The sequence below is a fragment of the Thalassotalea agariperforans genome (assembly GCF_053470345.1).
The window spans coordinates 1-57,671 of sequence record NZ_JBQMWH010000008.1; the positions used below are offsets into that span (position 1 = coordinate 1).

Consider the following 57,671-nt stretch of genomic DNA (forward strand, 5'->3'; position numbering starts at 1 on the left):
CTGATCCCATGCCGAACTCAGAAGTGAAACGCAATTGCGCCGATGGTAGTGTGGGAGTTCCCATGTGAGAGTAGGACATCGCTAGACTTCTATTAAAAGAAGCCCGCAACAATGTTGCGGGCTTTTTGCTTTCTGTCTCCATAATATTTACCAAAATCAGCTATATGTCATTATGAAGCTAGACTTCTAATTTAGTTTAGATAATGAAAGCAATTGCGCCTGTCGTTACTAGGCATCCATGCCTTCACGACATTAGTGCTTCCTGCACGTCATGGTAGTGTGGCTTATGTTGTAATAAAGCCCATGTGAGAACGCTCTCGTGCATCCATGCACTTCACGTCATTAGTAACTCCATTTACGTTAGTAGGACATCGCTAGACTTCTATTAAAAGAAGCCCGCAACAATGTTGCGGGCTTTTTGCTTTCTTCTGTTCATTATTTTCTATAACTATTTTACACTTTAATAAGTACCTGGTTTAAAAATTGCTTAGTAAATTTATTGATTTTTGTCGACATTAATCTGACGATATATAAGGTAAATATTGCTATGAATTTTCTTTCAAATAAAACCCTGTGGCAAAAGTTTGCCATAGTTAACGTAATTATATTTTCACTGTTCGGTTTCTTTCGAGCAAATGCCGCAGAAGTTGCAATCCAGCTGCATAGTGGTACCGAAGAAAATGCGATTGGTCATAGTTTAATATATTCTGATACTTTCACTACCAATAGAACTTATCGTTGGGGTGTTGCTTATAGTTATATTAATCAATTAAAAGCAACATGGAATGGTCAGCAAACGTTTTTCGATAATAATAATATTGATATTTATGCGGGTTATCGCTTTTTTCCAAAAAGTTACAACTCATTCTGGCGACCCTTTTCTTTTGAAGCACAAGTTGGGGCTTCAGTCTCATTAACTGAAAATAAATTTACCTTCGAAGAATATCCTGATCAAGAAATTGTTTTTAGCGAAAAGCATGATATTAATTTTATGGTTAATTTATTAACGCAATATCAGTTAACAAAGCAAACTAAAATTCAATTAGGTTTTAAGCATTACCCAAGTTTTTCTAATTTCGATAGTCAAAGTTCGATCTATTTAGGACTAAGTTATCAATTCGGTAAAAAGTACGGTTATTAATTTAACGAATGCTTTGATTAGAGTATCGGTAAAATGGTTCAATTAGTATTGTTTATCAGAACACTTAAAGTTAATAAAATTTCACTTACTGAGGTTGTGTATGCGGAATAATTATAAAGTTGTCGTGCTAATATTTTCACTGTTTATTAGTAATTTAGCATACGCCGCTGACACAGATGGTGATGGTTATGATGATTCAGTAGATGCATTTCCAAATGATGCTACTGAATGGTTAGATACCGATGGTGATGGTGTTGGCAATAACCTTGATGGTGATGATGACGGCGATAATGTTCTTGATAATAATGATCCTTTCCCGCTAGATAGCTCTGAGTGGTTAGATACTGACGGCGATGGTATTGGTAATAATACTGATGCTGATGATGATGGTGACAATGTTGCTGATATCGATGATCCATTTCCTTTAAATGGAGCAGAGTGGTTAGATACAGATAATGATGGTATCGGTAACAATGCAGATACCGACGATGACGGTGACGGTGTTATCGACACACAAGATGCGTTTCCCCTTGATAGTACAGAAAGTAAAGATACTGATTTAGATACACTTGGTAATAACATTGATGATGATGATGATGGTGATGGTATTCTTGATGAAAATGATGCCTTTCCCCTTGATTTTAATGAAGCTTTTGATACTGACGGCGATGGTATAGGTAACAATGCTGATACCGATGATGATAATGATGGTGTTATAGACGGTAATGATTTTTTACCACTTGATCCTACTGAATGGTTAGATACTGACGGTGATGGTATCGGCAATAATGCTGATGACGACGATGATGGTGATGGCGTTATTGATACCCTTGATGATTTACCATTAGATGCTAATGAATTAATAGATACAGACCAAGATGGCATTGGTAATAATGCCGATGCCGATGATGACGGCGATGGCTTAGAAGATGGCTTAGATGCTTGCCCATTAGATCCGCTTGGCAAATATGACACAGATGGTGACGGAATTTGTGATTATGCTGATCTTGATATTGATGGTGATGGCATTACCAATGGAGTAGATGCTTTTCCATACGACAATTTAGAAACCAACGATTTAGATAACGATGGTTTTGGCGACAATAGTGACGATGATATTGACGGTGATGGGGTATTAAATGGCGATGATACTTTCCCTTTTGATGCAACAGAATATATTGATACCGACGGTGACGGCATAGGCAATAACCTAGATGACGACGATGATGGCGATGGCATTATCGACAGCGGCGATACTTTTCCGCTTGATAGAACTGAAAGTAGTGATTTTGACGGTGACGGTATTGGTGATAACGCCGATACTGATATTGATGGTGATGGCATTTTAAATGGTGTTGATCCAGATCCCTACGATATTGATGAAACTACCGATACCGATAATGATGGTATAGGTAACAATGCGGATCCTGACGACGATGGTGATGGCGTTGGTGATTTATTAGATAAGTTCCCTTTAAATGCAGCTGAGCAGTACGACTTTGATAACGATGGTATCGGTGATAATGCCGACTCAGATGATGATAATGATGGTATTTTAGATGTTAATGATACATTCCCATTTGATGCTAGTGAATATATAGACTCAGATAATGACGGTATTGGTGATAATGCTGATACTGATGACGATAACGATGGTGTAACCGATAGTGAAGATGCATTCCGTTTAAATATAAATGAATGGTTAGATACCGATGGTGATGGCATTGGAAATAATGCCGATTCAGATGATGATAATGATGGTGTTATAGATAGTGATGATGTTTTTCCGTTAAATCAAGCTGAGCAATATGATACTGATAATGATGGTATTGGTAATAATGCTGATTTAGATGATGATAATGATGACGTCTTAGATATGAATGATGCATTTCCATTTAACCCATTAGAAAGTCATGATTTTGATGGTGATGGTATTGGCGACAATGCTGATAATGATGATGACAATGACGGTATTGCGGATATTAATGATGAATTTCCATTTAACGTTCTCGAATATATTGATACAGACTTAGATGGAATTGGTAATAATTCAGACACTGACGATGATGGTGACGGTGTTCCTGATAATTTGGATTTATTTCCGTTAAACCCTAACGAATCTTATGACTTTGATAATGATGGTGTTGGTGACAATGCCGATAGTGATGATGATAATGATGGCGTTTTAGATGTTGATGATGCGTTTCCATTTAATCCAACGGAATACCTTGATACCGATATGGATGGCATTGGTAACACATTAGATACTGATGATGATGGTGATGGTGTGCTAGATCACTTAGACCAATTGCCACTTGATCCTAACGAAAGCAAAGACAACGATTTAGACCTAATTGGTGATGAAGCTGATCCCGATGACGATAATGACGGTATGAGTGATGTTTTTGAACTTAAATATGGCTTTGACCCATTTAATGCAGCTGATGGTGCTTACGATACAGATGGCGATGGCGTAAATAATGCCGCAGAAGAATTAGCGAATACTAATCCGTTAATTGATGATTATCCACCTGTTATTACACCACCACAGGCGGTACATTATTTAGCAAAACATACCTTTACTGAATTTAATTTAGCAGAGTTAATTGCTCTTACTCAAGTGTCGGTGTCTGATGGTTTAGATGGTGCTAATTGTTGTAATTTAACAGCTTTAGGGTTCGAACGTGGTGCTAAAAATGTTCGTTCTGGCTTATTGAATGTTACTTGGCGTGCAGTAGATACCGCAGGTAATATTGCACAATCACAGCAAGTTGTTCATGTTCATCCATTAGTGAATTTTTCGGCACAAAAAACGGTTGCCGAAGGTGATACGATTAGAGTTACTGCCGTTCTTTCGGGCGAATCACCTGTATATCCTTTGATTTTACCAATAGAAATCACTGGCGATGTTGATTCATCTGATTATTCAATTGCGGCCGATCAAATAGTGATCAATTCAGGCACCGAAGGATACATTGATATTCAATTATTATCAGACTTTCAACTAGAAGGTAATGAAGAATTAATTGTATCGCTAGCGCAAAGTGTTAATGGTGGTATTTACAAAAAACAAAGTATTATTATTAGTGAAGATAACTTAGCACCAGTAGCTGATGTTAGCTTCATTCAACAAGCGCAAGCGGTAACAACAGCAGCTAAAGATGCCGGTGAAATTACCGTGCAGTTGAATATACTTGATACCAATATTAGCGATACCCACGTTATTGATTGGCAAATTCCAAGTGCTATTATTGCCCAAGTTAGCTCTGATCAGCTCTCTGTATTTATCGACCCTTTGTTGGTTGATTTTAACGGCCTTGATAATACTTTATTAAACTTTACTGTTACTATTACTGACAGTGGTAATGGGCAATTAAGCCAAACAGAACACATTAGCTTACCTATCACTAAAAGTAACGTACGGTTAACCAGTAACGATACTGATAGAGATGGCACGAGTGATCTTAGCGAAGGTTATAGTGATTTAGATAATGACGGTTTACCGGCTTATTTAGACAGCTCTGACATTCCATATTTACAACCATTACACGTTAATGCCGCTGAAGTTAAATTAATGGAAACAGAACCTGGCTTAACACTTAAATTAGGTAAATATGCGCGCTTACAAGCGTCTGACGGTACGTTATTATCAGCGCAAGAAATTGCCGCCACAGGTTTGATCACCAGCGATACACTTGTTCATCAAAACGACTATTTTGATTTTGAAATTAAAAATATCACCCCATTTGGTCGCTCAGTTGATATTGTTATACCGTTATCAACAGCCATACCTAAAAATGCCGTTTATCGAAAATATACAGCAGATAATACTTGGCAAAACTTTGTTGAAGACAGTGTTAACGTAATTTCATCAAGCCAAACTGTTAATGGCGTATGCCCAGCGCCGCATAGCGCGTTATTTCAAGCAGGACTTATTGAAGGTAATTTGTGTTTACGACTAACCATACAAGATGGTGGCGTCAATGATGCCGACGGTATTGCCAACGGCACAATAGACGACCCTGGTGGACTAGCTATTTTGCCTAATGAAGTGTTAGTACAACAAGAAAAAGCTGAAAAATCGAGTAGTGGTAGTGTGCATTATGTCATGCTAATGCTCTTAGGTTTATTAGGATTTTATCGTAAACGTTCGTTACTACTTAAGTTAGTGTTTAAGGTTAAATAGTTGTGAATACTGTTAATTTACAAGGCCAACAGATTAAACCTAGTAAAATACTGTGTATTGGTCGTAACTATGTTGAACATATTCATGAATTAGGGAACGAAATTCCTGAAGAAATGGTGGTGTTTATAAAACCGAATTCAGCAATTACTGAACAGCTTCAAGCGGGTCATCAAAATACCGATTTACATTATGAAAGCGAACTTTGTTTTATGTATCAAGCAGGGCAGTTTATCGCCGTTGCTTTAGGGTTAGACCTAACTAAACGCAGTTTACAAACACAATTAAAAGCAAATGGATTACCTTGGGAGCGAGCAAAAGCGTTTGACGGTTCTGCTGTTTTTAGTGATTTTGTTCCGTTATCTGATGATATGGTTGAAAACCTTGCATCTTTAGCACTTAGCTTAAAAATTAACGATACGTTAATACAGCAAGGTGGCGTGGAACTTATGATGTATAAACCTGCCGAAATACTGAATGAGCTTAGTCGTTTCATCACACTAGAAGATGGCGATATTGTGATGACAGGCACACCCAAAGGTGTTGGAAAAATTAATCAAGGCGACCTTTTTCAAGGGCAGGTAACACATAATAATCAGGTAATTATTAACCACTCTTGGCAAGTAACTGGTTAAAAACAACCAAATTGATGAAAACTTGCGCGAACCCACAAAAATATTAAATTAATGCTTTACAAATAGTTGAAGTGTTATTAATATTCGCCCCGCTTTAAAGATTAAAGCGCTTGGTGAGATGGCTGAGTGGTCGAAAGCACCGGTCTTGAAAACCGGCATGGGTTTGTAGCCCATCTAGGGTTCAAATCCCTATCTCACCGCCATATATAGAAAACCCGTTAATCGAAAGGTTAACGGGTTTTTTGCTTTTTGTTGTCTGATAAAGTTCTTTGGGTTTGTAGGTAACACCTAACGTAGGGTTCAAATTTCTATCTCACCGCCATATATAGAAAACCCGTTAATCGAAAGGTTAACGGGTTTTTTGCTATTTATTGTTTAAGAAAATTCTAGGGTTTGTAGGTAACACCTTAACGTAGAGTTCAAATTTCTGTCTCACCGCCATATATAGAAAGCAGCAACTTTAACGAGTCGCGTTTTTTTTTCGTCTGCGATATATGCTCGCGCTTTGGGTTTGTAGGTAACACCTAACGTAGGGTTTAAATCCCTACCTTATCGCTATATTGTTAATAACTAATTGATTTTACTTTAAAAATGTAAAAAGTTTTTTCGTTTATGGCACCTTGTCACATAACTCTGTCACAAACAGGATAAGTTATGACCACAATTTCCAATTATTTATACCAATATCCACAGAGCAAACAATTCTACTTTCGGATACGAATACCACGTGAAATTTCTCGTAAATTATGCATTAATGCTTTTACCCTTAGTGGCGAGCTTAAAAAATACCAATAAGGACAAAGCCCGTTGGTATGCGTTATATATCATCTCAAGAATAAAAAAGATTGGATTAAAACTAGATTTTGAACTTCTTTCATTATGGTATTGCAGCTTTAGTCGTTTTAGCTAAGTCCTCTTAGCTGTGTTTTTATTATATTTTCTAAAGGGTATTTAAATTTAAGTTTTCTGACTTTAGCTTTAATTACGAAGTGTTTTAATGAATCAGTTTAATGTAAAAGTCGAAATATAACTAAAAGAGTAATAGATATGGATAATCAACTACCAAAAGCCTTAATTATTATAATTTCATTAATTCAAGGTATTGTTTTAACACTACTGTACCAAAGTGTTAAATATAAAGTTTGGCCTGCAATAGAACCTGTGTGGTTAACTTCTTTGGTAACGTTGGCAATTAGTTTACCGCTATTGTCCTTATTGTCGATAACAAAAAATAACGTTAAAGAAATTATCAAATACCTTTTGCCTTTTTGTTTGTTGTTATCTGTATTAGGTGGCTACGTTGGATTTCAACAAGAGCCTATCGAATTTATCAATAATGGTACTGTCGTTGCTATTTTCTGTTTTACAGCCTTAATCGCATCGTTTAAAGCTCTTATGTATATTCAACAATACATGAGCCATAAAGCGATTAGTTATAGCTCTCTTTTCCAACTGTCGTGGCGAAACTTTATTATTTTTGGTGAATGCTGGCTATTTGTTGGCATATTTTTCGGTATATTACATTTAGGCGCAGGCTTATTTTCTGTTTTAGAAATTGATTTTTTTAAAGAATTATTAAAAAAGAATTGGTTTGTTATCCCTGTACTTAATGTTGCTTTTGGTTTTGCTATTATCATTTTTAGAAATATTATTCATACCGTTGATAACATTTCTACCATTTTACACACACTGATTAAATTTTTACTGCCAGCATTAACGATTGTTTCATTGGGCTTTTTAGCAACATTACCATTTACAGGTTTAGAAACATTATGGAAAACAGGTACTGGTAGTTTATTAATTATGTGGTTACAAGCATTAACATTATTCTTTGTTAATGCCGTTTATCAAGATGAATCACATGAACGCCCATACAACGCTATATTACATCGATTAATCTTCATTGGTGTAGGTTTGTTACCTGTTTATAGTGTTATTTCTGCATATGGCCTTTGGCTTAGAGTTGAACAGTATGGTCTAACTGTAGATCGCTGTTGGGCAATTTTAATTTGGTTAATATTGGCTTGTTTCTCTTTTGGCTATTTATATGGCATTGTTAAGAAACGTGATAATTGGCTCGAAGTGCTAAGTAAGGTCAACATTTCTATGGGGATTGTAGTGCTTGTTGCTATGTTGCTAGTTAACACTCCTATTCTAAACTTTCAAAGTATTTCTGCATCAAGTCAAATAGGTCGTTTACTTGACGATAAAGTTACTTATGAAGATTTTGATTATCGTTATTTTGATCGGTCATTGGGGCGTCAAGGGTATCTTGAATTACAAGAGCTTAAAAAAGGTCTACCTGAAGAGTACGTTAAAACAATTGATAGAATGTATATCAATTATAAACATACTGAAAAAGACGGTTTAAGTCTTACGGATTTTGATAATTATGCGACCTATTGGCCGAATAAAGATGCAGTTCCAAAATCTCTTGTTGACGCTGTTTATCAGGATGAAATAGGAAATAACAGGTACACTTATCGTGATAAGGGGTATTATTTTATTGCTCAAGATCTTAATAATGATACTGAACCTGAATTTATTGTTATCACCCAAAGAGATTTTTCTTCGCATGCTGAACTTTGGTTATATAAAGATAATAAATGGCAAGGCAGATATATGAGAGCGAAAAACTTGCGAAAAAATAAGGCTTTAAATGAACATATTTCTAATAACAGAGTAGAGGTCATGTCTCCTAAATGGAACGATTTAAAAATAGGGGATATCACGCTAAGTGTTACATCTGATTAGTATTCAAGCCGTCATTTGACGGCTTTCTTTGGGTTACTTTTCCTTTTAGGAAAATCTCATTTTCTTTCTTATGAAAACACAAACTTACGCTCGGTAAGTTTTCCAGTGTTAAAACCTTTCATAAAAAAGTGATTATTAGCAAAAATATTTTGTTAATAATCTCATTATATTTTTTCAAAATATTTGTGTTAAAAATTTAGATATAACTCAGGAAATGTGCTGATGGTCAGACGTTTACTTTTTTTCGTCTACGATATGTGCATTTAATTTTATTAAAATTAAATAATTGTACAAAAGCGCCTTACTGTTTACCGAGAACTTTAAAAATATGAAGGCTCCCCATAAACAACAGCTAGTAAAAATAACAAAAAGAGTTCGTGAAAACGATTCGAAGTTAAAACTTTGATAGGGGTATTTAATAAGGTCTTAATCTGTCTGTTCTGAACAAGGAACGGGAAAGGATTAAGACCTTGGCTTTTGTTGTTAAACAAATTGTAAAATAAGATAAGAAACTAATATTGCTACCAGCGTATAAAAAATAACTGCTTCAGCTGATTTATCAAGTTTAGGTTTACTACTTTTATGTGATGGATGCCAATGTAACATAACCACCTCCGGAATATTATTAAACAAAAATACGTTATGTAACCATAACAACTGTTTAAAATCCTTTTAGTACTTATCACCAACGAAGATTTTGTCATCAATGACTAAATGTATTCAACGCCGATGTCCTTAGCTTACTAGAACTCCTCTGACCAATGCAAATAAAAAAATTAAACTAGGTAACGGTAATAGTATAGTAAACAGAATAGCTTCGCTCCACTCAACTAGGTTATATAATTGATACCAAAAGGTTTCTTTCGCTTTTTTTGAAGGTAAATTTTGAAAGAAAAAAATAAAAGCGCTTAACACTAAAGCTTGTAAAGCGGCAAAAACAATAAACATGGTTAGCCAAATTAATGCGTTTGGCGTGTTAAAGTTAATTTGTGTTGTTAATAAAAAATATAAAGTTAACCCCAAAGCGCTCCATATTAATAGCCGCCAGCGGTAGCCTGACATCAGTTGTGCCACTGAATGGAATACCGTTGGGGTGAACAAATACTTCATATTATTCCATGCTTTAATGATGTTCGTTAATTTTATCTTAGCAGTCTTTATGCTGTTGTAAACCAAGTAAAAAATAAAAGCATGAAAATAGTAGAGCGGTGACTTCACTAAAAAATTTCATCATTTTTACGACAATGTCTTGTGATAAATTTGTGATAACTCTGTGAAAGTATTGCAACTTTTTCTTTTCATAATAAATCCGAATCCATTATTTATTAGAAAGGAAAACTCATGAAACTTAAGTCTATATTTGCTGTATCTACCTTAGCGGCTAGTTTATTTTCAACCAGTGCTTTAGCACAAGATTTAGAAATTACCGTTCAAAATTTAACTCACGGTATATATTACACGCCATTAATTATTGCGGCACACGATAGTTCAACGTCTATGTATACTTTAGGTGAAATGGCGTCACCAGAATTACAAGCTATGGCTGAAGGCGGTGATATTTCGGGGTTATCTAGCATACTTAATAATGCTAATGCAGATGTTGTTGAAAACCCAGCCAGTGGTTTATTAGCCCCAACTATGTCAACAACGGCTATGTTATCAACCAGCACAAATAACATGTATTTGTCGTTAGCAGGAATGATGTTACCAACCAATGATGGTTTTGTGGGTTTAAATAGTTGGAAAATTCCTCAAGAAGCCGGCACTTATATGTTCTATTTAAATGCCTATGATGCCGGTACTGAAGCGAACGATGAATTACTTTCAGCAACAGGTGGTGCGCCAAACAATGCAGGTATGCCTAATCCACCACCATTAATGAATAATAATACTGGCGGTACAGGTGTAACAACAACAGAAGCAAATGCTTATGTTCATGTTCACCGTGGTAATTTAGGTGACGATAACCCAACGGGTGGTAAAAGTGATTTAGATAATACCGTTCATCGTTGGTTAAACCCTGTTGCTAAAGTGACTGTTGTTGTTAAATAGGAGTAACGTATGAAAACCAAAAATATTTTATATTCGGTTACCGCTATTTCAGCATTATGTTTTTTATCGGCTTGTGATAGCGACAATGACGACAACACTGAGATGATGCCAACAACTTATAGCTATCAAGTGGCTGTTAAAAACCTTACTTATGCACAGCCAATATCTCCGGTAGCGGTGGTTTTACATAACGAAGGTTATTTATGGCAAATAGGCGAGTCTGCATCTGTTGCTTTAGAAACTATGGCCGAAAGTGGTGATAATTCAGGCTTATTAGATGGCACTAATGTAATGGCGAGTGCTTCAGGTGCTGGCGTGGTTATGCCAAGCATGAGTGAAACCATTATGGTAAGTATTGAAGATACTATGCCGATGTATTTATCAGTAGCCACTATGTTAGTAAATACCAATGATGCCTTTACTGGTTTAAATGCTATTGATATTTCAAGCTTAGCTGTTGATGAATCAGTAACCTTTGCTGCTGGCGTTTATGACGCTGGTACTGAGAAAAACAGTGAAATGATGGGTACTATTCCAGGCCCTGCAGACAGTGGTGAAGGTTTTAATGCCGCCCGTGATGATGTTGATGTGGTAAGCATGCATCCAGGGGTAGTAAGCGCTGATGATGGCTTATCAACTTCGGTGTTAACTCAGGCACATAAGTTTGATAACCCAAGTGTTTCTTTCACTATTACTCGAATAGAATAAGCAGTTTATTAAAAAATATTGAATAAACTAGGCAATATTCACGGTCACCTCATTTAGCTTAATATAATAATTAAAGGTAAGTGAGATGACCGATCGGGTATTAGTTGTTGAAGATCAACCAGATATAGCAGAACTAATTAAAATTAGTTTAACCGAATTACATTTAACGGTAGAGGTTGCCAACACAGGGGAAGAAGCCATGAGCTTATTGGCAAGTCAGCAATATAGTTTGGTGATGTTAGATGTAATGTTGCCGGGTATGTCGGGTTTAGATGTTTGTCGTAAATTACGGGATTTGAAACCTGAACAAGCTATTTTAATGTTAACTTCGCGCGATTCAGAAACCGATCGTGTTGTTGGCTTAGAGCTTGGTGCTGATGATTACATGACCAAACCTTTTAGTGTTCGTGAGTTACAAGCTAGGGTGCGTGGTTTAATTCGTCGCGTACATTTGTTAACTAAATTATGCCAAGAGCAACAACACAAACAGCAACCAGATAACCATATTATTGTGGGTAAGTTATTTATCGACAATGTTAGTCATAAAGTTAGTGTTGAAGGCAAGGCACTTGATTTAACAGCAACAGAATATGATTTATTACGTTATCTTGCCTCTCATCCTGATCAAGTATTTTCTCGTTCACAATTATTAAGCTCTGTTTGGGGCTATCATCACAGCGGTTATGAGCATACGGTAAATTCTCATATTAATCGGCTACGCAATAAAATTGAACAAGACGCCACTCAACCTGAAATTGTACAAACCGTTTGGGGAGTTGGTTATAAATTTAATCCGAGTGGTGTTTGTGCGTAGGTTGTCGCTTTATCAACGTTTATCGTTTACGCTTTTTATTGTGTTTATCGCGATAACCTTAGTGTTTATTTTATGGTGGCAACAGGTTGAACAACAAACAAGGCAAGAGTCTGAGCAGCGTTTACATTTGTCATTAGCGGCTAATTTAGCGCGTGATAATCCGTTATTGCAGCAAGGGATTTATGATCATGAAGCGCTTGAAAACCTTTTTCATACCTTGATGGTATTAGGGCCGGCTTTTGAATTTTATTTTGTTGACCCTGATGGAAAAATTCTAACCTATTCGGCTGAATCATCATTAGTTAAACGGCAAAAAATCAGCTTAGAGCCAATTCATTTATTAATTCAAAATAAGGCGCTGTTACCTATTTATGGTGATGATCCTAAGCATTTAAGCCGACAAAAGGTGTTTTCAGCCGCGCCTGTGTTTAATGGCACAAGCTTGCAAGGATATTTGTATGTGATTGTTGCTGGCGAACGTTATCAACATGCCTTTGAAAATGTTCAGCAAGCTCAGCAAATGAAGGTGTCAATTTTACTGATTATTGTCAGTTTAGTGTTTTTGTTTTTTGTGATGTTATGGCTGTTTCGTGGCATTACTATGCCTATTCGCCAGTTAACGAAACAAATGGCTTTATTTCAATCGTCTGGTTTTAGTTTAGCTTCAATACAACAACCCGCATTGTTAGTAAAAAATGAGTTAGCAAAAAATGACAATGAGGTAGCACAACTTAGCCAAGTATTTAACGACATGGCGAAAAAAATTGACCAGCAACTTGCCCAATTAAGCCAAGCAGATAAAAAAAGACAAGCCTTGTTAACCGAAATATCACACGATTTAAGAACACCGCTAGCTTCTCTGACCGGTTATATTGAAGTAATTGCCATACAAGGTGAAAAACTCAGTAGTGACAAAAGACAAGAATATATTGAAACTGCGTTAAAAAATGCCTGTCAGTTGAATCATTTAATCGACCAAATATTTGAATTAGCGCATATTGAAAGTGGCCAAACGGCAGTGCATTTTGAGCCGTTTAATTTGATTGAATGGCTTTATGATGTTGTTGCTAAATTTAAGATAAAAGCAGAGCACTCAGGCGTAACATTACGAATAAATACGACTACTGATAATATTTTTGTTTGTAGTGATATTGGTAAATTAGAACGCGTGATCAGTAATTTAATCGACAATGCTATTCGCCATACTCAAGCTGGCGGTGAAGTTTGTTGTTTTGTTGAAAAGCTTAATTCGCAACAAATAAGTTTAAAAGTAAGTGATAACGGTAGTGGTATTAAAAAAGAAGAACTCGCTTATATTTTTGATGCTAGATATCGAGCAAGTAACGCTACCACGGGTAAACATAGCGGCTTAGGTTTAGCTATTAGTAAAAAACTTTGCCAATTATTAAAAGCCGATTTAAGTGTAACAAGTGTCATAGGTAAGGGCAGTGAGTTCAGCTTAATATTGCCCGAAGGGGGAAGTAAGGGAAAATAAATTGATAATAAATCAGTGCATTCGTTGATTAGCTTGTTAAAATATTGTCAGTATTTTTATTTAGTGAAAGGAATTGCCGTGAAATTAAAATTGTTATCGCTGGCGTTATTATCATCTCTAACCTTATTAACTGCATGTTCTACTTCGTCAACGGGGCGCAGTAAAATTGCTTTTATTTCACCAGATAAACTAAATCAAATGGGAGCCAGCTCATTTGAAGAAATGAAAACCAAACAAAAAATTAGTACCGATGCCAAGTTAAATGCTTATGTACAATGTGTTGCCGACGCTATTATTAAATATGTGCCTAAAAGCGCACATCAAGGTGACTGGGAATTAGTTGTTTTTGACTCTGAACAAGTAAATGCCTTTGCTTTACCGGGCGGTAAAATTGGTGTGTACACCGAAATTTTAAAGGTGGCTAAAGATCAAAATCAGTTAGCGGCGATTATTGGCCATGAAATAGGACATGTTATTGAAGGACACTCGAATGAGCGTTTATCGTCAGGGCAATTATCACAAGCAAGTTTAGCCATAGCTGGCGCGGTATTGCAAAGCCAACAAGTTGAATACAGTAATGAGATCATGGCAGGGCTTGGTTTAGGTGTTCAGTATGGCATTATTATGCCTTATGGTCGCGCTCATGAAAAAGAAGCTGATATTATTGGCCAAGATTTAATGGCAATAGCAGGGTTTGACCCAAAAGCCAGTGTTGCTTTATGGCAAAATATGGCAAAACTCGGCGGCCAGCAGCCACCTGAATTTATGTCTACACATCCAGCACACGACACTCGTATTCGTCAGTTAACGGAACATTTAAAAGTGTCTACACCACTTTATCAATCACAAAAAATACGCCCTAATTGTGTTAACCCACAAAGTAATAAATAAAACGGATTTAAACAATGAATAAAACAGTAGTGATCACAGGTGCAAATCGCGGTATTGGTTTAGCGTTATGCCAAGCGTTTGTTGAAAAAAATTATCAAGTTTATGCTTTATGTCGTCAAACTTCAGCCCAACTTACTAGCTTAAATGTCAATGTAGTTGAAGGTGTTGATTTATCAACAGAGCAAGGCTTTACCGTGATGGCAGCAGCGTTAAGCGATATAAATATTGATTTATTAATTTGTAACGCTGGCATTTTACGTGATGAAAGTTTACATGCGTTAAATGTTGATACTATTCGTCAACAATTTGAAGTAAATGCGTTAGCACCTTTGCGTGTTGTTGAGTTACTTCAAAACAATTTATCATCAGGCAGTAAGGTTGCTATGATCACCTCGCGAATGGGATCAATTGCCGATAATGGCTCAGGTGGCCGCTATGGTTACCGCATGAGTAAAGCCGCACTTAATGCAGCCTCAATGTCATTGTCAAAAGATTTAGCGCCGCGCAATATTGCTGTAGGTATTTATCACCCAGGTTATGTACAAACCGATATGGTTAATCATGGCGGCGATATTTCAGCCAATGTTGCCGCTGGCCGTTTAGTAAATTTAATGGAAAATTTAACTATGGCTGAAACGGGTGTATTTAAACATTCTAATGGCGAAGTTTTACCTTGGTAGACATTTTAAACTAGAATAAAATTGGCTAGCTTGTTTTTTGTTCGTTTAGACTGTTATATGCTTGATGCTTGATGCTTGATGCTTGATGCTTGATGCTTGATGCTTGATGCTTGATGCTTGGAGAGGTGGGTTATGTCTTTATCTATTGGTAGTAATAATACCAGCGTGCAAAACAATGTTGAAATCGCACATGGTTTAAAAACGGCAAAAATCGCGCAAACTCAACAAGAGCTAGAAGCAAAAATGGCATTACAATTAATTGAGTCGGCAAATTTAACAACGAGTACTGTTTCAGCGCCAACTGATACTCGCGGACAAACGATTAATATTAAAGTTTAACATTAATCGTTTTTTTTGGTTTTAAATTGTTTAAATACAACGAGCAGGCTTAGGCAAACCAGCATATTTTGTGGCTTGTTTGGCTGGGCCTTCAGGAAATAAGCGGTATAAATAACGACTACTGGCTTTTTCTTCGCCAAATTCAGCTTTCATCGCTTTTGTTAATGCTCTGATGGCTGGCGAGGTGTTGTAGGTTAAATAAAAATTTCTAACAAAATGTATTACTTCCCAATGCGCCTCAGTTAATGTGACATCATCTTGCTCTGCCAATACTGGCGCTAAAGCTTCATTCCAATCTTGATAGTTAATTAAATAACCTTGTTGATCAGTTTCAATAGCTTGTTGCTGAAAATTGATTATTGCCATGTCAGTACCTTGTTGTGTTCAATAGTGAGTTCAACCAGTTGCGACATTGAAATCATTTTTATCTGTTTGTTGTTGGTAATTGCGCGCGCTTGGCAATGTTCATCAATGGCATAAAAATTAAGAGGTATCACAGACTTAGAACCATCAGTTAAATGATGATTTAGGTTATAACAACCGTCATCTATAAGCACAATGGCATCATTAGCTAAGGCTGTTTGTAGGGCGCTACTAAGTTCATTTGAGTGATAAGCGCAAGTGCGAATTAAATGTAATGTGCTCATATCAGCCTTGTTTAAAAACGATAAATAACATCGTGCTGAGCTAATGCTTGATTAAACTCAACTTGTGATAAAACATCAACGTTATCAATGTGAAAGTTATTGCTTAAGCCCCGCTCAGTTAACGACGCCTGACAAACATAAACCTTTTCGATATCGTATAACTCAAATGCAGCAAAGGTTTTTAAATAATCTTTTTGTTTAAGCAATGCTAGCTGGGTATTTTCGATTAATTGGAAAACACCATCTTGATGAAAAAACAAACTTACTGCTTGTTCATAAGAGCCTAAAATTAAAGCTAAATCTAATGCGTCTTTCCCTTGGTTTTCAGCAAAAGGAGCGCGGCTGTTGATAATAGCGATTTTTTTCATAATTGCACCATACGATCCGCTTTCGCGGTAAGCTCAACTAACTCACCTAAACCAGAGACAATAAAATGTGATGAAATATTACTGTGTGTCCCTTGAGCTAAGGTTATTTCATCACTCAAGCCACGTTTTTCACCAGCGGTAATACATAAATGAAGCGGAACTTGGTATGTTTCATGTAGTTTTTGCCAGCCCTTAAGCGCTTGAAATTCATCATTTGGCATAGCTAAAACATTGCTCGCGTTTAAAACACCGTTTTGATAAAAAAATACCCCTAGTACTTCAACGGAAGGATTGAGCAGGGCGGCTTCAATAAAACAAAGTGCTGTAGCTGTATTATTACTATGTGGTGGCGATGTCACCATAAATGCCATGGTGTGTTTTGTCATTTATTTCTTATTTCAGTTGGTGCGATTAATAAAGTAGTAAACATAAAAAAGCCTCGACTTAGCGAGGCTTTCTATTATACCTAATATCAAGTATTAGTCATCAGAGTTAAATGCGCCTAATAAATGTAATAAGCTAGTAAAAATATTATAAATATTTAAGTATAACGATACGGTTGCGCGAATGTAGTTACGCTCACCACCGTTGATAATACGGCTAGTATCAAACAAAATTAAACCAGACATAATTAAAATAATCGCTGAACTTAATGCTAATGATACGGCTGGTACTTGGAAAAACATATTCGCAATACCTGCAATGATCACCACAATTAAGCCAACCATTAAAAAGCCACCCATAAATGAGAAGTCTTTTTTACTGGTTAAAGCATAAGCCGATAACGAGAAAAATATTAACGCTGTTCCGCCTAATGCTTGCATGATAAGTGAACCACCATTTGGCATGGCCGCATACATGTTTAACATTGGCCCTAAAGAAGCACCCATTAAACCCGTAAATGCGAATATCCAAATAAGCCCGCTTGCTTTGTCTGCTTGCTTATGAACAACAAATAATAAACCAAAAGCAACAAGTGTCATCACTAATGCGGCAATATGAGATAGATTCATTGCCATTGAAATACCAGCGGTAACGGCACTGAACGCTAACGTCATACCAAGTAGCATATAAGTGTTACGAAGTACTTTATTTATTTCAATTGCTGAACTTTGCGTTGCAGTTTGAAAACCCATATTTGATTGCATAAAATTTCCTCTATGAACTTTTAAATAAACCATTAGTTAAGATAAGGACTTTATATAAAAGTTCAAGTCTTAAAACTAAATTCTGACATATTATGACATGGCGATTTTTAAAATACTACGGATTAAATGTTTAATATAAATGAATTATTATCATTAATTGTAAATAAAGATGACTGATGTGTTGGTTAACCTGATGTTATTTTTATTCGCTTGATTTGTTTTTGCTGGAATATCCGACAAATTGTTTAAATAAATAGCAGTTAGAAAAAATTGCGCATTTTAGGCTTTACAAGTGAAGTATGACCCTTTAATATTCGCCTCGTTCTTGGCAATGCCGAGAATCATCATGGTGAGATGGCTGAGTGGTCGAAAGCACCGGTCTTGAAAACCGGCATGGGTTTGTAGCCCATCTAGAGTTCAAATCTCTATCTCACCGCCATATTCTAAGAAAACCGCAACTTTAACGAGTCGCGGTTTTTTTTCGTCTGCGATATGTGAATATTCTTTGGGTTTGTAGGTAACACCTTAACGTAGAGTTCAAATCTCTATCTCACCGCCATATTTAGAAAAACCCGTTAATCGAAAGGTTAACGGGTTTTTTGCTTTTTGTTATTTGATAAAGTTCTTTTGGGTTTGTAGGTAACACCTTATTTAGAGTTCAAATTTTTATCTCACCGCCATATTCTAAGAAAACCGCAACTTTAACGAGTCGCGGTTTTTTTTCGTCTGCGATATATGAATATGCTTTGGGTTTGTAGGTAACACCTTAACGTAGAGTTTAAATTTCTATCTCACCGCCATATTTAGAAAAACCCGTTAATCGAAAGGTTAACGGGTTTTTGCTATTTGTTGTTTAATAAAGTTCTTTTGGGTTTGTAGGTAACACCTTAACGTAGAGTTCAAATTTCTGTCTCACCGCCATATTATAAGAAAACCGCAACTTTAACGAGTCGCGGTTTTTTTTCGTCCGCGATATATGAATATGCTTTGGGTTTGTAGGTAACACCTTATTTAGAGTTCAAATTTCTGTCTCACTGCCATATTCTAAGAAACCGCAACAATTCAAAATTGTGTCATTTTATTCTTATTTATATGCGACAAATTCGGCGTGGATGTGATATTTTTATCAATATGTTTGCATAATACTAAATAAAGGGTGCTCTATTTATATGACTAAATTGAATGCGGCTTACGCTAGTGAGTTGATTGAGCAATTTGGCGCGCAACAAATTATTGCTATGTTTGATTTAATGCCAGATGTGTTATTTTGGCTTAAAAATGAACAAGGCCAGTTTGTTTATGCAAACTCAAATTTTATTGAGCATCTAGGCGTTTCTTCAATCAACCAAGTTATTGGTTTAACCGATTATGATTTTTCTCCTGAGCACCTTGCTAAACAATTTGTTGTTGATGATCAAAAGGTATTAAAAGGTGAAGCGGTGTCAAACCGGCTTGAGCTTAACCATACTACGAGTGGTGAAAATGCATGGTTTATTACCTCAAAACGTGCTTTATATAATGAACAAGGAGAAGCAATAGGCTCTTATGGTGTTTCAAGGCATATTGAAAAAACCTCGATTGCTTTATCGGGGATGGAAGCAATTAAAGTTCCGGTAAATTATATTCGTGAAAATTACATGAATGATATTACTTTACATCAGCTAGCTGAGATCACGCATTTGTCTATTTCCGCATTAGAGCGACGTTTTAAAAAACATTTATTTAAAACGCCTAAGCAGTTCATTAATGAATTTCGTTTAGAAATGGCAAGAAAGCTATTATTAGAAACTAATTTATCGGTTGCCGTTGTGGCAAGTGAAGTGGGTTTTCCTGATCATAGTTATTTTAGTAAGCAATTTAAGCGTTTATTTGGTCAATTACCCACTGAATTTAGGCAAGCTTATTTAACGGCATCATAGCAGCTGAGTATCACTAGTCGCTTTGAAATTAAATGGCTATGTGAGGTGTGAATATTATTGGTGCGATGTTTGTTTCTAACATGCGCGCAAGTCACTTCTTTATACAACCTACATAGTAATGAACGGTTACAAGATATAAGTTGTATATATCTGTTTACACTTTTTAATTTGCGTTATTTAACATTCACTTTATCTTAAAGCGCTAAAATAATATTTATTCTATGTCTTGCGCTATGCTTTTAAAACACGTTTAAAGTAAATTATTAAGACAAACCTAACCACAGTGATCCCCAATTATGACGAAAAAACTCATTATTAATAATGTTAGCTATGAAATTGACGTAGATGACAACATGCCATTATTGTGGTTTTTGCGAGACCAACTTGAAATAACCGGTACTAAATTTGGTTGTGGTAGTGGTTTATGTGGTGCTTGTACCGTATTGATTGATGGTGTTGCGATGCGCTCATGTATTATGCCGATGTCGACGTTAGTTGATAAGGAAGTGGTAACAATAGAAGGGTTATCTGCAAACGGTGATCATCCGCTGCAAAGAGCTTGGATTGAAAATAAAGTGCCACAATGTGGTTATTGCCAAGCAGGGCAGATCATGAATGCGGCTGGTTTGTTAGCAAGCAATAAAAACCCCAGTGATGAAGAAATTGTTACAGCCATGTCGGGCAACATTTGTCGCTGTGGTACTTATCAACGAATAAAAGCGGCGATTAAGTCAGCTTCTTATGAATTAGCCAAGGAGATAAAATAAGATGAACAACGATGTTTACGATGCTTTATCTCTGTCTCCTGACAACGAAAAACCAGTGATTGAAACTCAAGGCCTTAGTCGTCGTGGTTTTCTTAAGGTTTTAGCTGTTACTTCTGGCGGCTTTGCGCTGGGGATTTCATTACCGGGCTTTACGGCGAATACAAAAACAGTTGAATTTAATCCAAATGCTTTTATTCATTTATTTGAGAATGGTGACTTAGTACTTTATTGTGGCCGTTGTGAAATGGGGCAAGGCATAAGTACCGCGTTACCGTCAGCCGTGGCTGATGAAATGGAAGCAGACTGGTCAAAAGTTACCGTTAAGCAAGCAGATGGCGACGCTGAAAAATATGGCCCACAAGATACTGGCGGCTCACAAAGTGCCCGTAAAATGTTAACGCCAATGCGTGAAGCAGGTGCTGCAGCGAAAGCTATGTTAGTAGCGGCGGCAGCCTCGATTTGGCAAGTGTCTGAGTCAAGTTGTTATGCTGAAAATCATGCGGTTTATCATAAGCCGTCAGGTAAAAAATTAAGTTATGGTGAATTGGCTAAAACAGCAGCCAATATGCCTATTCCTGAAAAACCTCCGTTAAAAACTAAAGATCAGTATCGTTATATTGGCACTGAATTACCACGCCATGATTTAGCTATGGTGGTAAAAGGTGAACGTAAATATGGTGTTGATACCAAAGTTCCAGGTATGAAATACGCGGCGATTATTCATTGTCCAGTGTATGGCGGCAAGCTAAAAACCTTAGATAAAAGTGCTGCTTTAGCGATGAAAGGGGTAATTGATGTTGTTGAAATAGCCTCTATAAACTTACCATATAGTTCATTGGGGGGCGTTGCTGTAGTGGCTGATAATAGTTGGACAGCGCAGCAAGCGGTTAAATTATTAAAAGTAACATGGGATAAAGGTAAACATGGTGAGTACGATACTCAACAGTATCGTAAAATGTTAGTTGAAAATGTTGAAAAACCGGCGCAATTAGCACATCAACGCGGGAATTTAGAACAAGCTTTTGCACAAGCAAATGATAAACTTTCTGCTACCTATACCGGTGGGCATTTATGTCATTCACCAATGGAACCGAATGCGAGTGTGGTTTCAGTTACCGATGATAGTTGTGAAGTTTGGGCATCTACTCAAAGTCCTGCTGATATTCAAAAAGTATTAGCGACATTCTTAGGGCGTGAGCCAAAAGATATCTTGGTTCATGTAATGATCTCTGGTGGTGCCTTTGGTCGTAAGTTTAAGTGTGACTATGTTCATGAAGCTGCTGCAATATCAAAAGCAGTAAAAGCGCCAATACAGCTTATTTGGTCACGAGAAGAAGACATGCGAACCGGTTATTATCATTCTATTAGTGCTCAGCATATTGAAGCCTCAATTGATAAACAAGGTAATGTCACTGGTTGGCTGCATCGGGCAGCATTTCCAGCTATTAACTCACTTTTTGATCCGAGCTTAGATCGTGCGCCTAAAAATGCTTTAGGGGCGATTAATGATCATCCATATTATATTGAAAACTTTAGAACCGAAACCGGTGAAGCTCCCGCACATACTCGTATTGGTTGGTATCGAGCGGTATATGCTATATTTTTAGCTTTTTCTCATGGTGTTTTTGCTGATGAGCTAGCGCATAAATTAGGTAAGTCACCTTTTGATATGCTGAACCAGTTGTATGATGCGAATAACAATCCCAAACATCAAAAAATCTGTCAACGTTCAAAAGCTGTGCTGGCGTTAGCGGCTGAAAAGTCAGGCTATGGTAAAACGCTTCCGAAAGGTGAGGGTATTGGTTTAGCCGTGCATTATAGTTTTGAATCATTTGTTGCTATGGCAGTGCATGTGCGTGTAGATGGTGATGATATTAAGGTATTAAATGTTGATACGGCCATTGATTGTGGCCAAGTACTAAACCTTGATGGTGCAAAAGCACAAATGGAAGGAGCGGTGGTTATGGGGATGAGTTTAGCGCTTTATACCGAAATCACCTTTAGAGAAGGTGAGGTTGTAAACTCTAACTTCCATGATTACCCGGTATTAAGAATTAATGAAATGCCTAATGTTCGTGTGCATGCCATTGATTCTGACGAACCATCAACCGGTTTGGGTGAACCAGGTGTTGGGCCATTTGCTCCAGCACTTAGTAATGCGATTTTTGCCGCGTCAGGTCAACGTTTTCGTGATATGCCATTTAAACCTTTATCGGTATAAATAGTTTTAGTTTTAGTTTTTGAGGTTTATGTGTCAAATCGATTTCAACATATTGTACAACGCTGGTCGCTTGAAAAAGATGACTGTGAATGGGTACTAGCCACTATTATCGAAACTAAAGGCTCTGCTTATCGTAAAGCTGGCGCTCGCATGATGATCAATAGCTTTGGGCAAAGTTATGGCCTGTTAAGTGGTGGCTGTTTAGAGTCAGATCTTATGCGCCAAGCACGCAAGTGCTGGGATACTCATCAAAATCATATTGTTTGTTACGACATGCAAGATGAAAGTGATATTGCATGGCAGTTAGGCATTGGCTGTGGTGGTATGGTTAAAGTACTACTCCAGCCCATTAATAAAGGCAATAACTACCTAGATTTACTCAAAGTTAATTCCTTATTAACCGAGCGAAAATCCCTATATTACTATCAATATTTATTTGCGGATCAAATTGTAAACCGTGTTTTAGCTGATGATGAAGTTAAAGAAGTATTGGCTAAGCAGAGTGAAGAGAAAGTTGAGCCATCAGCATTTGTTAATCAAATAAAGCCACGACCAACAATTACGATTTTTGGTGGTGGCAGCGATGCAGTGCCTTTAGTAAATATGGCGAAAGAACTTGGCTGGTATGTCACCTTAATTGATAGTCGTACCAACTATGCTCGCCAAGCGTATTTTAAAAATGCGGATACTATCATTAAACAAGCTTATGATACGTTAACTAACCACCAAGCAATTGAGCTGGCTGATGTTATTGTTATTATGAATCATAACCTTGAATTAGACGCTAAAGCGCTAAAATTAAGTGAGCAGGGCAGTTGCCAGTATATTGGCTTGTTGGGGCCTTCGCATCGCACCGAGCGGGTATTATCATTAGGTGATATCAGCCAAAAGCGGTTAGCTACGCGTTTATTTAATCCGGTTGGCTTACACTTAGGTGGCGATTTACCCGAATCTATTGCTTTAGCTATTTTAGCGGAAGCCCACGCCTATGTAGAAAACGGTAGTATGTTACCGATGAAAGAGCACGTTAAAAGCAAAGGTTAAGTTAACTTTTGATATGATGGACAGCGGTGGTGGTTATCGTGGTTGGGCTTATAAAATGACGAAAAATGGTAAATTTATTCCTTTTTCTAGAAATTACGATCACCTGTGGGACTTGGAAATAGACCTAAGCTCAGATTAACTAACTCACTAAATAAAAAGAGCGTTCTATATGATGATTTCTGTTGAACAAGTTGATTACAACAATGCCCAGCAATGCGCCGATCTTATTTACCTGTTAGATAATTATGCCCAAGATCCTATGGGGGGAGCCGAGCCGTTATCTGATTTTGTTAAGCAAAACTTGACTTGTGAGTTACAAAAATTACCCACCGCTTTTTCATTGATTGCTTATGTTAATGAACAACCAGCAGGGTTAATTAATGCGATCATGGGCTTTTCAACTTTTAAGTGTCAGCCGCTGATTAATATTCATGATCTAGCAGTTATTAAAACATATAGAGGCCAAGGTATTAGCCAAGCATTATTAAGTAAACTAGAGGAGTTAGCGGTTAACAAAGGTTGTTGTAAAATTACCCTAGAGGTTTTGCAAGGCAATATCGTTGCGCAAAATGCCTATCAAAAATTTGGCTTTGCCGGTTATCAGCTCGATCCAAATATGGGAAAAGCCATGTTATGGCAGAAGTTCATTTAACCGTAGCGGTGAGTTTAGCTTGTTATTTAGCTAGAACCCTATAACCTTAATATTCCTACGTTTGGTCATTTATCTTAGATAACGGGCTTAGCTTCTCCATTTTTGGAAAATAATGATAAATCCTGTACGTATTAGTTACCAAACGGTTGAGTTTGGTGAACTAGATATTCACCTTTGTACCTTACGTGACAAACAACAATTTAGTGATCCGGATGATATTGCAAAAAATTTAGGAATATCGTCTGCGTTATGGCCTATTTTCGGGGTGATTTGGCCGTCAAGCTTAGTGCTTGCTCATTACATGGATGAGTATGAAACTCACAAAAAACGAATATTAGAAATCGGTTGTGGCATGGCACTATCAAGTTTGTTACTCAACAAAAAGCACGTTGATATCACAGCCACTGACTATCACCCAGAAGTAGCTACATTTTTAACCCGCAATACCTTATTAAATAACGACCAAAAAATTGACTTTGAACGCGTTGATTGGGCTGATAAAAATGATCAACTTGGTTTATTTGATGTCATCATTGGTAGCGATCTTTTGTACGAAGATCAACACATAACATTATTAGCTAACTTTATTGAAAAACATGCTAATTCTAGCTGCGAAGTCATTTTGGTCGATCCTGGTCGCGGTAGAAAAAATAAAATTACCAAAGCCATGACTGAGTTTGGTTTTGAGCATACACATACCAAACCAATAGACACTGATTACCTTATTGATGATTTTAAAGGGCATATTCTAAAATTCTGGCGTTAGCTTTTGCGGTTTTTTAGCTTTACATTAAGCGTTCATTTATCGTGGGCGGTTATATTTTAAGTAATACCAATCCGTATAAGAAAGCACTCGCTTAGCAAGAATTTAAAGGCTTAGAGGCAAGGCATTGATTGAAGAGAATGGTTATTCTCGGTAACTGCTCCTGCGTTACCCTAATATCCCACATCCATGTGGGAACCTTGTCAAAATCAATAACGCAGCATATAAGCCTTTAAAACTCGCCCTTTGGGAACGCATGGGCACCATAATAACAGCACAAAATTTATTAGATGTAGAATAACTATATCTTCATAAATTTTGTTTGTTCTAATGTCGCCCATACCGTTCTATGTGAGCACTTCTTTATGCGGAATGGTATAATGACGTACTTTTTAATGATAATGTTGATTCTTTATTGACTTTAGCAGAACAATAAAACATCATATAGACGTCTAAACGTCTAGTGTGTTAATTAAGTTATTTCTTATTAGCATGATGTCAACCTTATCTAATTAAGAAGCTATTATTTTGAATAACGAATCAGAACTAAGAGTCCGCTATAACGATATTACTCGCGGTGTTTATTTTATTGGTACAACACCACCTAAAAGTGATACGCCTATTGAGCAAGTTGAAGGTATTGCTGAGAAGCTATTAGAACGTGTTAGCGATATCGACTTTGATGGCTTAATTGTTTATGACATTCAAGATGAAAACTCTCGTACGCAAAAGCCACGTCCATTTCCGTTTAAAACCACACATGATGCTCGCATGTATTCGTCGTTGTTAAATAAAAAGTCTAATCGTCCGGTGATCACTTATAAAAGTGTTGTTCAATCTGATGCTGAAGCTTTTAATCAATGGGCAGATGAAGCTTGGCAAGATTATGGTGTCAAAGATGTTGTGTTAGTAGGCAGTCCGTCAAAAAATAATGAAATATCGTTACCACTTGAAGAAGCCTATCAAACCTTAGTAAACAATCAGCATAACTTTTTTATTGGTGGTGTCACTATTGCTGAACGCCATGCAAGTAAAGGTAATGAACACGCCCGCTTAATTGAAAAAACCAAACAAGGGTGTAACTTTTTTATCTCGCAAGCGATTTATGATCCGCAAGCAACTATTGATAAATTAACGCGTTATGCCATTGAATGCCAAAAGTTAGGTTTAAAACCACAACGTATCATTTTAACGTTTTCACCTTGTGGCAGTGAAAAAACGTTAGAGTTTATTGATTGGTTAGGGGTGAGTGTACCAGAAGCGACGAGCTTACGTATTTTAAATGCCGAAAAACCATTATATGAGTCTATTCGTATTTGTTTAAATAGCTTACAACAAATTTTAGATGCGGTAATTCCTTATAATTTACCTCTGGGTTTAAACATTGAAAGTTTAACCAATCGTAAAGAAGAAATTGATGGTTCAATTTTGTTATATAAACTTTTACGTTCAACCATGGATAATTATTTAGCTAAACAAGAGTTATCAAATTTAGTTAAAAAATAAGTGTTATAGCTAAGTTATCGTAATAACAATCGCATTAACAACTAAAGCACTGTAATTTTAAGAAGATGAAAATGTAACTTGGTTTATGTTTTCATCTTTTTTTTATGTTTTTTGGGTAGGTAAAATAACAGACAAAAAACAGCCCGAAACATAGGCGTTTCGGGCTTAGGGAAGTGGCTCAAACATCGAGCCTTGCGCTAATTAGCTAGGAGAGAGCGAGCATGTTTAACTAATTGGTAAAGTAATTGTAGTGTAAAATTTCAGTTTTACTAATTAATTTAGATAATAATTTTAACTGTCTGAAATTAAAGGTTTTATAATTATTGTTTTGGTTTTTTTAAACAGCTTTATCAGTGGTTTGTTACAGCAACCTAACAGCTTATCCACAGGTTTGTTCAGGGCTTAACTTTGTCGTCTAACTAGTTATATTAATCGTAAAATAAGCTATCGCATAAAAATAATACAAGATTAACAACCCCTAGGGTCTGTTTATCTTTGTTTAATAATTCAGCTGAGAGATAAAATCGTTTTAATCAAGGCTGAAATTATGTCGTTTAGTCATCTAAACTAATAATTTTTAACGCTGAGTAAAACGATTTTAGCCTCAGCCCACAGGGCAATGGCTATTTTTTGCGCTAGCTGCATTAGAATTTCACTCATTTGGAATAACCAAACAACGTTCATTCTGCTTTGCTATCACTTAAAATAGCCTATTGCTGAAAATATAAACAAAGATTAACAGACCCTAGGTTGGTGTATAAATAACCTGACCTTAAGTTAAATTGTCAGATTAATTGTGCGTTGCTTAAAGTGTGTTTATATTGGTTGTTTTTATTCTCCTTATTATTGAGCGGTTGTTTTGTTAAATATTCTTTGGGTCTTTTTCTTTGTTGTCTCATTTGTTGCTGCGTTAGCACAGTGGCTGCTGCTCGATAATCATCAAATTTTTGCTGAACTGATTAATAGTCTTTTTTCCATGTCTAAAACTACCGTTGAAATCGCCATAGGTTTGATTGGCGTAATGTGCTTTTGGCTGGGGATGATGAAAATAGCGGAGCGCGCAGGCCTTATCAATAAAATGGCAATGGCTATATCACCTTTATTTAGCCGTTTAATGCCGGAAGTGCCTAAAGGGCATCCTGCTATGGGTTCGATGACGATGAATTTGTCGGCGAATTTTTTAGGTTTAGATAATGCCGCCACCCCGTTAGGTTTAAAAGCCATGAGTGATTTACAGTCACTTAACCCGAAAAAAGATACCGCCAGTAATGCGCAAATTTTATTCTTGGTTTTAAACACCTCGTCGGTGACATTATTCCCAATTGCGGTTTTTATGTATCGTGCGCAACAAGGAGCAGCAGTTGCCACCGATGTATTTTTCCCTATTTTATTAGCAACTTTTGCATCATCAATTGCAGGGCTGTTAGCTGTTGCTTATGTGCAAAAAATTAATTTATTAAACAAAGTGGTTTTATTGTACTTTTCTGCGGCTATCTCGCTGATATTTAGTTTAGTTTTATATTTTTCACAATTAAGTGCTGAGCTACTGGCCGAGCAATCGGCTATTGCGGGTAATTTATTGTTACTGTCAGTACTGATCCTATTTATCTTGTCAGCGGTATACAAAAAAGTGGATGTTTATGAGTCTTTCATTGAAGGGGCAAAACAAGGCTTTGATGTATGTATTAAAATAATCCCTTATTTATTAGCGATGTTATGTGCTATTGGTGTTTTTCGTGCGAGTGGCGCATTAGATTTTATTGTTGATGCGATACGCCATCTTGTGATGTTTTTGGGTTTTGATACACGTTTTGTTGATGCTTTACCAACGGCATTAATGAAGCCATTAAGTGGCTCTGGCTCGAGAGCTATGATGATTGAAACCATGAATACCTTTGGTGCTGATTCGTTCGCAGGAAGACTTGCCTCAATTATGCAAGGTTCAACCGAAACCACGTTTTATGTGTTAGCGGTATATTTTGGCTCGGTTGGCATAAAATACACTCGTCATGCGGTGAGCTGTGGCCTGATCGCCGACTTGGCGGGCTTAACGGCTGCTATTTTTGTTTGTTATTGGTTTTTTGGTTAACCCTACGAGTTTTTAACTATTTTGCTTTTAGTGGCAGAGCCGTCTATACAAAGCTAATACTTTAAATTTAAAGCCTTGGCAGTCAGTGAGTGAATAATATGAACACCTATGAAGCAAATTTTGATGGTTTAGTTGGCCCCACTCATAACTATGCTGGGTTATCGGGTGGTAACCTTGCTTCAATTGCAAATGCTAATGCGGTTTCTGATCCCAAAGCGGCAGCGCTTCAAGGCCTCAAAAAAATGAAAGCGCTGGCTGATCTTGGTTTAGTTCAAGGGGTATTAGCACCACAAGCAAGGCCTGATATTAAAACCCTTCGTCAATTAGGATTTAGTGGCTCTGAATCTCAAATACTCACCAAGGCATATAAAACAGCACCAGCATTACTTGCTTCTTGTTTTTCTGCTTCCAGTATGTGGGCAGCAAATGCGGCGACAGTATCACCCTCTAGTGATAGCGGGGATCATAAAATTCATTTTACTCCCGCTAATTTAACCAGTAAATTTCATCGCTCAATTGAGCCTTATAGTACTGGCAAAATATTACAGGCAGTTTTTGCTGATAAGGACTATTTTGTTCATCATAGTGCTTTGCCAAATAACGCTAGTTTTGGTGATGAAGGCGCAGCTAACCACACACGATTATGCCAAGGCTATGGTGATACAGGCCTTGAAATTTTTACTTACGGTAAAGCTGCTTTTGATACCGCTCAACCAGCACCTATGATATATCCTGCAAGACAAACCATAGAAGCGAGCCAAGCTGTTGCGCGTTTACACGCCTTAAATGAGCAGCAAGTTATTTATGTACAACAAAATCCTGATGTTATTGACCAAGGCGTTTTTCATAATGATGTTATTGCTGTCGGTAATCAAAATGTACTTTTATATCATCAACATGCCTTTTTAAATAAGGCCGATTTTATTACCGAACTTACGGCTAAATTCCAATCTTGTTGTCCTCAAACTCGGCTTCATTTAATAGAAGTAAAACAAGCTGAAGTCCCTGTGCTAGATGCCATCAGTAGTTATCTGTTTAATACTCAATTAGTGACTTTAGATAATGGAACTATGGTGATTATTGCTCCTCAGCACTGTGCTGAAAATATTAAGGTTAAAACGTATTTAGAGCAGTTGCTGGCGTGTGAAAACCCTATTGCGTCGGTACATTATTTTGATGTTAATGAAAGTATGAAAAATGGTGGTGGCCCGGCTTGTTTACGTTTGCGAGTGGTATTAAATGAGCAAGAAAGGTTAGCCGTTAATCAAGCTTGCTGGTTAACCGATGATACCTATATGCGTTTAGTTGCTTGGGTTGAAAAACATTATCGTGATCGGCTAAGCAGTGCTGATTTTTGTGATCCTGCTTTATTAGATGAATGCCGAACAGCGTTAGACGAGTTAAGCCAAATTTTGGCGTTAGGTTCAGTTTACGACTTTCAACAGGTGTAATGGGGTTGGTCGTTATTAAAATTTAGCTTATTGAGCTTTTATTAATGCTCGCTTTTTTAAATAGCCGGTACTCATAGCAACGCCTAATAAAACAATAAAAACTCCAATCATCATCAATATACTAATGTGTTCATCTAGCCAGAGATATCCCCAAAACATACCAAAAATAGGAATAAGGTAAGTTACTGAAATTGTTTTATTTGGGCCAACGGTAGTTAATAAGCGAAAAAATAAGATATAGGCAATACCTGTGCAAACCACACCTAATAATATGACGGCAACAATTGATTGTGTTGAAATTGGTGTAGCGGGTAAATGCAATAAATTAAAGGGTAATAAAATGACTGTAGCGCACAGCAGGCTACCTGTTGCTTGCACAAGCGGTTTCACGCCGGTTAAATATTTTTTAGTGTAATTTGCCGCTAAAGCATAACAAAAAGTGGCTATAACAATCGCTAAAGTCGGCAATAATACTTGGCTTTGTGGTTGAATTTGTATTTTTTCGTACATTAATAAATAGATACCGAATACCCCAAGCATTAAGCCAAATAACATTGTTGAAGTGATTTTTTCTTTAAACCAGAACAGGCCGATCAAAACACCAAACATCGGAGTCATAGTGTTTAATACAGAAGTAACTCCGGCTGTTAACGATAATGTGGCGTAGCCAAATAAGCTAAAGGGTAAAGCGGTACTGAGCAAGCCAACCACAAACAGGTGGCTCCAATAGCCTTTTAATTCATTCACTTGTTGGTAATAAATTAATAGCGGCATTAAACACACGCTGGCGATAGCTACTCGTAATGTCATTAATAAAATAGGGCCGAATTCTGGCGCTGCTATTCGCATAAATAGAAAGGAAGCACCCCAAATGGCTGCTAAAATAAAAAGTTCAATTACCTGGCTTTGTTTCATCGGGCCTATTTCATTTTAGGTTTAAGGCTTAATACTTGAATATGCGATAAATCGCGGAGCTGCCACTGAATATTAATGTCGTATAATTGCATGCCATAAATTTTTTCGTCAAGCGTTTGCTTTTTATAAGCAGGGCGTGGATCTTGCGCTAAAACTTCAGTGATTAATGCTTCAAGTTCAGGATATTCGTGATTAAATGCTGTTAAGTCTTGTTTAGCTTGTTGGCTAAATTCAACGGACATGACAATTTCAGGAGCGTTATCAGCATAACTGCCACTTACTTGTGTAATCGCATCCGAATAAGGAATGTAAGGTTTTATATCAAGAATAGGGGTGTCGTGTAATAAATCTAGCGCTGAAATGGTTAAACTTACTTCTTGTTTATTGCACGTTATATTCTCTAACTTCACCACTGACATGCCAATCGGGTTGGGTCTAAAGGTTGAGCGTGTTGCCAGTACACCTATTTTTTTATTGCCGCCAAGGCGAGGTGGACGCACTAAAGGTTTCCAGCCTTGTGCTTGGGTAGCATGAAAGTTAAAAATTAACCAGATATGACTAAACTGCTCTAAGCCTTTTACCATGTCAGGTTGATTAAAAGGCGCTTGTAAGATCACTTTACCTTTGGCTGACGGTACTAAACCCGGTTGACGCGGTATGGCAAACTTTTCACGGTAGGGTGACTCAATGAAAGCGATAGGAGATAAACTAATGGAAGAATCGGGCATGCTAAAATTTCTTACTTATCGGTGCTTTCAAGTATTTGATATGCTTTGCCGTAACAAAGTAACATCGCATGGCAGCTCTTATCTTCGATCAGGGCGCATTCTGAAAATATAATACCGTTAGCATTAAGGGCATTCGCTTTTCGTCGTGCATCGGTTCTTGCATTAATTTCATCTGGTTGGGCGTGGTGTGCTTTTATTTGGCAGTCTTGTCCTTCAACTAAGCCAATTAAGCGATGTTGAGCTGGTAGCGCTTGTTCGTTTGGGTAAATTTTTACTTTACTTGGGGCAAAATAATTAACAAAGTTTTCTGAATCTAAATTGGTGGTTGTGCTTAAGTTGCTACAACTAAATAGGAGCAAACTCAGGCCTAAGCCTAGAACTAAAGTAAGTTTGTTTTTAGCGCGTGGGCTGTTAAATAAAGATGTCATATTTCTCATTATTTTATAATCGTCTTCAATAGTCGCAATAAGCTAAAGAAGATTAAGGATTTGTTCATTATGATATTTTAATTCAATAACAGTTCCTATGAATAGTTGAGTTTTATAGTTAACCGTTAGATATTTTTCTTCAACCATGGTGCTTTATACGATATATTTAATCAAATTAAATCAAAACAGAGTCACAATAAAACATCATGAGTCATATCCTTACTAAACCCGTGTTGACTACGGTTATGTTTACTTCGCTGCTTTTTGGCTGTCAACAAACGTTAACAACAGCTAATAATAATGAAAATACAACCTCGGTAAAAAAGCCTAATGTATTGCTAATTATGGTGGATGATTATCGTGTCGCCATGGGAGCAATGGGAGATGTTCGGGCAATTACACCTAACTTAGATAAGCTTGCTGCAGAAGGAGTATTATTTAATCGAGCTTATGCCAATGTTCCTGTTTGTGGTGCATCACGCGCTAGTATGATGACCAGTGTTTACCCACATAAAACACGTTTTATTGATTATTTAGCGAATGCTGAACGTGAGGTGCCTGAAGCGACTACAATGGGCGAGTTTTTTAAGAACTCAGGTTACCATACCGTTTCCAATGGTAAAATTTTTCACAGTAAAAAAGACTCTGATGAAGAAAGTTGGAGTGAATCAGCCTGGGAGCCAAAAGCAAAAGGGCCAGCTTATTTTAGTGAAGAGTCTAAAAAGTATATTAAACCAAGTGATCGTTTTGGTAATAAAGGGCCATGGTATGAAAGTTCAACCAAGCCTGATGAGGCTTATTACGATGGTCAAGTAAAAGAAAAAACCGTTAACGATTTAAAGCGTCTTGCTAAACTTGACCAGCCATTTTTCTTAGCAGCTGGTTTCCGTCGTCCACATTTACCTTTTAATGCCCCACAAAAATATTTTGATCTTTATAAAGACACCGATTTTCAGCCTTCAGCGTTACGTGAAAAACCAATTAATGCACCAGAGTCATTAAAAGGATCTGGCGAAATACACGTTTATCACTTTAAAAACCATGAATATAATTCAGATGAATTTCATCGTTTATCTTTGTTAGGTTATTACGCTGCGGTAAGTTTTATTGATCAGCAAGTTGGTGAGGTGTTAGCAACGTTAGATGAGTTGGGTTTAAGAGACAACACTATAGTGGTGCTCACCAGTGATCATGGTTTCAATTTAGGCGAACATAATTTTTGGGGTAAACATAACATGCTAAATAAAGCCTTGCATGTGCCTTTGATTATTGATGCTCCTCAAAAGCCGTCTGCGTTAACTAGCGATGCTTTAGTAAGCTTAGTGGATGTGTTTCCAACTTTAGTTGATTTAACCGGTTTAAGCGCCGATGAAAAATTGAAACAGCAAATGGTTGGCCGCAGTTTGTCGCCTTTATTAATCGATCCTAATACACAACATAAACCTTTTATTTACTCTCGTTTTAAAGAAGGTGATAGCGTGGTGAGTGGACAATTAATTTACACTGAGTATGTAACCGCAAAAGGTAAAAAAGAATATATGTTGTTTGATTTATCGGTTGATCCAGAAGAAACAACCAATGTTGTTGCTCAACCTAAATATCAGCAAGATATTAAGCGCTTATCTGCATATCTTGAGCAAGTGAAAAAGCAAAGTGAAGCTTATTTACCAAGAAAAATAGCGGGTTAATTGTATAAAAAGGGAAGTAGAGAAGGCGTGTTTTTTTGGTAAGCGATAAAACGATTAAAGTTGCTTTCACTAAGAACGCGCTTAACTGTTAAGTCATTATCGTATGATTGACACTGAGTGTTATCACTTTTTGACTTTGATGAAACCACCTTAAATGACATGCGTTGATAAAATTGGCTTAATTTATCGTCAGCGAAACAAACAATGGTGCTGTGTTTTTCGCGGTAATTATGACAGTGTTGTTGTTTGATGATATTAATTAACTCGGTTGCTATTCCTTGCTTTTGATATAGTTTTGCAACAACAAGCGCATGTAACAGCGCTTGATTATTGTCACTTGTGCTGTACGAAACAATTGCTGAGGCAATTATTTGCTCGTTATCAAGGACAATATATGTGCTGTCAAAGCCGATAAAACTCGCGGAATAGTGCTGACTTTTATAAAAGCGCTTAACGGATTTTTTATCGGATTTAGCCGCTAATTTTACAGGGTACTTTGCTTTTATTTGTGTGGACATTGTTTTTCACTTACACATATTAAACGGAATGGTATTACAAAACATTAAAATTTTTTGAATAGATAACTGATATAAAAAAGCCAAGCAGATGCTTGGCTTTGATCATTGTTTTAACGTGATAGCTTATATTTTTAAAGCAGTTTCACCACGAGCGATACCTACGGCACCAGAGCGAACAGACTCAACAATTTCAGTCTCATTTTTTATGGTCGCAATAAAAGCATCAACTTTTTCAGCATTACCTGTTAATTGAATGGTATAAACTTGTTTACCAACATCAATAATTGAACCACGGAAGATATCTGTAATACGTTTCACTTCGGTACGTACTTTATCGTTCATCGCAACAACTTTAATTAATAAAATTTCACGTTCAACATGCGAGCGTTCAGTTAGGTCTGAAACCTTAATAACATCAACTAACTTATTCACCTGCTTAACGATTTGCTCAATAACACGTTCATCACCTAAGGTCGCAATGGTAATGCGAGATAAGCTTGGATCGTCAGTTGGCGCAACGGTTAAGGTTTCAATGTTAAAAGCACGTTGCGAAAATAATCCAACAATGCGTGATAACGAACCGGGTTCATTTTCTAATAAAATGGCTAAGATACGACGCATTATGCTTTCTCTCCTTTTTTGATCCACATGTCATCAACGGCACCTAAACGGATTTGCATCGGATAAACATGTTCTTTTTCATCAATTAAAACATCAATAAAAACTAATCTGTCTTTCATCGCGAAAGCTTCTGCCATTTTTTCATCTAGTTCTTCAAGTTTATTAATTTGAATACCAACATGACCATACGCTTCAGCTAATTTAACAAAATCAGGTAATGACTCCATATATGATGATGAATGGCGACCACCGTAGATCATATCTTGCCATTGACGAACCATACCAAGAGAGCGGTTATTTAATGAAACAATTTTAACAGGTAAGTTATATTGCAAACAGGTAGATAATTCTTGAATATTCATTTGAATAGAACCATCACCGGTAACACAAATTACATGTTCATCAGGGAACGCAACTTTAGCGCCCATAGCGGCTGGTAAGCCAAAGCCCATAGTGCCTAAGCCACCTGAGTTTATCCAGCGACGTGGTTTTTCAAATGGGTAATATTGAGCGGCAAACATTTGATGCTGGCCAACATCAGAGCAAACATAAGCCGTACCATTGGTAGCTTTGTACATGGCTTCAATGACACGTTGAGGTTTAATTAAGGCACCTGGCTCTTCTGGTTTATAGCTAACACTTTTAACTGCACGCCAAGCGTTAATTTCTTCCCACCATTCAGCTAAAGCTTCTTGGTCAAGTTCCACTTTTTGTGCGTCTAATTCTTCTAAAATTTGTTCGATAACTAAATCAACTAAACCAACAACTGGGACGTGGGCATTAATTGTTTTAGAAATAGAAGTTGGATCAACATCAACATGAATAATGGTAGCGTTTGGACAGAATTTTTTAACGTTATTGGTAACGCGGTCATCAAAACGAGCGCCTAAAGCTAAAATAACATCGGCATTTGCCATGGCTTTGTTAGCTTCAAGGCTACCGTGCATACCTAACATACCAATAAAGTTTTTATGTAGCCCTGAAATACCACCTAAGCCCATTAAGGTATTGGTGATCGGTACATTTAACTTTTCAACTAAGGTTTTTAATTGTTTATCGGCGTCAGCTAAAACAATACCACCACCAGAATAAATTACTAACTTCTTCGCTTTAGCGATGGTTTCAACCGCTTTACGAATTTGTTTTGGATGACCTTTAGTCGTTGGATTGTATGAACGTATGGTAATCTCAGTATCAATATGAAACTCAGACTTTTGCTGTTGTAAATCTTTAGGTAATTCAATAACAACAGGGCCAGGGCGACCACTTGCTGCAATATGAAACGCCTTAGCAAAGGTGTTTGGTAACTCAGCTAAGTTGCGACAGCTAAAACTATGCTTAACAATTGGGCGAGAACAACCAACAATATCGGTTTCCTGAAAAGCGTCATCACCAATTAAGTTAGTTGGTACTTGGCCGGCTAACACCACCATAGGAATTGAATCCATATAAGCGGTTGCAATACCTGTAATACAGTTAGTAGCACCAGGGCCAGAGGTTGCTAACACCACACCCACTTCACCGGTTGCACGTGTGTAACCGTCAGCCATATGTGTTGCTGCTTGTTCATGCCTTACAAGAATATGCTCAACTTCTTTTTGTTGGAAAATTGCATCATAGATATCTAATACAGAGCCACCTGGATATCCAAAGATGTATTTAACCTTAAGTGCCGCTAATGATTTTACAACCATTTGCGCACCGGTAAATAATTCTGTCGCCATTATTTAATCCACCCCAGTTTGTGAAATAAAAAAGCCTCCAATCATATGAGAGGAGGCTTACATTGTTTGAATTACATTCTTATTTACAGCAAGCATCCCATCGTGATTGTAAGACCACGACGTTGACATAAATTAGCTTAAGAAATAAAGAAAATAACATAAAAAAAATTCGGTAATTAATTGGCTCTATTTTTATCGTTTTTAGGTTAAATAGTCAATCAAAATATCCTATTTTCCTGAGTTTTATTGATAATTAGGTCAATATCGTCGTTAAAGGTTTTCTTTTTAATTATTTGAAGTAAAAAAATTACTGGTTAAAATCTCTTTAATTGAATTAATTTAGCAATATCCACGTTGTTGTGGTTATATTATTAGCTATATCAATAAATTAAAGAAAAATTGTGCAATAAAAATACATTGAGTTAAACTCAGTTCAAGGATGTAAAAAATAAAAGACTGCATATGAGTGAATTTCTATTCCAGGATGAACCTGAAAATACAGAGAGCGATACTAAAAAGTTGTCAGAAAAGTATTGGCGGATTTTAGTGATAGATGATGACGAAGCTGTTCATCAGGTCACTAAATTAGTTTTAGCAGATGCGGAAATTGAACATAGGAAACTAGAGATCGTTAGTGTTTTTTCATCACAAGAGGCTAAAGAGTTATTATTAAAAGATAGTGACTTTTGCATGGCCTTTGTTGATGTAGTGATGGAAACCGATCATGCAGGATTAGAGTTGGTTGATTGGATCAGAAATGATATGAAGAACCAAGCTATTCGTTTGGTGTTAAGAACAGGTCAAGCAGGTAATGCGCCGGAAGCTGCTGTGATACGTGATTTTGATATCAATGATTATAAAGAAAAAACAGATTTCACCTCTAATAAAATGATCACCACCGTTTATGCCGGTATTCGCGCTTATCGCGATATTATGACGATTCAGCGTAGTTTAGATGCCTTTAAACAATTGATCAGTTCGACTCATGATTTACTCAAAATTCATAACGTAAAAGCATTTGGCTCGGCAGCGCTTAATCATTTATTAACATTAATGAATGTGGAAAGCTCAGCGCTATATATCGCGCGTTCTAAAATTGATTTTGATCAAGTTAATAATAATTTAATTCTGGCGTGTACCGGAAAATATATTTGTGAATCGGATAGCTTAGACAGTTCTAAGATTGATATTTCGGTACAAAATAAAATTAAACAAGCTTTTATTGATAAAAGCCATTATTCGGATGAACACTGTTTTGTTGGCTTTTATCAAACGGCACATGATTCATCATCGGTTCTTTATATAGAATTTGATGGTGACTCTGAGCATTTTCGCTCTAACTTAGCAGAATTATATGCTACTAATGTAGCGTTAATTTTAGAAAGTATTACTCGTCAATATGAGATAGAACTAACTCAAAAAGAGTTGCTTTACATTGTTGGTGAGGCCATTGAAAATCATAGCCAATCAACTGGCAGTCATGTTCATCGTGTTGCTTTGATTTGTGCCATGATCGCCGATAAACTTAATTTGGATGAACAATATGTGCAAGCCTTAAGGTTGGCTGCGCCCCTGCATGATATTGGTAAAATATCTATTCCTGATGAAATCCTGCATAAACCCGGTAAACTTGATGATGAAGAATGGCAAGTGATGCAAACTCATGCTGAAGTTGGTGCCCAAATGTTAGCTAAATCGTCTTCAAGTATTTCTAAGCTCGGAGCTAGTTTAGCTAAATATCATCATGAAAATTGGGATGGCTCAGGTTACCCTAAAGGCTTAAAAGGGGAGGAGATCCCTTTAGAAGCACGGATTATGGCAATAGCGGATGTATTTGATGCGTTAGGCTCAAAACGTTGTTATAAAAAAGCGTGGTCTAATGAACAAATTCATGCTTTTTTAAGTGTTCAAAAAGGCATTAAATTTGAGCCCAAATTGGTTGATTTAGTTTTAGCAGATTTTGATGAGTTTATTGCAGTAAGAGAAACGTTTCCGGACGAAAACTAAGTAGTTTTTCTACATTATAAATAAGAAGAAATAAAAAAACCGAGATAACTCGGTTTTTTTATTGATAAAGTTTTTAACGTTTAGTCAATTTAGTCGGCTAATTCCGCTAAACACATTTCGTCGTAAATTTGATTTACCCATTTATCAACACGTTCTTCGGTTAATTCTGGTTGTCTGTCTTCATCAACACATAAACCAATAAAGGTGTTGTCATCAATTAATGCTTTTGATGCTTCAAATTCGTAACCATCTGTTGGCCATTGACCAACTAAAATAGCACCTTTACTTTCGGCAATATCTTTTAATGGCTGCATGGCATCACAAAAGTATTCTGAATAATCTTCTTGATCACCTAAACCAAAAATAGCGACTAATTTATCGGTAAAATCAATTTCTTCAAAATCAGGTAAAAAATCATCCCAATCACATTGGTTTTCACCATAATACCAAGTAGGAATACCTAAAATAAGTAAGTCGAATTCAGCAATTTCTTCTTTTGTGCTTTTAGCGATATCTTTTACTTCGACCAGTTTTTTACCCAATTTTTTTTGGATCATCTTACTTACTGCTTCAGTATTACCGGTATCACTACCAAAAAATAAACCTACAATTGCCATTTGTTGCTAACCTTTTACTTTAATCTAACTGTTTTTTGTTCACTACTAACGCTGCGTTTAATAGCTTTTCAATTAATTGCCCACGCGTTAAATTTTCATCTAAGGCGCGCTGCTCAAGTTGTTCAAATAAATCTTGGTGAATTTTAAATTCCACCCGTTTTAAACCTTTATTTTTATCACGTTTAACCTGATTGCGTTTATTAATACGAACCTGAACTTCACGAGCGTGAGGATTGGTACGTGGACGACCAGGTCTTTTTTCTTCACTAAATAAGTCGATTGTTGTTAAATCTGAAGCTTCTTTTGCCATTTTGTTACCCTACACCTTGGCTTTCCCAGATGAATTGAATAACACCTTTAACAATAAAGCCTAAACAACCAAGCGATAAAACAAAATAAACCACCATTTGTCCCATTTTAGGAACATCGTTTTTTTTCATGATATCGTGAATGGATAACCCGATGAAAATAAAAATAAAGGCGAAGAATAGATTCAGGCCAACGACCTCTATTAATTCATAATATTCAGCTAACATCTACTACCCCAAAAAATTCAGGCGCAATATAACATAACACGGTGAAAATCACAGTATATTTGCAGTGAAAAGGCGGTAATTTATTACCACGAAGTTATTGGCTGATTAAAAAGTCGTTAATTATTTTGTTAAAAGCTGTTGGTTTTTCAGCATGGAGCCAATGGCCGGTATTTTGAATGATTTTAGCGCTACTGTTGGGGAACAAAGTTTGAATAACAGAGCGATGCTCTGCTTGAATGTAATCAGAGTTACCACCTTTTATAAATAAGGTTTTACCTTCAAAACAGTGCTCCAGTGACATAGCCGACATGATTTGAGGATAACAATGAGCGATATTAGCTAAGTGGCATTTAAAATAAAACTTACCATCAGTTTGGCCAATATTACGTAACAGGAACTGTCGTACACCTTGGTCTTCAACATATTGTGCTAATTGTTGGTCAGCGTCTTTACGACTGGTGATTTGGTCTAGGTTAATAGCCAATAAACCATCAATAATGGTTTGGTGGTGAGGTGGATAAGCAACCGGTGCTATATCGGCAACCATCAGTTTATCAACACGATCTGGATGATTTACTGCTAATTGCATAGCAATTTTGCCGCCCATGGAATGACCTAGAATATGCGCAGACTTAATCGACAGTTTGTCCATCACATTAATAACATCTTGCGCTAATTCATCATAACTCATGGTGTTTTGGTGGAATGATTGTCCATGGTTGCGAACATCAACACTGGTGACACGGTAATTATCTTTTAAGCCTTTTGCTACCATGCCTAAATTATCTAAACTACCAAAAAGTCCATGAATAAGAATAATATCTGAGCCTTGTCCTGTTTGTTGGTAGTGTAGGTATTGCATGATTGTCCGTTTGAGTCATTGAAAATTACTAGAATTGTCTGTGTTTTTAACCATTGATGCAAATACTTATCGTATTATTGTTTTTTTTTTGTGCGGTTAATAAAAAAAACGAAACTAAAGCAGGTAAAGCTATAGCAGGTTATCTTTAAGCTAAGTATAATCTTAGTAATTATTCTATTTTCTAGGTTATCCATGAAAAACATCGAAATAGACGAAGCGCTATATCAACATATCGCGAGTAACACCCAATATATTGGTGAAAGTGCCTCTTCAATTTTACGCCGTTTATTATCTTTTGATGAAACCAGCCAAGCAACTAACCCAGCGGATGAGCTATCAACAGTTAGTGCTCCAACACCAAGTATCGCAACTCAACCTACAACTGAAAATGTCACATCAGATGAAATACCTACTGAGGTAGTTGCCCAAACAACGATACAAGACAAATCGTCAGTGTTTGATTATATCAATAAAGAAGAACTGGCAATGCAGCGTGGTGCAGTAGGGCGATTTTTACTTATTTTGGCGGCGTTGTACCGCGTTCACCAACAGTTATTTGCTAATGTTTGTGATATTCGTGGTCGTGACAGATTATATTTTGCTAATAACGAAGAAGCGTTAGCCGAAAGTGGTAGCAGTACCAAACCAAGACAAATTCCAGAGTCACCTTATTGGGTGATCACTAATTCAAATACGACACGTAAAAAAATGATGCTAACGGAAGTAGCTATATCACTAGGTTATAGTGCTGAAGAAGCTGAGAATATTCGAGATTTACTTTAAATATTAATTAGGAAGAATTATGGCTATTCATGAACATGCGGGTAAAACGGCTCGACCTCAAGATCGAACTAATATTGCTAAATTAGTTAGCGACTATTTTGTTTTAAGTCCGGATATGTCAAAAGTAGAACAACGTGTTGCTTTTGGTACTTCTGGTCATCGTGGTAGTGCCACTAAAATCAGTTTTAATGAATGCCATATTTTAGCAATCTGCCAAGCGGTTGCTGAGCACCGTAAAGAGATGGGCTATAAAGGCCCATTATTTATTGGTAAAGATACCCATGGTTTATCAGAGCCCGCTTTTGCCAATGCGATTTCAGTGCTTATTGGTAATGATGTTCCTGTTGTTATTCAAGCCGATGGTGGTTTTACCCCAACACCGGTTATTTCACGTTTGATCATTGAACATAACCGTAACCATAGTGAATTAGCTGATGGCTTGATTATTACACCTTCACATAACCCTCCTACTGATGGTGGTATTAAATATAACCCACCTCATGGTGGTCCGGCAGAAGGTGACGTTACTAAAAAAATTGAAAACCGTGCCAATGAAATTATTGAAAACGAGTTAGAAGATATCTGTGATGTCGCTTATGAAAGTGCTTTGCAATCGCCTTTATTAAGTAAACAAGATTTTATTAAGTTTTATGTTGAGCAGCTTTCTCAAGTTGTAGACATGGAAGCAATTGCTAAATCAGGCGTTAATATTGGTGTTGATCCATTAGGTGGTTCAGGTATTGATTATTGGCCAGAAATTGCTAAACAGTACGGTATTAATTTAACTATTGTTAATCCGGTTGTTGATGCTAGTTTTGCGTTTATGCCATTAGATAAAGATGGCAAAATTCGCATGGATTGTTCATCGCCTTACGCTATGGCTGGCTTGATCGCGATGAAAGACGATTTTGATATTGCCGTTGGTAATGATCCTGATTTTGACCGTCATGGTATTGTTACGCGCACGGGTGGTTTGATGAATCCTAACCATTATCTTGCCGTTGCTATTCATTATTTAATGACACATCGAGATTGGGCTGATAGCTGTAAAATAGGTAAAACCTTAGTTTCAAGTTCATTAATTGATCGTGTGGCTAAACAAATTAAGCGTCCATTAGCAGAAGTACCTGTTGGTTTTAAATGGTTTGTTGACGGTTTAAATGACGGTTCATATGCTTTTGGTGGTGAAGAAAGTGCTGGCGCTTCGTTTTTAGCGAAAGATGGTAGCTGTTGGACAACCGATAAAGACGGTTTTGTTATGACCTTGTTAGCGGCTGAAATTTTTTCAGTTACGGGTAAAGACCCATACCAATATTATTTAGAACTAGCAGCAGAGCTTGGTGAACCATGTTATGGCCGTGTTGAAGCGGTAGCAAACTTAGCACAAAAAGAAGTGTTAACCGCGCTTTCACCAGATGATGTTAAAGCTGATAGCTTAGCGGGTGAGCCAATTTTACAAAAATTGAGCCATGCGCCAGGTAATAATGCGGCGATTGGTGGCTTAAAAGTTGTCACTGAAAATGGTTGGTTTGCCGCTCGTCCTTCTGGTACCGAAGAAATTTATAAAATTTATGCGGAAAGTTTTATTGATACTAAGCATTTAGAGCTAATTATCAGTGAAGCGCAAGAGATTGTATCAGCGGTATTTAAAAACGCTGGCTTATAGTTACAAGCGACAAGTTATAAGCCACAAGTTAAAAGTTACAAGCTATAAGTATGATATACAGCTAGTAGATTGAAATTTAACATAAAAAGCCAGTCATGCGACTGGCTTTTTTGTTAGTGAGGTATTATCTTCGCTGAATTTAAGGCATTGTTACTTTAGTTAAGTATTTAGTTAAGTATTTAGCTAAGTTATTCGCTATTTGTGTCATCATTTTCAGCGGGTAAAGGCCAGCCTCCAAGTGTTTGCCACTTGTTAACGATATAACAAAATAACTCGGCGGTTTTTTCGGTATCGTATAACGCGCTATGTGCTTCTTGATTATCAAAGCCAATGTTAGCGGCTAGGCAAGCTTTGGCTAATACCGTTTGCCCTAAAGCTAAGCCAGAAAGTGTTGCCGTATCAAAACTAACAAAAGGGTGGAATGGGCTTCTTTTTATATGACAACGTTCAGTGGCTGCATTAACAAAACCTAAATCAAAAGAAGCATTATGCGCTACCATGATAGCGCGTTGACAACCTGCGGCTTTCATTTTTTTACGGATAAATTTAAAGGTTTCTTTTAATACTTCATCTTCATTAACAGCACCACGTAAAGGATTGCTTGGGTCGATACCAGTAAAAGCGAGGGCAGAAGGCTCTAAGTTAGCTCCTTCAAAAGGTTCAACATTAAAATGTATGGTTTCGTCTAATGAAAATTGTCCGGTGTTTTCATCTAAACTTAATGTAGTTGCGGCAATTTCTAATAAAGCGTCGGTTGTGGCATTAAAGCCTGCGGTTTCTACGTCAACTACCACAGGAAAATAACCACGAAAGCGTTGTGCAAAAAGGGTTTTATCTGTTGATTTATCTTTAGTTTGTGGAGTTGATGGAGATATTACGTCAGTCATTAAATTATTTCATTAGCGTTTGATAGGGTAATTATCTCAGAAAATGACACTTTTCTTAAACACTCTTTCGCATAAATCGTTAAAAAGTGTTATTTTTATAAAAAAGCGATAAAGTTATTTAGCAATTTGTCGATATTACTTAAGACATCAATTAATACTTTCGATTTTATGAAACATTATATTTTATTAGTAACCGCATTAACGTCGTTTTTAGCTTTGCCTACGCATGCTAATATTCGTCAGTATCAGGCGGATTTAGAAGAATCGAAATGGCAAGTTTCAGAGTCATCTCGTTTGTCTTGCACTTTATCGCATCAAATACCTAACTATGGTGAAGCGCGCTTTTCTAGTAGCGCCAGTCGTCAAATGAACATGAACTTTGAATTAGACATGTTACGACTACCTGATTCTTATTCACTTGCCGAAGTTCGCTCGGTTAATCCTAGTTGGAAGCCCGGTAAAATCGATCGCACATTGGCGGATATGAAATTGCATAAACAATATTCACCAAGTTTACCGAAAAAAATTGCTTGGACCATGTTAAGTGAATTAGAGCAAGGCATGAATCCACAATTTTATTATGATGATTGGTATGATGATGACGATAAAATTTCTGTTGGTTTGTCGCCAGCCCGATTTTCGAAAGCGTACAAAGAATTTGTTAGCTGTGTAGGTAATTTATTAAATTATAATTTTGAAGATATTGCTTACACTGTTCTTAATTACCAATCTAACAGTGATCAATTAACTAAAGCGTCTAAAAAACGAATTGCGATGATCACTGAATATTTAAGTTTAGACCCAGAATTAGAATTGGTATTGGTTGATGCCTACACTGACAGTTATGGCGGTCGTTGGCCAAACTATGAATTATCGGTTAAACGCGCTAATAAAATTAAAGAACATTTATTAGCTAGCGGTATTGATCCTTCACGTATTGAAGCCAAAGGTTATGGTGAAAAACGCCATATTGCATCGAATGATACCGTTTTAGGCCGAGGCCAAAACAGACGTGTTGTTATTCGCATGGATAAACCGTAAATTTAAAAAACAAAAATGTTTATATAAAGGCCTGTTTTTACAGGCCTTTATTGTTTTTATTTAGTGAATTTTTTAGATATAACTTTGAACATTTTGTTAGAATGGTTATGCTTAATTTTTGTTGTATTTTAACCAAGTAGGGAATTTATGTTTGCTCACGTCCTTGTATCCGTCATTCGTCAATTTAGTCTAGTATGTTTGTTAGCGATTGGTTTTAACACTAGCGTAATAGCGCAACCAGTTGACTCCCTCGTTGATGAATATACTTATGCTAATTATCAGCAAGTGAGTGTCCATCACCTTTATTTAGATTTAGCTGTTGATTTCAACAGACAGCAATTTTCGGGTTTTGCTGATTTATCTTTAACATGGCGTGATCGTGATAACAAAAAAACAGCTACTTTGATATTAGATACCCGTGATCTAGATATTAAATCAGTGATGAGTCAATCGCCAAAAGGAAGCTGGCAAAGTAGCACTTTTCATTTAGCTGAGCGCGATGACGTTTTAGGTTCAAAGTTAACCATTAAGTTAAGTGAACAAGCAGAGAAAGTGAGAGTATATTATCAAACTAAGCCACAGGCTTCCGGTTTACAATGGTTAACGTCACAACAAACGGCAGGTAAGCAGTATCCTTTTGTTTATAGCCAAAATCAGCCAATCCATGCCCGCTCTTGGATACCAATTCAAGATACTCCCAGTGTTAGGATGACTTATCAAGCAAGGATCACAACAGATAAAAATTTACTTGCAGTAATGAGTGCTAATAATGAACCTGACACGCCTAAAGATGGTGATTATTATTTTTCAATGCCACAAGCTATTCCCGCTTATTTAATTGCACTCGCGGTTGGTGACTTAGAAGTTAAAGCCATGAGTGAGCAAACAGCCGTTTATGCCGAAGCTAAATATTTAGATGCTGCTGTCAATGAATTTAATGATACTCAAGCGATGATCGATGTTACAGAGAAACTTTTTGGAGAGTATCGCTGGGGCCGTTACGATTTACTTATTTTACCACCGAGTTTTCCTTATGGTGGTATGGAAAATCCTCGACTTTCTTTTATTACACCAACTGTTATTGCTGGCGATAAAAGTTTAGTTAATTTAATTGCTCATGAATTAGCCCATTCATGGTCAGGTAATTTAGTAACTAACCAAACTTGGCGTGATTTATGGCTTAATGAAGGTTTTACCTCGTATGTGGAAAATCGCATTATGGAAGCGGTGTTTGGTACTGAGCGAGCATTAATGGAGCAAGCGTTAAGCGCACAAAGTTTAAGTTATCAATTAGCTGAACTACCCGCCAACGATACTCAGCTATATATTGATTTAAAAGGGCGAGATCCCGATGAAGCTTTTACTTCCGTACCTTATATTAAAGGTCAGTTATTTTTATTATATTTAGAGCAAAAATTTGGTCGAGAGGTGTTTGATCGCTTTTTAACAAAATACTTTAATGAACATGCCTTTGAAAGTTTAAATACACCAGCGTTTGAACAATATCTTTACCAGCATTTGCTTACGGCTTCCCCAAATACGGTGAGTAAAGCTAAAGTTAAAGAGTGGCTATATGAAGAAGGCTTACCTGCGGATTGGCCGAAAGTCACCCTTGATGTATTTAAACAAATCGACCTCGATATTGTTGCTTTAATCTCAGAACATGCTGCGATAGATAGCCATATCAAGGCATTAAATACTACAAGTTGGACCGTGCATCATTGGTTATATTTTCTTAATAACCTTCCTCGTGATATTTCTTTAAGTACCATGGCACAGTTAGATAAACGTTTTAATTTAACAAACAGCACCAATACTGAAGTTGCACATGCTTGGTATGTGTTAGCTTTAAATGTTGATTACCAACCGATTATGCCTGCACTAGAACAATATTTAATGAATATTGGTCGACGTAAATTAATTGTCCCTTTATACAAGCAACTGTTTAACTCTGAGCAAAACAGGGCTTGGGCGAAAGCGATATATTTTCTAGCAAAACCGAGTTATCACCAATTAGCGCAAGGTACGATAGAAGCCTTATTAGATACAGATAAAACAACAGTAGAGTAGCTTAGATGAAAAAAATCAATTCCTTCTTTAAGCGCTTAATCCCTGTTTTGTTTGTTGTTAATGTCAGCCAAGCTAATGAAATTAAAGAGCCTGTAACTAAAGTTAAATCAATTCAAACATTATCTGAAAAATCTGAAAAATCAGGCGAACGAGAAAACCTAGGAAAGCGAGAGGTATTATTAGATAACTCAAAGGTGCTTATGGTGCGGTTAACTTATACACCGGGTAGTGAATCAGGCTTTCATGAACATATCTATGCTTATCGAACGATATATGTTGTTCAAGGTGGCCAATTATTGCTTATTAACGATAATGAGCAACAAACCAGTAAAGCGATCACCGTTCATGATGGCCAAGCCTTATATATGCCAGCATCGCGCCATAATATTAAAAATATCGGTACAACTGAAATTGTCTTAATTGAAACCGAACTGAAATAACATTATTGATGGAATATTTATCCCAAAGCTCGCGTTTAGTGATGAAACTTGTGTGAGTTTTGGGAGCTTGACCGTTACAAAATTCTGTTAATTTAAATAAGCTACAATTTAACAATAAAGTTGTAGACGATTTTATTTTGAATTAAGAGACTTGAACCAGTGATTGGTGCGGGTTGTAAAGAGCAGAAGGCACTTGATCTTTAAAATAGTCTGTTAATTTTAACAGTAATTTAAGGTTTAATAAGAAAGTGGTGGACGATTTGATTTTGAATTAAGAATGCTTGAACCAGTGATTGGTACGGGTTGTAAAGAGTAGAAGGTGCTTGACCGTTAATATAATCAGTTGGTTTTAAAAATAAAATGTAATTTAATAAGAAAGTGGTGGACGATACTGGGCTTGAACCAGTGACCCCCGCCTTGTAAGGGCGGTGCTCTCCCAACTGAGCTAATCGTCCATATATATATCAGATATGATATGAATCTAGGATAATAAATAAAGTGGTGGACGATACTGGGCTTGAACCAGTGACCCCCGCCTTGTAAGGGCGGTGCTCTCCCAACTGAGCTAATCGTCCAGTTTATTTATTCCAGAAGTTTTAAAAACAACCAAATCACATTTTCATGCAGAAGTGGTGGACGATACTGGGCTTGAACCAGTGACCCCCGCCTTGTAAGGGCGGTGCTCTCCCAACTGAGCTAATCGTCCGTCTCTGTGGTGGCGTATTATAGGGAGAAGTAAAAACCTGTCAACACCATTATGTAAATAAATCTCATTTTTTTATTAAAATGTGTTTGTTCGCTCTATTTTTGTACATCCTGACTAATTAATAAACGTACTTATATTATTGGTAGTAGCGAATGTTATTCGTTCGCCATTTCTTATAATGGAAAATTTATTGATAAAGCGGCAATAAAGCCAAATTGAACAGGTGTATTCATAGCATTACCCTGATAAAATAGCGCGCAATTTTATACCGTTATTAGCGTTAGTTGATTTAACTAGCGCAACAGAGAATTGAGAGAGCTTCATGACATTAACAACTCGTTTTGCGCCAAGTCCTACAGGTTATTTACACGTAGGTGGTGCTCGTACCGCATTATATAGTTGGTTATACGCTAAAAAGAATGGCGGCGACTTTATCCTTCGTATTGAAGATACTGATTTAGAGCGTTCTACTCAAGCGTCTGTAGATGCCATTATGGATGGCATGACATGGTTAAATCTTGAATGGAATAAGGGCCCTTATTTTCAAACTCAGCGTTTTGATCGTTATAAAGAAGTGATACAACAGCTATTAGACTCAGGTAATGCATACCGTTGTTATTCAACGCCTGAAGAAGTTGAAGCGATGCGTGAAGAAGCTCGTGCTAAAGGTGAAAAAGAAAAATATAACGGTTTATGGCGTGATCGCACTGATTATCCAGAAGACAAGCCATTTGTTATTCGCTTTAAAAACCCACTTGAAGGTGATGTTGTTATCAAAGATTTGGTGAAAGGTGATATCACTATTTCAAACCAAGAATTAGATGATTTAATTATTGCTCGTTCAGACGGTACACCAACATATAACTTAACGGTAGTGGTTGATGATTGGGATATGAAAGTATCACATGTTGTCCGTGGTGATGATCATGTTAATAACACACCGCGCCAAATTAATATTTTAAAAGCATTAGGTGCACCGTTACCTGAATATGCGCATATTCCAATGATTTTAGGTGATGACGGTAAGCGTTTATCTAAACGTCATGGTGCTGTTAGTGTTATGCAATATCGTGATGACGGTTATTTGCCGGAAGCGTTATTAAATTATTTAGTACGTTTAGGTTGGTCACACGGCGATCAAGAAATCTTCTCTCGTGAAGAGATGATCGAATTATTTGACTTAACCGGCTGTAATCGTGCGCCATCTGCTTTTAACACGGATAAGTTGATTTGGGTAAATCAGCATTACATGAAAACATTAGCACCAAGCTATGTGGCTGAGCATTTAGCTTGGCATATGGCGGATCAAGGCATTGATACGTCAAATGGTCCTGCATTAGAAGATATTGTCAAAGTACAAGCGGATCGTGTTAAAACGTTAAAAGAAATGGCGGAAATTTCAGCGTATTTTTATCAAGACTTTACTGAATTTGATGCGACAGCACTAAAAAAACATTTACGCCCTGTAGCACAGCAGCCACTTGAAGTTGTTAAAGAAAAATTGACGGCGTTAGCTGATTGGACACCAGAGGCAATTCACGCGCAAATTAATGCAACGGCTGAAGAGTTAGAGCTTGGTATGGGCAAAGTAGGTATGCCATTGCGTGTTGCTGCCACAGGCGCAGGTAATTCACCATCGTTAGATTTAACGTTAGCACTATTACCGAAAGAAAAAGTATTAGCACGAATTGATATGGCGTTAGCTGCTATAGCTGAGCGTATTGCTAATAGTTAACCTGATAACACATGATCACTTAAAATAAGTGATGGGTAAATTTAAGCCGTTCAATTTTTACTATAGATTTAAAAAATAGAACGGCTATTGGAGATTTCTTTGCAATTTATTGATTTTGGTTTAGACAGAAAGTTACAAGCAACTATTGAACATTTAGGCTTCAACGAGCCGACAGATATTCAACATCAAGCCATTCCTGCTGCTATGGCAGGGCATGACTTAATTGCCTCGTCTAAAACTGGCTCAGGTAAAACTTTGGCGTTTTTATTGCCAGCGCTACAGCGATTAATAAAAAATAGAGCTTTATCTAAGCGTGATCCGCGTGTGGTTATTTTAACGCCAACTCGCGAATTAGCTAAGCAAGTTTTTTCTCAATTACGCCTTTTTACTGCTAATACACAATTTAAAGCAGTATTAGTGTTAGGTGGTGAAAACTTTAACGATCAAGTTAAAACCTTAGAAAAAGATCCGCATTTTATTGTTGCAACCCCTGGTCGGTTAACTGACCACCTTGAACAAGGGCATTTTTATTTACATGGCCTTGAATTGCTTATTTTAGATGAAGCCGATCGCATGCTCGATTTAGGCTTTGCAGAGCAATTAACTAAAATCAATCAAGCGGCGGATCACCGTAAACGTCAAACCCTTATGTTTTCGGCAACCTTAGATCACGCACAAGTGAATGAGTTTGCCATGGCATTGTTAAAAAATCCGAAGCGCATCGCGATTGGTCATGCTCATACTGAACATAAAGATATAACTAAACGTTTTTATTTGGCGGATAACTTAGATCATAAAGAAGCATTACTTGATTCGTTATTAACAACGGAAACATACCAACAAGTGATTATTTTCACTGCTACCCGTAGCGACACTGAACGTTTAGCACAAAAATTAACACAACAAGGTATTAGCACCTTAGCGCTAAGTGGTGAGTTAAACCAAAGTCAGCGTAATAAAATTATGGAGTCTTTTAGTAAAGGGCAACATAAAATTTTAGTAACAACAGATTTAGCATCACGTGGTTTAGACTTGGTTAATGTGTCTCATGTTATCAACTTTGATCTTCCTAAACATACTGAAGAGTTTGTTCATCGTATTGGCCGAACAGGGCGTGCTGGTAGTACTGGTGATGCGATATCGTTTGTTGGTCCTAAAGACTGGTTAAGTTTTAAAAATATTGAAGGTTTTTTACAAGCAACCTTTAATTTTGACGTTCTTGATGGTTTAAAAGCTAAGTTTAAAGGTTTAAAACCTAAAACAGCTATTAAGAAAAAAGATCAACAAGCCAAAACCAAAGTGAAAAAGTCAGCAAAAGAGCGACCAATCAATAAAGTGAAAAAGAAAATTTCATTTAATCTTGAAGATGCTGGCGCTATGCCAATTCGGAAAAAAGTTGGCGGTGGTTTACAAGAATCAGACGAAGATTAAATAAAACTATCGCATAAATTATCGGTAAACGTTTTATAGATCTTTAGCTAGTACAACAGCTTGGTTATATAAAAAAGGGTCGGCAGCTTTGAGTTGTTCGACCCTTTTTACTGCCTGTGGTAAACCTAAATCGGCGGCATTTATTAACCAAGCTAATCCTAATGTTTGATTTTCTTCTACGCCTTCTGCTAAAAAATAGGCACGACCTAAAGCGCCCATGGCTTTAGCATTTAATTGTTTTGCAGCTTGTTCAAATAAAACAAAAGCTTGGGTAAAGGCTTTATTTTCACGATGGCTTATGGCTTGTTGAAATAATTCACAGGCACCTGAAAGTTTTTCATTATTTGTTAATTTTTCATTGAAAGCCGTTTTGCTTTCTTCAACATCTACAGTGGTTACTTCATCATCGTTAAAAATATCTCTAACTTTTAGCTCATCACGTTTATCGTTTAATAAGCAGCCGATAATTGCGTCATATCTGGCATTAAGCTGCGCATGAGTTTCTTGCTGCTTTTCTACTTGCTGTTTAAAAAAGTTTAATTCATCGTCAAGTTTGGCGATCAATTCATCTTTGTGGGCTAGCTGTTGTTGGTGTGATGCCATCAATTGTTCTATATGCGCTTTATTTGCTGAATCAAGCCTATGTTGTTGTTTTTCACTAAATAGCTCAAACCGTTGTAAAACAGTATTAACACTGCTTTCATAATTACTTTTCATTTTCTCAAACCAGCGAAAAATTTGGCTAGGTACTTTGGCACTAGATCCTTTTAGAGCGTCATTAGGCATTGTTATTTTTTACTTTTAACGATTGGTAAAAATAAAGATAAATAGAGAATCAAATTAAATCAATTTTTCATCGCGAATAATACTTATTACTTTCAATGTACCGAAAAAACTAAATGTGGCGCTAAATTTTAATGGCTTAGCGAATGTTCATTCAATGCAATCAAACTCCCTTTTTATTTATTTCATTGATTTTCTTGATTTAATCAATTTTTGAAATATATTTTATTACACAGACAGGAACTTTGGCTTATTGATTAATGGAACTAATATCTCTTGAACTCCCCGATGACTTATCTATTGCGCGTGTTGAGGAATATAAACATCAGGTTATTTCTCAAATTGACACTGCCACTAAAGTTACTATCAATGATGAAAAATTAATCAAGATTGACACTGTAGGTGTGCAATTATTATTAGCAATAATTCATCACCTGTTAGCTAAAGGTATTGAGGTTGAGTGGCAAATTAAAACACCGATATTAATAGAGAGTATTAAGCAGCTGGGGTTAGCTAGCTCTGACCTCAGTCGTTACTTAAATAAGTAGTTATCTAAATAAGTAAATTCATAAGGAAACCTAATGACAAAAGTATTGGTTGTTGATGATTCAAACTCTATCCGCGATATGGTGAGTTTTACGCTTAAAAGTGCTGGTTATGAAACAGTGGAGGCTAAAGATGGACTGGATGGTTTAACTAAAGCTAAAACGGGGACTTTTGATTTAGTGATCTCAGATGTCAATATGCCAAACATGGATGGCATCACTTTGTGTCAAGAGTTGCGAACCTTACCGACATTTAAATTTACTCCTATTTTAATGTTAACAACAGAAAGCTCAGGCGATATGAAAATGAAAGGAAAGTCGGCAGGAGCAACCGGTTGGTTAGTCAAACCTTTTAATCCAGAGAAGTTGTTAGCTACCATCAAACGTGTTGTAAGGTAAAATTATGACCATAGATCTTGCGCAATTCTTACCTTCTTTTCTGGAAGAAAGTTATGAAGGTATAGAGGTGATGGAATCTGGTTTATTGAATTTACAGCCAGGTGATCTTGACGCTATTAATGCTATTTTTCGTGCTGCTCATTCTATTAAAGGTGGAGCAGGAACTTTTGGCTTTGATCAAGTCACTAAATTCACGCATTTAGTGGAAACACTATTAGATGAAATGCGTGACGGTCGTCGAGACATTAGCCAGTCAGATATTGAAATATTATTGGAGTCGGTTGATTGTATTCGTTTATTAATCGATGCTGATAAAGAACAAGTCCCTTGCACAGATCCTAAAATAACAGAAACTTCACAGTTACTTACCGATACCTTAAATGAAACTAGTCCGGCAGATCCTAGTGAGGAGCCAGAGGCTATAGCGAATGACGAAGTCAGCTGGCAAATAGAATTTATTCCCGAGCATCATTTAGTAAAAACGGGCAATGATCCCATTTTTCTTTTTAATGCGTTAAATGAGTTAGGTAAAACATCGATTGTTTGTCATAACGAGCTTGTTCCCGATCTACATGATATTGATGCACAAGAGCTTTATTTATACTGGTCAATAACACTAGTGACAAGCGCAAGTGAAGCAGAGATACGTGAAATTTTTGAATGGGTAGAAGATGAATGCCAGCTTACGATCGGCAAGTTGCCTCCAGAAAGTAATGAGCAAAACCCTATTGCTGAACAAGAACCCGCTGAGGTGGCAGAGCCTGTTCAATCTTCCGTTAAACAGGCAAGTTCAGAAGAAGCCGTAACCCCAACAACGGTGACTACGGTTAAAGAAACAAAAGTTGCTAAATCAAAACCAGATGCAGGATCTATTCGAGTAGGGGTTGATAAAGTTGATAGCCTGATCAATTTAGTGGGAGAGTTGGTGATCACACAATCAATGTTATCAGAGCTTGGTAATGACTTTGAACTGGCAAAAATTGAACGATTAACCTCGGGTTTAGAGCAGTTGTTACAAAATACGAAAGAGCTGCAAGAAAGTGTTATGCGTATTCGTATGTTGCCAATCAGTTTTGCCTTTAATCGTTTTCCTCGTTTAATTCATGATTTATCGAAAAAAACGGGTAAAGACATTGAGTTAATTATTAAAGGTGAACAAACCGAATTAGATAAAACGGTAATGGAACAAATTGGTGATCCCCTCGTGCACTTGGTTCGCAATGCCGTTGATCATGGTATTGAACCGGCTGAACAACGGATCGCCAATGGTAAAGATGCCAAAGGCACAATTTATCTCGATGCTTATCATCAAGGTGGCAATATTGTTATTGAAATTCGTGATGATGGTGGTGGCATTGACCGACAAGCGGTTTTTGATAAGGCAATGGAAAAAGGATTAGTGGATGAAAATACTTCGCTGACTGATAGCCAAGTATTTGATTTGATTTTTGAACCTGGCTTTTCAACGGCTAAAACACTAAGTGATATTTCTGGTCGTGGTGTTGGAATGGATGTTGTTAAACGTAACATTCAATCACTTGGTGGCCGTATTCAAGTGCAATCAGAACCAAATAAAGGCAGTGCTTTTAAAGTGCACTTACCCTTAACTTTGGCTATTTTAGATGGGCAATTAGTGAAAGTAGGTACTGAAACTTACATTATTCCTTTGATCTCTATTGTTGAATCTTTACAAGCTAAATCTAAGCTCATTAATCGTGTTTCTGGTGACATGGTGTTGTATCGCTTAAGGGAAGACAATGTTCCCGTTTTACCTATTTATCAATTATTTAATTTGACCGCTGAAAATACTGAAGTTGATAACTCATTATTAGTTGTGGTTGAGTCTGATGGTCAAAAAGTAGGGTTGATGGTTGATGATTTATTAGCCCAACAACAAGTGGTGATTAAAAGTTTGGTTGATAATTATCAACAAGTTGAAGGTATTTCCGGAGCCACTATTTTAGGTGATGGCTCTGTTGCGATGATTTTAGACATTCCAGGGATGATCGCCATGGCAATGAAAAAATCGCAGCATTCTCAACGAGCTGACAATTTAGTATCGGAGACTGTGTAATGGACATTCAAGCACTTGCTCAGGATATTCCGCCAGAAGGAGAGCACTCTCTTGAAGGGATTGATTTTATCACCAGTGGTGAACAGTATTTAACCTTTAATTTAGGGCAAGAACAATACGCCATTGATATTTTATGTGTTGAAGAAATTCGCAGTTGGGAGCAGCCCACCATTATTCCTAATTCGCCAGACTATGTAAAAGGGGTTATCAACATGCGTGGTGTGATTGTTCCTATTATCGATTTACGGATGAAATTTGCTATTGGTGAGGTTACTTATTCTGAGATCACTGTCGTGATTGTACTTACCGTCGAAAACGATACAGGTACACGTACTATTGGTTTTGTTGTTGATGCGGTATCTGATGTGTTAAATGCGGATGAAAAAGACATTCAAAATTCCCCTTCATTTGGTGGTTCTATTGCCCATCATTATATTCAAGGCATAGTTAACGTCGGCGAAAAAGTAGTTACTTTATTAAATGTTGTTGCCTTACAAGAAATTGAAAAACATAAAATAAATCATCAAGGCCCAAAACATGATTGAGATCGAAGAAGAATACTTAACGTTTATGTTAGACGGTGAAGAATATGGCATTGATATCTTATGTGTGCAAGAAATTCGCGTGCTCAGCTCTGTCACCGAATTGCCAAATAAACCTGAATATATTAAAGGAGTGATTAATTTACGCGGCATAATTATTCCAATAATTGATCTTAGATTACGCTTTGGTAAGCCAGCTTTAACCTACAACGAGCAAACCGTTACCCTTATTTTAAAAAGTCAAAATCCAGATAAACCTATGATGGTAGGCATTATTGTTGATGCAGTTTCAGACGTTTATAAGTTTAGCCGTCAAGCTATTCGTAAAGCGCCAACCTTTGGTAATGCTATCGATAATTGTTTTTTGCATGGTTTAGCCAATTATGAAGACAAGCTGGTTATTTTATTAGCCATGAATTCATTACTCGATGAAAACGAATTATACCAAACCAACCCTTTAAAAAGAGCTGAAGCAACCTCTTAACAACTATAGTTATTAAGGAAAATAACAGATGACTCCAAAGCAAATTAGTTTAGTTCAAACCAGTTGGAAAAAGGTTAAACCCATTTCAGAACAAGCAGCCGAAATTTTCTATAGCACCTTGTTTGAGTTAGATCCAAGCTTAAAAAAACTGTTTAAGTCTGATCTGAAAGTACAAGGCAAAAAATTAATGACCATGCTTGATACGGCGGTTAAGTTGCTTTCTCAACCAGAAAAGTTAATACCAGCGGTTGAACAACTTGGTGAGCGGCATGTTGGCTATGGTGTTACTTCTGAACATTACGATACGGTTGGTACTGCATTAATTAAAACCTTAGAAGCCGGTTTGGGGGATGATTTTAACATCACCACTAAACGTGCTTGGTTAGCCGTTTACAAGGTACTTTCGTCGACAATGATAAAAGCGGCAGAGGACTATCAATTAACATTAGATAATTCTGAAGAAAACATAACGGATGATGCGATGAATAAAGAGCAAGATTTAGCAGTAAGGTTACAAGGTGCGTTAGATCAGTCAGCGACACCTATTATGATGATAGATAGAGATTTTATTATTAATTATGCAAATAACGCTACTTTGTCTCTGTTGAAAAAGCATGAAGCGGTATTTCGTTTAAAATGGCCTGAATTTAGTGCCAGTGAAGAAAATGTCATCGGTGCTTGTATTGATATATTTCATGAAAATCCAGCGCATCAACGGAAATTATTAGACGATCCTACTAATTTACCGTGGAAAGCGGATATTAACATTGAAACGTTAATTTTCGAACTTAACGTTTCGGCAATTAATGACGCCGCCGGTAATTATATTGGTAATTCGTTAGAGTGGCAGGATGTTACCGAAGCCAGAGCACAAGAAAACAAAGCCGTACAATTGCAAGGGGCTATCGAGCAATCAGGTACACCTTGTATGATGATAGATCGAGATTTTATTATTACTTATGCTAATACCGCGACCCTGACGTTATTAAAAGAACATGAAGTGACATTTGCTAAAAAATGGCCTGGTTTTAGTGCTCAACCCGATAAAATTATCGGAATGTGCATTGATGGTTTTCATGCTAATCCTGCCCATCAGCGAAAGCTATTAGATGACCCAACAAATTTACCATGGAAAACGGATATTAAAATTGAACATTTGATTTTTGAATTAAAT

55 protein-coding genes, 5 tRNA genes and 1 rRNA gene (1 of these 61 running past the window's edge) are annotated in these 57,671 nt (G+C 36.9%); 40 read left to right on the forward strand and 21 right to left on the reverse strand.

Annotation, left to right across the window (positions count from 1 at the left end; all coding sequences use genetic code 11):
* The 7 genes from rrf to ACSLUO_RS11420 form a co-directional block, all read left to right on the forward strand.
* Positions 1-87 (forward strand): 5S ribosomal RNA (gene rrf, locus ACSLUO_RS11390); the annotation flags it as partial.
* A 460-nt stretch (positions 88-547) separates the two neighbouring features.
* On the forward strand, positions 548-1,141 hold the full coding sequence (locus ACSLUO_RS11395; RefSeq protein ID WP_448248660.1) for a hypothetical protein: 594 nt from the start codon (positions 548-550) through the stop codon (positions 1,139-1,141).
* A 100-nt stretch (positions 1,142-1,241) separates the two neighbouring features.
* The gene (locus tag ACSLUO_RS11400) at positions 1,242-5,327 is read left to right on the forward strand and encodes a thrombospondin type 3 repeat-containing protein (RefSeq protein WP_448248661.1); all 4,086 of its coding nucleotides are present in this window, start codon (positions 1,242-1,244) and stop codon (positions 5,325-5,327) included.
* Between the two features lie 2 nt (positions 5,328-5,329).
* Complete coding sequence (locus ACSLUO_RS11405; RefSeq protein WP_448248662.1) at positions 5,330-5,959, forward strand: fumarylacetoacetate hydrolase family protein; 630 nt, start codon at positions 5,330-5,332, stop codon at positions 5,957-5,959.
* Between the two features lie 112 nt (positions 5,960-6,071).
* Positions 6,072-6,162 (forward strand) — tRNA-Ser (locus ACSLUO_RS11410).
* Positions 6,163-6,613: 451 nt separating this feature from the next.
* Positions 6,614-6,754, forward strand: coding sequence for a hypothetical protein (locus ACSLUO_RS11415; RefSeq protein ID WP_448248663.1), 141 nt, complete (start codon positions 6,614-6,616; stop codon positions 6,752-6,754).
* Between the two features lie 252 nt (positions 6,755-7,006).
* The gene (locus tag ACSLUO_RS11420; protein ID WP_448248664.1) at positions 7,007-8,713 is read left to right on the forward strand and encodes a DUF4153 domain-containing protein; all 1,707 of its coding nucleotides are present in this window, start codon (positions 7,007-7,009) and stop codon (positions 8,711-8,713) included.
* 735 nt (positions 8,714-9,448) lie between these two features.
* Here ACSLUO_RS11420 and ACSLUO_RS11425 read toward each other — a convergent pair.
* The gene (locus ACSLUO_RS11425) at positions 9,449-9,823 is read right to left on the reverse strand and encodes a hypothetical protein (RefSeq protein WP_448248665.1); all 375 of its coding nucleotides are present in this window, start codon (positions 9,821-9,823) and stop codon (positions 9,449-9,451) included.
* Positions 9,824-10,054: 231 nt separating this feature from the next.
* Here ACSLUO_RS11425 and ACSLUO_RS11430 point away from each other — a divergent pair, with 231 nt between their 5' ends.
* The 7 genes from ACSLUO_RS11430 (at position 10,055) to ACSLUO_RS11460 (ending at position 15,692) form a co-directional block, all read left to right on the forward strand.
* On the forward strand, positions 10,055-10,765 hold the full coding sequence (locus ACSLUO_RS11430) for a spondin domain-containing protein (RefSeq protein ID WP_448248666.1): 711 nt from the start codon (positions 10,055-10,057) through the stop codon (positions 10,763-10,765).
* A gap of 9 nt (positions 10,766-10,774) precedes the next feature.
* Positions 10,775-11,473 (forward strand): spondin domain-containing protein, encoded by a 699-nt coding sequence (locus ACSLUO_RS11435; RefSeq protein WP_448248667.1) that lies wholly within the window; start codon positions 10,775-10,777, stop codon positions 11,471-11,473.
* A gap of 85 nt (positions 11,474-11,558) precedes the next feature.
* On the forward strand, positions 11,559-12,287 hold the full coding sequence (locus ACSLUO_RS11440; RefSeq protein WP_448248668.1) for a response regulator transcription factor: 729 nt from the start codon (positions 11,559-11,561) through the stop codon (positions 12,285-12,287).
* Positions 12,280-13,782 carry a sensor histidine kinase gene (locus ACSLUO_RS11445; protein ID WP_448248669.1) on the forward strand — a complete coding sequence of 501 codons (1,503 nt, stop codon included), beginning with the start codon at positions 12,280-12,282 and terminating at the stop codon, positions 13,780-13,782. Before ACSLUO_RS11440 ends, ACSLUO_RS11445 begins: the two co-directional genes overlap by 8 nt.
* 78 nt (positions 13,783-13,860) lie before the next feature.
* The gene (locus ACSLUO_RS11450; RefSeq protein ID WP_448248670.1) at positions 13,861-14,673 is read left to right on the forward strand and encodes a M48 family metallopeptidase; all 813 of its coding nucleotides are present in this window, start codon (positions 13,861-13,863) and stop codon (positions 14,671-14,673) included.
* 14 nt (positions 14,674-14,687) lie between these two features.
* Entirely contained in the window at positions 14,688-15,353 is a 666-nt protein-coding gene (locus tag ACSLUO_RS11455) for an SDR family oxidoreductase (RefSeq protein WP_448248671.1), read from the forward strand.
* Positions 15,354-15,485: 132 nt separating this feature from the next.
* The gene (locus tag ACSLUO_RS11460; protein ID WP_448248672.1) at positions 15,486-15,692 is read left to right on the forward strand and encodes a hypothetical protein; all 207 of its coding nucleotides are present in this window, start codon (positions 15,486-15,488) and stop codon (positions 15,690-15,692) included.
* 30 nt (positions 15,693-15,722) lie between these two features.
* Here ACSLUO_RS11460 and ACSLUO_RS11465 read toward each other — a convergent pair whose 3' ends face one another.
* From ACSLUO_RS11465 to ACSLUO_RS11485, 5 genes are all read right to left on the reverse strand, one after another.
* Positions 15,723-16,058: a TusE/DsrC/DsvC family sulfur relay protein gene (locus ACSLUO_RS11465; RefSeq protein ID WP_448248673.1), complete on the reverse strand. Its 336-nt coding sequence runs from the start codon at positions 16,056-16,058 to the stop codon at positions 15,723-15,725.
* On the reverse strand, positions 16,049-16,339 hold the full coding sequence (gene tusB, locus ACSLUO_RS11470; protein ID WP_448248674.1) for a sulfurtransferase complex subunit TusB: 291 nt from the start codon (positions 16,337-16,339) through the stop codon (positions 16,049-16,051). The genes ACSLUO_RS11465 and tusB overlap by 10 nt, the downstream gene beginning before the upstream one ends.
* Before the next feature lie 11 nt (positions 16,340-16,350).
* Positions 16,351-16,707, reverse strand: a complete 357-nt coding sequence (tusC, locus tag ACSLUO_RS11475) for a sulfurtransferase complex subunit TusC (protein ID WP_448248675.1) — start codon at positions 16,705-16,707, stop codon at positions 16,351-16,353.
* Positions 16,704-17,093 carry a sulfurtransferase complex subunit TusD gene (tusD, locus tag ACSLUO_RS11480; protein ID WP_448248676.1) on the reverse strand — a complete coding sequence of 130 codons (390 nt, stop codon included), beginning with the start codon at positions 17,091-17,093 and terminating at the stop codon, positions 16,704-16,706. The genes tusC and tusD overlap by 4 nt, the downstream gene beginning before the upstream one ends.
* Positions 17,094-17,186: 93 nt before the next feature.
* Positions 17,187-17,855: a Bax inhibitor-1/YccA family protein gene (locus ACSLUO_RS11485; protein WP_448248677.1), complete on the reverse strand. Its 669-nt coding sequence runs from the start codon at positions 17,853-17,855 to the stop codon at positions 17,187-17,189.
* A gap of 348 nt (positions 17,856-18,203) precedes the next feature.
* Between ACSLUO_RS11485 and ACSLUO_RS11490 the strand changes: the two genes are divergently transcribed.
* The 11 genes from ACSLUO_RS11490 to astB all read left to right on the forward strand — a co-directional run bounded on the left by ACSLUO_RS11490 (position 18,204) and on the right by astB (position 30,267).
* A tRNA-Ser gene (locus ACSLUO_RS11490) sits at positions 18,204-18,294 on the forward strand.
* Between the two features lie 730 nt (positions 18,295-19,024).
* Positions 19,025-19,774: a helix-turn-helix domain-containing protein gene (locus ACSLUO_RS11495; RefSeq protein WP_448248678.1), complete on the forward strand. Its 750-nt coding sequence runs from the start codon at positions 19,025-19,027 to the stop codon at positions 19,772-19,774.
* 296 nt (positions 19,775-20,070) lie between these two features.
* On the forward strand, positions 20,071-20,541 hold the full coding sequence (locus ACSLUO_RS11500; RefSeq protein ID WP_448248679.1) for a (2Fe-2S)-binding protein: 471 nt from the start codon (positions 20,071-20,073) through the stop codon (positions 20,539-20,541).
* Position 20,542: 1 nt separating this feature from the next.
* Positions 20,543-22,762, forward strand: coding sequence for a xanthine dehydrogenase family protein molybdopterin-binding subunit (locus tag ACSLUO_RS11505; protein WP_448248680.1), 2,220 nt, complete (start codon positions 20,543-20,545; stop codon positions 22,760-22,762).
* A 30-nt stretch (positions 22,763-22,792) separates the two neighbouring features.
* The gene (locus ACSLUO_RS11510) at positions 22,793-23,806 is read left to right on the forward strand and encodes an XdhC family protein (RefSeq protein ID WP_448248681.1); all 1,014 of its coding nucleotides are present in this window, start codon (positions 22,793-22,795) and stop codon (positions 23,804-23,806) included.
* A gap of 13 nt (positions 23,807-23,819) precedes the next feature.
* Positions 23,820-23,945: a hypothetical protein gene (locus tag ACSLUO_RS11515; RefSeq protein WP_448248682.1), complete on the forward strand. Its 126-nt coding sequence runs from the start codon at positions 23,820-23,822 to the stop codon at positions 23,943-23,945.
* 30 nt (positions 23,946-23,975) lie between these two features.
* Positions 23,976-24,458 (forward strand): GNAT family N-acetyltransferase, encoded by a 483-nt coding sequence (locus ACSLUO_RS11520; protein WP_448248683.1) that lies wholly within the window; start codon positions 23,976-23,978, stop codon positions 24,456-24,458.
* Positions 24,459-24,570: 112 nt separating this feature from the next.
* A complete protein-coding gene (locus ACSLUO_RS11525) occupies positions 24,571-25,224 on the forward strand; it encodes a class I SAM-dependent methyltransferase (RefSeq protein WP_448248684.1) in 654 nt (217 codons plus the stop codon).
* 525 nt (positions 25,225-25,749) lie between these two features.
* Complete coding sequence (locus tag ACSLUO_RS11530) at positions 25,750-26,727, forward strand: methylenetetrahydrofolate reductase (RefSeq protein WP_448248685.1); 978 nt, start codon at positions 25,750-25,752, stop codon at positions 26,725-26,727.
* An 859-nt stretch (positions 26,728-27,586) separates the two neighbouring features.
* Complete coding sequence (locus ACSLUO_RS11535; protein WP_448248686.1) at positions 27,587-28,816, forward strand: spore maturation protein; 1,230 nt, start codon at positions 27,587-27,589, stop codon at positions 28,814-28,816.
* Positions 28,817-28,914: 98 nt separating this feature from the next.
* Positions 28,915-30,267 (forward strand): N-succinylarginine dihydrolase, encoded by a 1,353-nt coding sequence (gene astB / locus ACSLUO_RS11540; RefSeq protein ID WP_448248687.1) that lies wholly within the window; start codon positions 28,915-28,917, stop codon positions 30,265-30,267.
* 27 nt (positions 30,268-30,294) lie between these two features.
* Here the strand turns inward: astB and ACSLUO_RS11545 are convergent, their stop codons facing one another.
* Genes ACSLUO_RS11545 through rcsF form a run of 3 tightly spaced genes read right to left on the reverse strand, consistent with a single transcriptional unit; the run spans position 30,295 to position 32,338 of the window.
* Complete coding sequence (locus tag ACSLUO_RS11545; RefSeq protein WP_448248688.1) at positions 30,295-31,182, reverse strand: DMT family transporter; 888 nt, start codon at positions 31,180-31,182, stop codon at positions 30,295-30,297.
* A gap of 5 nt (positions 31,183-31,187) precedes the next feature.
* The gene (gene tsaA / locus ACSLUO_RS11550; RefSeq protein ID WP_448248689.1) at positions 31,188-31,910 is read right to left on the reverse strand and encodes a tRNA (N6-threonylcarbamoyladenosine(37)-N6)-methyltransferase TrmO; all 723 of its coding nucleotides are present in this window, start codon (positions 31,908-31,910) and stop codon (positions 31,188-31,190) included.
* Between the two features lie 11 nt (positions 31,911-31,921).
* Positions 31,922-32,338: an Rcs stress response system protein RcsF gene (rcsF, locus tag ACSLUO_RS11555; RefSeq protein WP_448248690.1), complete on the reverse strand. Its 417-nt coding sequence runs from the start codon at positions 32,336-32,338 to the stop codon at positions 31,922-31,924.
* Between the two features lie 206 nt (positions 32,339-32,544).
* Here rcsF and ACSLUO_RS11560 point away from each other — a divergent pair, with 206 nt between their 5' ends.
* Positions 32,545-34,026 (forward strand): sulfatase, encoded by a 1,482-nt coding sequence (locus ACSLUO_RS11560; protein ID WP_448248691.1) that lies wholly within the window; start codon positions 32,545-32,547, stop codon positions 34,024-34,026.
* On the opposite strand, the gene ACSLUO_RS11565 is transcribed toward ACSLUO_RS11560, so the two are convergent.
* From ACSLUO_RS11565 to ACSLUO_RS11575, 3 genes are all read right to left on the reverse strand, one after another.
* Positions 34,023-34,544, reverse strand: coding sequence for a GNAT family N-acetyltransferase (locus ACSLUO_RS11565; RefSeq protein WP_448248692.1), 522 nt, complete (start codon positions 34,542-34,544; stop codon positions 34,023-34,025). The two genes, ACSLUO_RS11560 and ACSLUO_RS11565, sit on opposite strands and share 4 nt — an antisense overlap.
* A 123-nt stretch (positions 34,545-34,667) precedes the next feature.
* Positions 34,668-35,165 carry an acetolactate synthase small subunit gene (gene ilvN, locus ACSLUO_RS11570; RefSeq protein WP_448248693.1) on the reverse strand — a complete coding sequence of 166 codons (498 nt, stop codon included), beginning with the start codon at positions 35,163-35,165 and terminating at the stop codon, positions 34,668-34,670.
* Complete coding sequence (locus ACSLUO_RS11575; protein WP_448248694.1) at positions 35,165-36,889, reverse strand: acetolactate synthase 3 large subunit; 1,725 nt, start codon at positions 36,887-36,889, stop codon at positions 35,165-35,167. The genes ilvN and ACSLUO_RS11575 overlap by 1 nt, the downstream gene beginning before the upstream one ends.
* A 462-nt stretch (positions 36,890-37,351) precedes the next feature.
* Between ACSLUO_RS11575 and ACSLUO_RS11580 the strand changes: the two genes are divergently transcribed.
* Positions 37,352-38,896 carry an HD domain-containing phosphohydrolase gene (locus tag ACSLUO_RS11580; protein WP_448248695.1) on the forward strand — a complete coding sequence of 515 codons (1,545 nt, stop codon included), beginning with the start codon at positions 37,352-37,354 and terminating at the stop codon, positions 38,894-38,896.
* An 89-nt stretch (positions 38,897-38,985) separates the two neighbouring features.
* On the opposite strand, the gene fldA is transcribed toward ACSLUO_RS11580, so the two are convergent.
* The 4 genes from fldA to ACSLUO_RS11600 form a co-directional block, all read right to left on the reverse strand.
* Positions 38,986-39,513, reverse strand: a complete 528-nt coding sequence (gene fldA, locus ACSLUO_RS11585) for a flavodoxin FldA (protein WP_448248696.1) — start codon at positions 39,511-39,513, stop codon at positions 38,986-38,988.
* Positions 39,514-39,532: 19 nt separating this feature from the next.
* A complete protein-coding gene (gene ybfE / locus ACSLUO_RS11590) occupies positions 39,533-39,823 on the reverse strand; it encodes a LexA regulated protein (protein WP_448248697.1) in 291 nt (96 codons plus the stop codon).
* A 4-nt stretch (positions 39,824-39,827) separates the two neighbouring features.
* A complete protein-coding gene (locus ACSLUO_RS11595; RefSeq protein ID WP_448248698.1) occupies positions 39,828-40,049 on the reverse strand; it encodes a DUF2788 domain-containing protein in 222 nt (73 codons plus the stop codon).
* A 94-nt stretch (positions 40,050-40,143) separates the two neighbouring features.
* The gene (locus ACSLUO_RS11600; protein ID WP_448248699.1) at positions 40,144-40,911 is read right to left on the reverse strand and encodes an alpha/beta fold hydrolase; all 768 of its coding nucleotides are present in this window, start codon (positions 40,909-40,911) and stop codon (positions 40,144-40,146) included.
* A 192-nt stretch (positions 40,912-41,103) separates the two neighbouring features.
* Here ACSLUO_RS11600 and seqA point away from each other — a divergent pair, with 192 nt between their 5' ends.
* Positions 41,104-41,694: a replication initiation negative regulator SeqA gene (gene seqA / locus ACSLUO_RS11605; protein ID WP_448248700.1), complete on the forward strand. Its 591-nt coding sequence runs from the start codon at positions 41,104-41,106 to the stop codon at positions 41,692-41,694.
* A 19-nt stretch (positions 41,695-41,713) separates the two neighbouring features.
* Positions 41,714-43,360 (forward strand): phosphoglucomutase (alpha-D-glucose-1,6-bisphosphate-dependent), encoded by a 1,647-nt coding sequence (gene pgm / locus ACSLUO_RS11610; RefSeq protein ID WP_448248701.1) that lies wholly within the window; start codon positions 41,714-41,716, stop codon positions 43,358-43,360.
* Between the two features lie 188 nt (positions 43,361-43,548).
* Here the strand turns inward: pgm and rnt are convergent, their stop codons facing one another.
* Complete coding sequence (gene rnt / locus ACSLUO_RS11615) at positions 43,549-44,247, reverse strand: ribonuclease T (RefSeq protein ID WP_448248702.1); 699 nt, start codon at positions 44,245-44,247, stop codon at positions 43,549-43,551.
* Between the two features lie 168 nt (positions 44,248-44,415).
* Here rnt and ACSLUO_RS11620 point away from each other — a divergent pair, with 168 nt between their 5' ends.
* The 3 genes from ACSLUO_RS11620 to ACSLUO_RS11630 all read left to right on the forward strand — a co-directional run bounded on the left by ACSLUO_RS11620 (position 44,416) and on the right by ACSLUO_RS11630 (position 47,798).
* A complete protein-coding gene (locus ACSLUO_RS11620) occupies positions 44,416-45,288 on the forward strand; it encodes a flagellar protein MotY (RefSeq protein ID WP_448248703.1) in 873 nt (290 codons plus the stop codon).
* Between the two features lie 147 nt (positions 45,289-45,435).
* Positions 45,436-47,358, forward strand: coding sequence for a M1 family metallopeptidase (locus ACSLUO_RS11625; protein WP_448248704.1), 1,923 nt, complete (start codon positions 45,436-45,438; stop codon positions 47,356-47,358).
* Positions 47,359-47,363: 5 nt separating this feature from the next.
* Positions 47,364-47,798 carry a cupin domain-containing protein gene (locus ACSLUO_RS11630; RefSeq protein WP_448248705.1) on the forward strand — a complete coding sequence of 145 codons (435 nt, stop codon included), beginning with the start codon at positions 47,364-47,366 and terminating at the stop codon, positions 47,796-47,798.
* A gap of 379 nt (positions 47,799-48,177) precedes the next feature.
* Here ACSLUO_RS11630 and ACSLUO_RS11635 read toward each other — a convergent pair.
* The 3 genes from ACSLUO_RS11635 to ACSLUO_RS11645 all read right to left on the reverse strand — a co-directional run bounded on the left by ACSLUO_RS11635 (position 48,178) and on the right by ACSLUO_RS11645 (position 48,504).
* A tRNA-Val gene (locus tag ACSLUO_RS11635) sits at positions 48,178-48,253 on the reverse strand.
* A gap of 44 nt (positions 48,254-48,297) precedes the next feature.
* Positions 48,298-48,373: transfer RNA gene (locus ACSLUO_RS11640), tRNA-Val, on the reverse strand.
* Between the two features lie 55 nt (positions 48,374-48,428).
* Positions 48,429-48,504 (reverse strand) — tRNA-Val (locus ACSLUO_RS11645).
* 322 nt (positions 48,505-48,826) lie between these two features.
* Between ACSLUO_RS11645 and gltX the strand changes: the two genes are divergently transcribed.
* The gene (gene gltX, locus ACSLUO_RS11650) at positions 48,827-50,239 is read left to right on the forward strand and encodes a glutamate--tRNA ligase (protein ID WP_448248706.1); all 1,413 of its coding nucleotides are present in this window, start codon (positions 48,827-48,829) and stop codon (positions 50,237-50,239) included.
* A 99-nt stretch (positions 50,240-50,338) separates the two neighbouring features.
* Positions 50,339-51,670 carry a DEAD/DEAH box helicase gene (locus ACSLUO_RS11655; RefSeq protein WP_448248707.1) on the forward strand — a complete coding sequence of 444 codons (1,332 nt, stop codon included), beginning with the start codon at positions 50,339-50,341 and terminating at the stop codon, positions 51,668-51,670.
* Positions 51,671-51,703: 33 nt separating this feature from the next.
* Here the strand turns inward: ACSLUO_RS11655 and ACSLUO_RS11660 are convergent, their stop codons facing one another.
* Positions 51,704-52,456 carry an SEL1-like repeat protein gene (locus ACSLUO_RS11660; protein ID WP_448248708.1) on the reverse strand — a complete coding sequence of 251 codons (753 nt, stop codon included), beginning with the start codon at positions 52,454-52,456 and terminating at the stop codon, positions 51,704-51,706.
* A gap of 257 nt (positions 52,457-52,713) precedes the next feature.
* On the opposite strand from ACSLUO_RS11660, the gene ACSLUO_RS11665 reads away from it, so the two are divergent.
* The 6 genes in view from ACSLUO_RS11665 to ACSLUO_RS11690 are tightly spaced (at most 33 nt apart) and all read left to right on the forward strand, a layout consistent with a single transcriptional unit that may run on beyond the window.
* Positions 52,714-53,001 (forward strand): STAS domain-containing protein, encoded by a 288-nt coding sequence (locus ACSLUO_RS11665; RefSeq protein WP_448248709.1) that lies wholly within the window; start codon positions 52,714-52,716, stop codon positions 52,999-53,001.
* 33 nt (positions 53,002-53,034) lie between these two features.
* A complete protein-coding gene (locus ACSLUO_RS11670) occupies positions 53,035-53,397 on the forward strand; it encodes a response regulator (RefSeq protein ID WP_448248710.1) in 363 nt (120 codons plus the stop codon).
* Positions 53,398-53,401: 4 nt separating this feature from the next.
* The gene (locus ACSLUO_RS11675; protein WP_448248711.1) at positions 53,402-55,471 is read left to right on the forward strand and encodes a chemotaxis protein CheA; all 2,070 of its coding nucleotides are present in this window, start codon (positions 53,402-53,404) and stop codon (positions 55,469-55,471) included.
* Positions 55,471-56,016 carry a chemotaxis protein CheW gene (locus ACSLUO_RS11680; protein WP_448248712.1) on the forward strand — a complete coding sequence of 182 codons (546 nt, stop codon included), beginning with the start codon at positions 55,471-55,473 and terminating at the stop codon, positions 56,014-56,016. Before ACSLUO_RS11675 ends, ACSLUO_RS11680 begins: the two co-directional genes overlap by 1 nt.
* Entirely contained in the window at positions 56,009-56,497 is a 489-nt protein-coding gene (locus tag ACSLUO_RS11685) for a chemotaxis protein CheW (RefSeq protein ID WP_448248713.1), read from the forward strand. Before ACSLUO_RS11680 ends, ACSLUO_RS11685 begins: the two co-directional genes overlap by 8 nt.
* Positions 56,498-56,525: 28 nt before the next feature.
* A protein-coding gene (locus ACSLUO_RS11690; protein ID WP_448248714.1) for a methyl-accepting chemotaxis protein crosses the window boundary here: on the forward strand, positions 56,526-57,671 show its 5' portion. 1,611 nt of this gene lie beyond the right edge of the window; 1,146 of the gene's 2,757 nt are visible here — the first part of the coding sequence; its start codon is at positions 56,526-56,528; its stop codon lies off the right edge, out of view.

Excerpts from the sequence above, each read along its gene's own strand:
- ACSLUO_RS11675 (WP_448248711.1), top strand. The coding sequence starts at position 53,402 with ATGACCATAGATCTTGCGCAATTCTTACCTTCTTTTCTGGAAGAAAGT.
- ACSLUO_RS11440 (WP_448248668.1), top strand. The coding sequence starts at position 11,559 with ATGACCGATCGGGTATTAGTTGTTGAAGATCAACCAGATATAGCAGAA.
- ACSLUO_RS11505 (WP_448248680.1), top strand. The coding sequence starts at position 20,543 with ATGAACAACGATGTTTACGATGCTTTATCTCTGTCTCCTGACAACGAA.
- tsaA (WP_448248689.1), bottom strand. The coding sequence starts at position 31,910 with ATGCCCGATTCTTCCATTAGTTTATCTCCTATCGCTTTCATTGAGTCA.
- ACSLUO_RS11415 (WP_448248663.1), top strand. The coding sequence starts at position 6,614 with ATGACCACAATTTCCAATTATTTATACCAATATCCACAGAGCAAACAA.
- ACSLUO_RS11500 (WP_448248679.1), top strand. The coding sequence starts at position 20,071 with ATGACGAAAAAACTCATTATTAATAATGTTAGCTATGAAATTGACGTA.
- ACSLUO_RS11520 (WP_448248683.1), top strand. The coding sequence starts at position 23,976 with ATGATGATTTCTGTTGAACAAGTTGATTACAACAATGCCCAGCAATGC.
- ACSLUO_RS11680 (WP_448248712.1), top strand. The coding sequence starts at position 55,471 with ATGGACATTCAAGCACTTGCTCAGGATATTCCGCCAGAAGGAGAGCAC.
- ACSLUO_RS11545 (WP_448248688.1), bottom strand. The coding sequence starts at position 31,182 with ATGAAACAAAGCCAGGTAATTGAACTTTTTATTTTAGCAGCCATTTGG.
- ACSLUO_RS11580 (WP_448248695.1), top strand. The coding sequence starts at position 37,352 with ATGAGTGAATTTCTATTCCAGGATGAACCTGAAAATACAGAGAGCGAT.
- ACSLUO_RS11420 (WP_448248664.1), top strand. The coding sequence starts at position 7,007 with ATGGATAATCAACTACCAAAAGCCTTAATTATTATAATTTCATTAATT.
- ACSLUO_RS11425 (WP_448248665.1), bottom strand. The coding sequence starts at position 9,823 with ATGAAGTATTTGTTCACCCCAACGGTATTCCATTCAGTGGCACAACTG.
- ACSLUO_RS11685 (WP_448248713.1), top strand. The coding sequence starts at position 56,009 with ATGATTGAGATCGAAGAAGAATACTTAACGTTTATGTTAGACGGTGAA.
- ACSLUO_RS11575 (WP_448248694.1), bottom strand. The coding sequence starts at position 36,889 with ATGGCGACAGAATTATTTACCGGTGCGCAAATGGTTGTAAAATCATTA.
- ilvN (WP_448248693.1), bottom strand. The coding sequence starts at position 35,165 with ATGCGTCGTATCTTAGCCATTTTATTAGAAAATGAACCCGGTTCGTTA.
- ACSLUO_RS11660 (WP_448248708.1), bottom strand. The coding sequence starts at position 52,456 with ATGCCTAATGACGCTCTAAAAGGATCTAGTGCCAAAGTACCTAGCCAA.
- ybfE (WP_448248697.1), bottom strand. The coding sequence starts at position 39,823 with ATGGCAAAAGAAGCTTCAGATTTAACAACAATCGACTTATTTAGTGAA.
- tusB (WP_448248674.1), bottom strand. The coding sequence starts at position 16,339 with ATGAGCACATTACATTTAATTCGCACTTGCGCTTATCACTCAAATGAA.
- fldA (WP_448248696.1), bottom strand. The coding sequence starts at position 39,513 with ATGGCAATTGTAGGTTTATTTTTTGGTAGTGATACCGGTAATACTGAA.
- ACSLUO_RS11670 (WP_448248710.1), top strand. The coding sequence starts at position 53,035 with ATGACAAAAGTATTGGTTGTTGATGATTCAAACTCTATCCGCGATATG.
- ACSLUO_RS11495 (WP_448248678.1), top strand. The coding sequence starts at position 19,025 with ATGACTAAATTGAATGCGGCTTACGCTAGTGAGTTGATTGAGCAATTT.
- ACSLUO_RS11600 (WP_448248699.1), bottom strand. The coding sequence starts at position 40,911 with ATGCAATACCTACACTACCAACAAACAGGACAAGGCTCAGATATTATT.
- ACSLUO_RS11565 (WP_448248692.1), bottom strand. The coding sequence starts at position 34,544 with ATGTCCACACAAATAAAAGCAAAGTACCCTGTAAAATTAGCGGCTAAA.
- tusD (WP_448248676.1), bottom strand. The coding sequence starts at position 17,093 with ATGACAAAACACACCATGGCATTTATGGTGACATCGCCACCACATAGT.
- ACSLUO_RS11525 (WP_448248684.1), top strand. The coding sequence starts at position 24,571 with ATGATAAATCCTGTACGTATTAGTTACCAAACGGTTGAGTTTGGTGAA.
- ACSLUO_RS11395 (WP_448248660.1), top strand. The coding sequence starts at position 548 with ATGAATTTTCTTTCAAATAAAACCCTGTGGCAAAAGTTTGCCATAGTT.
- ACSLUO_RS11620 (WP_448248703.1), top strand. The coding sequence starts at position 44,416 with ATGAAACATTATATTTTATTAGTAACCGCATTAACGTCGTTTTTAGCT.
- ACSLUO_RS11435 (WP_448248667.1), top strand. The coding sequence starts at position 10,775 with ATGAAAACCAAAAATATTTTATATTCGGTTACCGCTATTTCAGCATTA.
- ACSLUO_RS11430 (WP_448248666.1), top strand. The coding sequence starts at position 10,055 with ATGAAACTTAAGTCTATATTTGCTGTATCTACCTTAGCGGCTAGTTTA.
- pgm (WP_448248701.1), top strand. The coding sequence starts at position 41,714 with ATGGCTATTCATGAACATGCGGGTAAAACGGCTCGACCTCAAGATCGA.
- seqA (WP_448248700.1), top strand. The coding sequence starts at position 41,104 with ATGAAAAACATCGAAATAGACGAAGCGCTATATCAACATATCGCGAGT.
- rcsF (WP_448248690.1), bottom strand. The coding sequence starts at position 32,338 with ATGACATCTTTATTTAACAGCCCACGCGCTAAAAACAAACTTACTTTA.
- ACSLUO_RS11595 (WP_448248698.1), bottom strand. The coding sequence starts at position 40,049 with ATGTTAGCTGAATATTATGAATTAATAGAGGTCGTTGGCCTGAATCTA.
- ACSLUO_RS11485 (WP_448248677.1), bottom strand. The coding sequence starts at position 17,855 with ATGCAATCAAATATGGGTTTTCAAACTGCAACGCAAAGTTCAGCAATT.
- ACSLUO_RS11400 (WP_448248661.1), top strand. The coding sequence starts at position 1,242 with ATGCGGAATAATTATAAAGTTGTCGTGCTAATATTTTCACTGTTTATT.
- ACSLUO_RS11455 (WP_448248671.1), top strand. The coding sequence starts at position 14,688 with ATGAATAAAACAGTAGTGATCACAGGTGCAAATCGCGGTATTGGTTTA.
- ACSLUO_RS11560 (WP_448248691.1), top strand. The coding sequence starts at position 32,545 with ATGAGTCATATCCTTACTAAACCCGTGTTGACTACGGTTATGTTTACT.
- tusC (WP_448248675.1), bottom strand. The coding sequence starts at position 16,707 with ATGAAAAAAATCGCTATTATCAACAGCCGCGCTCCTTTTGCTGAAAAC.
- ACSLUO_RS11465 (WP_448248673.1), bottom strand. The coding sequence starts at position 16,058 with ATGGCAATAATCAATTTTCAGCAACAAGCTATTGAAACTGATCAACAA.
- ACSLUO_RS11625 (WP_448248704.1), top strand. The coding sequence starts at position 45,436 with ATGTTTGCTCACGTCCTTGTATCCGTCATTCGTCAATTTAGTCTAGTA.
- ACSLUO_RS11630 (WP_448248705.1), top strand. The coding sequence starts at position 47,364 with ATGAAAAAAATCAATTCCTTCTTTAAGCGCTTAATCCCTGTTTTGTTT.
- ACSLUO_RS11460 (WP_448248672.1), top strand. The coding sequence starts at position 15,486 with ATGTCTTTATCTATTGGTAGTAATAATACCAGCGTGCAAAACAATGTT.
- gltX (WP_448248706.1), top strand. The coding sequence starts at position 48,827 with ATGACATTAACAACTCGTTTTGCGCCAAGTCCTACAGGTTATTTACAC.
- astB (WP_448248687.1), top strand. The coding sequence starts at position 28,915 with ATGAACACCTATGAAGCAAATTTTGATGGTTTAGTTGGCCCCACTCAT.
- rnt (WP_448248702.1), bottom strand. The coding sequence starts at position 44,247 with ATGACTGACGTAATATCTCCATCAACTCCACAAACTAAAGATAAATCA.
- ACSLUO_RS11665 (WP_448248709.1), top strand. The coding sequence starts at position 52,714 with ATGGAACTAATATCTCTTGAACTCCCCGATGACTTATCTATTGCGCGT.
- ACSLUO_RS11515 (WP_448248682.1), top strand. The coding sequence starts at position 23,820 with ATGATGGACAGCGGTGGTGGTTATCGTGGTTGGGCTTATAAAATGACG.